38 protein-coding genes and 14 pseudogenes (1 of these 52 only partly in view) are annotated in these 56832 nt (G+C 63.5%); 31 read left to right on the top strand and 21 right to left on the bottom strand.

Annotated features, from left to right (window positions below; all coding sequences use genetic code 11):
* Window positions 1-217: 217 nt before the first annotated feature.
* Window positions 218-969 (top strand): annotated as a pseudogene (gene istB / locus A7G45_RS24750) (IS21-like element helper ATPase IstB); the annotation flags it as partial.
* A 111-nt stretch (window positions 970-1080) separates the two neighbouring features.
* Window positions 1081-1182: pseudogene (locus tag A7G45_RS32860) on the top strand (ATP-binding protein); the annotation flags it as partial.
* A 511-nt stretch (window positions 1183-1693) separates the two neighbouring features.
* On the opposite strand, the gene A7G45_RS24740 reads toward A7G45_RS32860, so the two are convergent.
* From A7G45_RS24740 to A7G45_RS24700, 9 genes are all read right to left on the bottom strand, one after another.
* Window positions 1694-1849 (bottom strand): TetR/AcrR family transcriptional regulator, encoded by a 156-nt coding sequence (locus A7G45_RS24740; RefSeq protein WP_162563878.1) that lies wholly within the window; start codon window positions 1847-1849, stop codon window positions 1694-1696.
* A gap of 218 nt (window positions 1850-2067) precedes the next feature.
* Window positions 2068-3525 (bottom strand): MCE family protein, encoded by a 1458-nt coding sequence (locus A7G45_RS24735; protein WP_260940852.1) that lies wholly within the window; start codon window positions 3523-3525, stop codon window positions 2068-2070.
* 1 nt (window position 3526) lies between these two features.
* Window positions 3527-4648 carry an MCE family protein gene (locus A7G45_RS24730; RefSeq protein ID WP_061010796.1) on the bottom strand — a complete coding sequence of 374 codons (1122 nt, stop codon included), beginning with the start codon at window positions 4646-4648 and terminating at the stop codon, window positions 3527-3529.
* 5 nt (window positions 4649-4653) lie between these two features.
* Window positions 4654-5997 (bottom strand): MCE family protein, encoded by a 1344-nt coding sequence (locus A7G45_RS24725; RefSeq protein WP_061010792.1) that lies wholly within the window; start codon window positions 5995-5997, stop codon window positions 4654-4656.
* A complete protein-coding gene (locus A7G45_RS24720; protein WP_061010789.1) occupies window positions 5994-7286 on the bottom strand; it encodes an MCE family protein in 1293 nt (430 codons plus the stop codon). Before A7G45_RS24720 ends, A7G45_RS24725 begins: the two co-directional genes overlap by 4 nt.
* Window positions 7283-8311, bottom strand: a complete 1029-nt coding sequence (locus A7G45_RS24715) for an MCE family protein (RefSeq protein ID WP_061010787.1) — start codon at window positions 8309-8311, stop codon at window positions 7283-7285. The genes A7G45_RS24720 and A7G45_RS24715 overlap by 4 nt, the downstream gene beginning before the upstream one ends.
* Window positions 8312-8341: 30 nt before the next feature.
* Window positions 8342-9688 carry an MCE family protein gene (locus tag A7G45_RS24710; protein WP_061010785.1) on the bottom strand — a complete coding sequence of 449 codons (1347 nt, stop codon included), beginning with the start codon at window positions 9686-9688 and terminating at the stop codon, window positions 8342-8344.
* Window positions 9689-9700: 12 nt separating this feature from the next.
* On the bottom strand, window positions 9701-10555 hold the full coding sequence (locus A7G45_RS24705; RefSeq protein WP_061010783.1) for an ABC transporter permease: 855 nt from the start codon (window positions 10553-10555) through the stop codon (window positions 9701-9703).
* Complete coding sequence (locus tag A7G45_RS24700; RefSeq protein ID WP_082762349.1) at window positions 10555-11316, bottom strand: MlaE family ABC transporter permease; 762 nt, start codon at window positions 11314-11316, stop codon at window positions 10555-10557. The genes A7G45_RS24705 and A7G45_RS24700 overlap by 1 nt, the downstream gene beginning before the upstream one ends.
* Before the next feature lie 274 nt (window positions 11317-11590).
* Between A7G45_RS24700 and A7G45_RS24695 the strand changes: the two are divergent.
* From A7G45_RS24695 to A7G45_RS24670, 6 genes and pseudogenes are all read left to right on the top strand, one after another.
* Window positions 11591-11926, top strand: a pseudogene (locus A7G45_RS24695) (transposase); the annotation flags it as partial.
* A gap of 38 nt (window positions 11927-11964) precedes the next feature.
* Window positions 11965-12283: pseudogene (locus A7G45_RS24690) on the top strand (transposase); the annotation flags it as partial.
* Window positions 12284-12583: 300 nt separating this feature from the next.
* The gene (locus A7G45_RS24685; protein WP_061010673.1) at window positions 12584-14416 is read left to right on the top strand and encodes an acyl-CoA dehydrogenase; all 1833 of its coding nucleotides are present in this window, start codon (window positions 12584-12586) and stop codon (window positions 14414-14416) included.
* A 242-nt stretch (window positions 14417-14658) separates the two neighbouring features.
* A complete protein-coding gene (locus A7G45_RS24680; RefSeq protein ID WP_061010674.1) occupies window positions 14659-15783 on the top strand; it encodes an acyl-CoA dehydrogenase family protein in 1125 nt (374 codons plus the stop codon).
* Window positions 15784-15837: 54 nt separating this feature from the next.
* Window positions 15838-17097: an acyl-CoA dehydrogenase family protein gene (locus A7G45_RS24675; RefSeq protein WP_061010676.1), complete on the top strand. Its 1260-nt coding sequence runs from the start codon at window positions 15838-15840 to the stop codon at window positions 17095-17097.
* Window positions 17096-17237: pseudogene (locus A7G45_RS24670) on the top strand (IS3 family transposase); the annotation flags it as partial. The gene A7G45_RS24675 and the pseudogene A7G45_RS24670, both read left to right, overlap by 2 nt.
* A 182-nt stretch (window positions 17238-17419) precedes the next feature.
* On the opposite strand, the pseudogene A7G45_RS32795 reads toward A7G45_RS24670, so the two are convergent.
* Window positions 17420-17617: pseudogene (locus tag A7G45_RS32795) on the bottom strand (IS3 family transposase); the annotation flags it as partial.
* Between the two features lie 805 nt (window positions 17618-18422).
* Here A7G45_RS32795 and A7G45_RS24665 point away from each other — a divergent pair.
* Both A7G45_RS24665 and A7G45_RS24660 read left to right on the top strand, forming a co-directional pair.
* A pseudogene (locus tag A7G45_RS24665) lies at window positions 18423-19734 on the top strand (IS256 family transposase).
* Between the two features lie 206 nt (window positions 19735-19940).
* Window positions 19941-20428 (top strand): annotated as a pseudogene (locus A7G45_RS24660) (DUF6933 domain-containing protein).
* Window positions 20429-20513: 85 nt separating this feature from the next.
* On the opposite strand, the pseudogene A7G45_RS32855 reads toward A7G45_RS24660, so the two are convergent.
* A pseudogene (locus tag A7G45_RS32855) lies at window positions 20514-21519 on the bottom strand (IS256 family transposase).
* A gap of 370 nt (window positions 21520-21889) precedes the next feature.
* On the opposite strand from A7G45_RS32855, the gene A7G45_RS24640 reads away from it, so the two are divergent.
* A complete protein-coding gene (locus tag A7G45_RS24640; protein WP_061006417.1) occupies window positions 21890-22480 on the top strand; it encodes a TetR/AcrR family transcriptional regulator in 591 nt (196 codons plus the stop codon).
* A 27-nt stretch (window positions 22481-22507) separates the two neighbouring features.
* On the opposite strand, the gene A7G45_RS24635 is transcribed toward A7G45_RS24640, so the two are convergent.
* The 4 genes from A7G45_RS24635 to A7G45_RS24620 all read right to left on the bottom strand — a co-directional run bounded on the left by A7G45_RS24635 (window position 22508) and on the right by A7G45_RS24620 (window position 26145).
* Window positions 22508-23371 (bottom strand): metal-dependent hydrolase, encoded by an 864-nt coding sequence (locus tag A7G45_RS24635; protein ID WP_071288462.1) that lies wholly within the window; start codon window positions 23369-23371, stop codon window positions 22508-22510.
* 756 nt (window positions 23372-24127) lie between these two features.
* A complete protein-coding gene (locus A7G45_RS24630) occupies window positions 24128-24700 on the bottom strand; it encodes a TetR/AcrR family transcriptional regulator (RefSeq protein WP_061003646.1) in 573 nt (190 codons plus the stop codon).
* A gap of 96 nt (window positions 24701-24796) precedes the next feature.
* The gene (locus A7G45_RS24625) at window positions 24797-25681 is read right to left on the bottom strand and encodes an alpha/beta fold hydrolase (protein WP_061003648.1); all 885 of its coding nucleotides are present in this window, start codon (window positions 25679-25681) and stop codon (window positions 24797-24799) included.
* Window positions 25682-25707: 26 nt separating this feature from the next.
* On the bottom strand, window positions 25708-26145 hold the full coding sequence (locus tag A7G45_RS24620; protein WP_061003656.1) for a PaaI family thioesterase: 438 nt from the start codon (window positions 26143-26145) through the stop codon (window positions 25708-25710).
* 310 nt (window positions 26146-26455) lie between these two features.
* Here A7G45_RS24620 and A7G45_RS24615 point away from each other — a divergent pair.
* From A7G45_RS24615 to A7G45_RS24575, 9 genes and pseudogenes are all read left to right on the top strand, one after another.
* Window positions 26456-27127, top strand: a pseudogene (locus A7G45_RS24615) (IS256 family transposase); the annotation flags it as partial.
* A 127-nt stretch (window positions 27128-27254) separates the two neighbouring features.
* A complete protein-coding gene (locus A7G45_RS24610) occupies window positions 27255-28019 on the top strand; it encodes a tyrosine-type recombinase/integrase (protein ID WP_226519092.1) in 765 nt (254 codons plus the stop codon).
* A gap of 34 nt (window positions 28020-28053) precedes the next feature.
* A complete protein-coding gene (locus A7G45_RS32780) occupies window positions 28054-28326 on the top strand; it encodes a tyrosine-type recombinase/integrase (protein WP_234785575.1) in 273 nt (90 codons plus the stop codon).
* Between the two features lie 2 nt (window positions 28327-28328).
* Window positions 28329-28646 (top strand): helix-turn-helix domain-containing protein, encoded by a 318-nt coding sequence (locus A7G45_RS24600; protein WP_061003650.1) that lies wholly within the window; start codon window positions 28329-28331, stop codon window positions 28644-28646.
* A gap of 563 nt (window positions 28647-29209) precedes the next feature.
* A complete protein-coding gene (locus A7G45_RS24595) occupies window positions 29210-30073 on the top strand; it encodes a site-specific integrase (RefSeq protein ID WP_226519091.1) in 864 nt (287 codons plus the stop codon).
* Entirely contained in the window at window positions 30033-30284 is a 252-nt protein-coding gene (locus A7G45_RS24590) for a hypothetical protein (RefSeq protein ID WP_226519090.1), read from the top strand. The genes A7G45_RS24595 and A7G45_RS24590 overlap by 41 nt, the downstream gene beginning before the upstream one ends.
* A 48-nt stretch (window positions 30285-30332) precedes the next feature.
* Window positions 30333-30509 (top strand): annotated as a pseudogene (locus A7G45_RS24585) (transposase); the annotation flags it as partial.
* Window positions 30510-31077: 568 nt separating this feature from the next.
* A pseudogene (gene ltrA / locus A7G45_RS24580) lies at window positions 31078-32208 on the top strand (group II intron reverse transcriptase/maturase); the annotation flags it as partial.
* Window positions 32209-32234: 26 nt separating this feature from the next.
* A pseudogene (locus A7G45_RS24575) lies at window positions 32235-32650 on the top strand (transposase); the annotation flags it as partial.
* Between the two features lie 21 nt (window positions 32651-32671).
* Here the strand turns inward: A7G45_RS24575 and A7G45_RS24570 are convergent.
* The gene (locus tag A7G45_RS24570) at window positions 32672-33346 is read right to left on the bottom strand and encodes a TetR/AcrR family transcriptional regulator (protein WP_061003654.1); all 675 of its coding nucleotides are present in this window, start codon (window positions 33344-33346) and stop codon (window positions 32672-32674) included.
* Between the two features lie 96 nt (window positions 33347-33442).
* Between A7G45_RS24570 and A7G45_RS24565 the strand changes: the two genes are divergently transcribed.
* The 8 genes and pseudogenes from A7G45_RS24565 (at window position 33443) to A7G45_RS24530 (ending at window position 42620) form a co-directional block, all read left to right on the top strand.
* The gene (locus A7G45_RS24565; protein WP_061010628.1) at window positions 33443-35014 is read left to right on the top strand and encodes an MFS transporter; all 1572 of its coding nucleotides are present in this window, start codon (window positions 33443-33445) and stop codon (window positions 35012-35014) included.
* Between the two features lie 59 nt (window positions 35015-35073).
* Complete coding sequence (locus A7G45_RS24560) at window positions 35074-35553, top strand: PaaI family thioesterase (RefSeq protein WP_061001145.1); 480 nt, start codon at window positions 35074-35076, stop codon at window positions 35551-35553.
* Window positions 35550-36194, top strand: coding sequence for a TetR/AcrR family transcriptional regulator (locus tag A7G45_RS24555; protein WP_226519089.1), 645 nt, complete (start codon window positions 35550-35552; stop codon window positions 36192-36194). Before A7G45_RS24560 ends, A7G45_RS24555 begins: the two co-directional genes overlap by 4 nt.
* 73 nt (window positions 36195-36267) lie before the next feature.
* Window positions 36268-36690 carry a DUF6188 family protein gene (locus tag A7G45_RS24550; RefSeq protein WP_061001143.1) on the top strand — a complete coding sequence of 141 codons (423 nt, stop codon included), beginning with the start codon at window positions 36268-36270 and terminating at the stop codon, window positions 36688-36690.
* Between the two features lie 120 nt (window positions 36691-36810).
* On the top strand, window positions 36811-37485 hold the full coding sequence (locus A7G45_RS24545; RefSeq protein ID WP_226519088.1) for a TetR/AcrR family transcriptional regulator: 675 nt from the start codon (window positions 36811-36813) through the stop codon (window positions 37483-37485).
* A gap of 149 nt (window positions 37486-37634) precedes the next feature.
* The gene (locus tag A7G45_RS24540) at window positions 37635-38963 is read left to right on the top strand and encodes an IS1380 family transposase (protein ID WP_061001144.1); all 1329 of its coding nucleotides are present in this window, start codon (window positions 37635-37637) and stop codon (window positions 38961-38963) included.
* A gap of 334 nt (window positions 38964-39297) precedes the next feature.
* Window positions 39298-42217: pseudogene (locus A7G45_RS24535) on the top strand (MMPL family transporter); the annotation flags it as partial.
* A gap of 49 nt (window positions 42218-42266) precedes the next feature.
* Window positions 42267-42620, top strand: a complete 354-nt coding sequence (locus A7G45_RS24530; protein WP_082762272.1) for an Imm61 family immunity protein — start codon at window positions 42267-42269, stop codon at window positions 42618-42620.
* An 89-nt stretch (window positions 42621-42709) separates the two neighbouring features.
* Here the strand turns inward: A7G45_RS24530 and A7G45_RS24525 are convergent, their stop codons facing one another.
* Both A7G45_RS24525 and mobF read right to left on the bottom strand, forming a co-directional pair.
* The gene (locus tag A7G45_RS24525) at window positions 42710-42937 is read right to left on the bottom strand and encodes a hypothetical protein (RefSeq protein ID WP_060998878.1); all 228 of its coding nucleotides are present in this window, start codon (window positions 42935-42937) and stop codon (window positions 42710-42712) included.
* A 134-nt stretch (window positions 42938-43071) separates the two neighbouring features.
* A complete protein-coding gene (mobF, locus tag A7G45_RS24520) occupies window positions 43072-48897 on the bottom strand; it encodes a MobF family relaxase (RefSeq protein WP_071288461.1) in 5826 nt (1941 codons plus the stop codon).
* 292 nt (window positions 48898-49189) lie between these two features.
* Between mobF and A7G45_RS24515 the strand changes: the two genes are divergently transcribed.
* The 3 genes from A7G45_RS24515 (at window position 49190) to A7G45_RS24505 (ending at window position 54110) form a co-directional block, all read left to right on the top strand.
* The gene (locus A7G45_RS24515; protein WP_162563270.1) at window positions 49190-49894 is read left to right on the top strand and encodes a hypothetical protein; all 705 of its coding nucleotides are present in this window, start codon (window positions 49190-49192) and stop codon (window positions 49892-49894) included.
* A gap of 140 nt (window positions 49895-50034) precedes the next feature.
* On the top strand, window positions 50035-50820 hold the full coding sequence (locus tag A7G45_RS24510) for a hypothetical protein (RefSeq protein ID WP_162563271.1): 786 nt from the start codon (window positions 50035-50037) through the stop codon (window positions 50818-50820).
* Entirely contained in the window at window positions 50817-54110 is a 3294-nt protein-coding gene (locus tag A7G45_RS24505; protein WP_060998886.1) for a DEAD/DEAH box helicase, read from the top strand. The genes A7G45_RS24510 and A7G45_RS24505 overlap by 4 nt, the downstream gene beginning before the upstream one ends.
* Window positions 54111-54549: 439 nt before the next feature.
* On the opposite strand, the gene A7G45_RS24500 is transcribed toward A7G45_RS24505, so the two are convergent.
* The 3 genes from A7G45_RS24500 to A7G45_RS24490 form a co-directional block, all read right to left on the bottom strand.
* Entirely contained in the window at window positions 54550-55296 is a 747-nt protein-coding gene (locus A7G45_RS24500; protein WP_226519087.1) for a hypothetical protein, read from the bottom strand.
* Window positions 55297-55429: 133 nt separating this feature from the next.
* Complete coding sequence (locus tag A7G45_RS24495) at window positions 55430-55642, bottom strand: hypothetical protein (protein ID WP_061003546.1); 213 nt, start codon at window positions 55640-55642, stop codon at window positions 55430-55432.
* A 1096-nt stretch (window positions 55643-56738) separates the two neighbouring features.
* Window positions 56739-56832, bottom strand: the end of a protein-coding gene (locus A7G45_RS24490) for a metallophosphoesterase family protein (protein WP_226519086.1). It continues 488 nt past the right edge of the window; 94 of the gene's 582 nt are visible here — the last part of the coding sequence; its start codon lies beyond the right edge, outside the window; the stop codon is at window positions 56739-56741.

Below are 56832 nucleotides of genomic sequence, written 5' to 3'. Positions count from 1 at the left end.
CCCGCGCCATCGACGCTGGCGATCCCGACTTATCGCACCGTGAAAGGGATCCTGTTCGCCGGCACCGACACCGATGACCCGATCAGCACCACCAGTGGCCGCAAGATCGCGGCGGTCCCGGCGTTCCTGCGCGGCCCCGACGAGTTCGGTGATTGCGGCGCCGCCTGAAAGCTGCTGCCCACCATACACTTTCCCAACGCACCTTTTAGGAATCATGATGTCTATCAGTGACCCCGCGCTGCGTAACGTGCTGCGCACCCTCAAACTCACCGGCATGCTCGACACCCTCGACGCCCGCCTGGCCCAAACCCGCGAGGGAGAGCTCGGGCACCTGGAATTCCTGCAAGTGCTCTGCGAAGACGAGATCGCCCGCCGTGAAACCAACGCTCTCGCAAGGAGAATCCGCCGCGCGCGCTTCGAGGAACAAGCGACCTTCGAAGACTTCGACTTCGCCGCCAGCCCGAAACTCCCGTCCGCGATGATCCGCGACCTGGCAGCCGTGCGCTGGCTCGACGCCAGCGAATCCGTGATTCTGTATGGCCCGGTCGGGGTGGGAAAACCCATGTGGCACAGGCACTCGGGCGTGCAGTCGCCCGCCGCGGCGGTGACATCCGGTTCGCCAAAACCAGCCGGGTGCTGGCCGATCTGGCTGGCGGTTACGCAGACCGGTCCTGGGGCAAAAGGATACGCGAGTACACCAAACCCCACGTCCTGATCATCGACGGTTTCGCGATGCGTGAGCACACCGCCCTGCACGCCGACAATCTCTATGAGCTCATCAGCGACCGAGCGATCAACGGCAAGCCGTTGATCCTGACCTCCAACCGCGCCCCGAAAGACTGGTACCCGCTGTTTCCCAACCCCGTGGTCGCCGAAAGTCTGCTCGACCGGCTGATCAACACCAGCCACCAGGTCCTCATGGACGGCCCGTCTTTCCGACCCCGGAAACGACCGGCCGCCCCAACAGCCGACCCAAGTTCAGGCCCGCGCTACCCTCAACACCGAGGCCCGCCCTGGAGGAATTCCGTGACGGCAGGCCGGGGAATTGCGTGACGGACGACATTCGTCCGTCGTTGACACCTGCAATCAGCAGCCTACGAACTCGTCGTGGAAGGCGAGTCCTACTGGCAACGCCAGAAACCCGGAAAGTCAAAACCGGTCCCTCCGACTTCGTCGGATTGACCGGCAACCATCGCATCGGTCACCATCGACACACGGCCTGAAATCGGAACAACCCGGTCCCATGCGAATGGCAAACCAGTGGTCCCATCACCCTGGTAGGCTACAACCAGGTCCCGCGCGGTCGCCAGCTCATCCGGTGTGGGTGAGCTGGCCATGGACACATCATCGTGGGTATCAGCTGCAGAGGACACAGCCTTCATCGTTTCGGTCACTGTGGACACTTCCCGCCAAGCTCACGCTCGGCGTGTTGGGCCATTTACACCGAATTCCGCAACTCCCGCCTGATCCACTTCGCGAGCCCAACGCCGTAGTTGCGCCGCCCACGCCGAAAAAGCTGGTGCTGATCCGCCAATAGGATCTTAGAGTAGGCACGGTCGCGGATAGCCTAGTCGACCTGTAGACGAATGTAGCTCTCAAGTTTCGTCCGAGATGTGTAGTCGCTGTTCACAATCTCCAAGACACCATCGCGCAGCGGGTAGATCAATTGCTCGACGATCGTTTCCAACGGCCACTACGTGGATTCGACGTATTGATAGACGGTCGGTTTGCTCACCCCTGCTTCTACTGCAATATTGCCGATCGTCGCGTCTCCGTACCCTTTGCGTTCACAAGCTTTCGCGGCCGCATCGACAATCGCCTGCGCGCTCGTTGCCCGTTGCCTTGCCATATACACCTCCCTGATTCTTTGGAATCCTATCCACATGGGCCGCTGGGAAGTACTTGACGCGGCACTGGGAGGCCAGGGCGGTTCATCAACGCCGACGATGCCGTAGCTGGCCAGCGTGCTTTTCGCCGAGTTCACAGGCAAGTGGCCAACCACACCCTGGTCCGCCGGTTCTGGGCAGTCCGCTTCTCCGCGATTCGCGGCCAGCGGGCCCTCTGCTGTCACCTGCTCTGTGGCGGCAGCAGCATCGCCTTCCAGTCGTTCGCCGGCTTCACAGTCTGGCTCACGCTGATTGCCGAGTAGACCTTACCGTCAGGACCGGTGAAGTTTCCCGTGCCAGGGTCGTATTCGACAACCGACAGCGGCGGCGGTGTCGATGGCGGCGTGTTAGGCACCGGCGGTGCGCCCGCAGGGAACTGCGGAATGCCCTGGCCGGTCAGGGTGGCGTTCGGGTCGCCCTTCCAGTTGTTCCCATCGTTGAGCGGCACATACCGCTCGTCGCTCTCGCACATCCACGCGGTCGGAGCTCGCTTACCGGGCTTCGTCTCGCACGGGATGTTGCGCGCGCCGCGGACCGCCATGGGCGAGTCCTGCGGAATACGACAGTACAACGCGCCTCGCGGCGGGTCCGGGTAGTCCTCAAGTGCAGGGGAGCGTCGCTGCTGCGCAGGCAAATAACCGGTTGTGCAGGGCGGCGGTAGGTTGATGTTGAGATTGAAGTCCAGGGTAGCACCCCGGTACGCCTGTTTGGTGTTGTGGTTGGCGACGGTGACAGAGTAAAAGTTCTGGACAGTCATCGGCACAGCGACTAAGAGCTGTTCGATACCGGCCTGGTAGAGCACCGCCACCTTCCCCAAGCTCACCAGATTCGCCAACAAGATCGGCACGGTCGGCCGCACCCGCTTGAATAATTGGCGAGCTTGGTCGGTGGCCGAAGGACCCGTTGTCAACAACCCGGCGACGTCCGCGTCACGGTTCCGCAACTGAGCGGTTATCTCGGCCAAGTGCGCGGACCATGCCTGAATTGCGTCGGCGGTGCCAGCTTGGGAATCTAAAACCGGCTGGGCCTGGTCGATCAACGAGGTGAGCGAATCCAGCTGGGCGTTGGCGTCGATGGCGAGTGCGGTGGAACCGCGCACGATCCGTGAAATCTCCGGTCCCAAGCCGCCAACAGCGGTGTAGGACTCATCGACGACGGTCTTGAGGTTGTCGCGCGGAATAGCCTGCAGGCCCCGGTTGGTGGCATCGACAAGCCCATTGATGTCGGGCGGGACGGTGCTGCGGTCTAGGACGACGGTGTCGCCGTTCTTCAGGGGCGGTGAGGTGCCGTTGCGTGGAGACAGTGCGACAAACTGCTCTCCGACCGCCGACACGCTGTGCACGTCCGCGTCGAGATCCGAGGGGATCGCGACGTCGGATCGAAGCGACAAGACCGCCGCAACACCCTTGTCTGTGAGATGCACCGCGGTAACGCGGCCCACTTCCGTACCGCGGTACGAGACGTTGGCACCGCCATAGATGCCACCCGCTCGCGGCAGTTCAACGGTCACCGTGTACTCGCCTACACCAAACAGTGTTGCCGGCAGCCGGATGAATCCGAAGATCATGACAGCACCGGCGACCAGGGCCACCACCATGAAGATTGCAAGCTGAAGCTTGACACGTCTGTTCAGTCGCACGTCACGGCCCCTGGTCGGTTCGGTAGGGCGCTACAAGCGGATTGGCAGCAGTGCACGGGCTTGGCTTCTGGCCGATGGTGCGGCCCCACTGCAGCTCGAGTTGGGTTAGCTGGCACTCGAACCGGGTGCCGGTGAACAGCGATGAATCGAGGCGGCTGAGAGTGAGGTCGATAACCGCCGTCAAGTTGGCGAAATCACCTCGCCACCATTTCTGGAGCGTTTCCTTGGCCCACGGGGGAGCGAGGAAGAAGCTGAATGATCGCGTCAGTGCGGAGCCGGCGTTGGCCAGGGACTCCAACACCGGGCCGATGTCGTTGAGTTCTTTGACCAAATTCTCTTTGGTGTTATTGACGGCGTCGGTAGTCACTGCGCTGAATTTGCCAAACGCATCGAGTGCGTCGGCAAGATTCGTGCGCTGTTCGTTGAGCACCGCCAGCGCATCGGGGATCGTCACGAGGGCGCGGTCCACGACCGGCTTCTGCTCGGCGAACTGGCCGGTGAGGCGGTTGAGGCTCTCAGTGGCCATGATGATATCGTTCTTCTGGGTGCTTACCTGCGTCGCGAACCGGTCGAGTTGCTCGACCAGGCTGCGCAGGTCCTTCTCGCGCCCGGCGAAGGCCGTGCTGAACGCCCGGGTGATCTCTTCAATTCTGCCGATGCCGCCACCGTTGAGCAACAACGAAACGGCCGCCAGCGTCTGCTCGGTGGTGGGGTAGGTCGCGCTCGACGACAGCGGGATCAGCGATCCGTTGTGCAGCCGGCCCTGCGGGGCGGCATCTGTCGGCGCGGCCACCTCGACGTGCGTCGAGCCCAGCAGACTCGTCTGCCCGATGGTGGCGATCGCATTCGCGGGCAGGGTCACGTCACCATTGAGTCGCATCGTGATCAGGGCGTGCCAGCCCTGCAGCTCCACCTTCGTGACAGTGCCCACGTTGACATCGCCGATCCGAACACGGGAGTTCGGCTGAATCGTCGTCACGTCCGCGAGCTCTGCCTGAACTACGTACGAGCCGGGTCCGCCCCCCTCGGTGCCCGGCATCGGCAGCGAATTCAGGCCCTGCCAGCCGCAGCTCGACAGCACAGCCGCCAGCGCAAGAGCCAGCAGGATCGCGGGTAGACGCATCGCCGTCACGATCCTCCCCCCGGCGGCAACATCAGGCCGGGCAGACCGGCGGCCGGGTCGGTGGGCACAGCCGTGGGAGCGGGTGCAGGCAAAGACTCCTGACCGTTCGGCAGCGGAACTTCGGCGGGCAGCGGGCCTACCGGGGGCGCTGCCTCCGGCGCCGGCGCGGGCCGCGGTGGCACATAGTCGGGTCGCATCCAGTCCTCGCTATACGTCACTTCGTTGGGGCGGGCGGTTGTTCCGTCGAAGAGGTTCTCTCCGATCGGCGGGAAGTTGTACTGCCGGTTCTTCAAGATCGGCGCCAGATACTGCGCGCACAGCTTCGCCGACTGCTCCCCGTTCTCACGTGAGGCGGCCTCAATGGCCGAGCAGAGGAACTGGATCGGATTAGCGAAATTGTTGATCGCCAGGGCACCTGAGAGAGTCCCCTGCGCGGGCTGGTAGATGTTGTTGAGATTCTGGATCGTATTCGGCGCAGTGTGCAGGAGTTCTTTGATGTCGCCGAGGGAGTCGACCAGGGCCTGGGACACTGATGCGAGCTTGTCAGAGGTGGTGCCGATGGCCTCCCGGTTGTCGGCAACGAAATCCGTGACATCGCGAGCAGCGGTGTTGAGATTCTGGACGGCGCGCCCCACCTCATCGGGGTCGTTAGCCAGCGTGGCGGTTACCGCGGCGAGGTTTACATTCAACTGGGCCAACAAATCGCTGCTCGATTGCAGAGCGGACACAAGCGCATTTAGGTTCTTGACGGTCGAGAAGATGTCGTTGCTGTGGTCTCCGAGTATGGCGAAGGCTTGCGAGATTTTGATGACTGTCTCGCGGATTTTGGCACCCTGACCACGGAGATTGGCCGCGGCCGTGTTGACGAATGCACCTAGCGTGCTGACTCCACCGGGTTGGGTGGGTTGTAGGGCCTTTGTCAGCTTCTCGAGCTGGTCGCGCAGTTCGTCCCACTCCACCGGCACGGCGGTGCGGTTCTGGGGGATTACGGCACCGCCACTCATCGCGGGTCCGCTGGTGTAAACAGGCGTCAACTGGATCGCACGCGCTGTGACTAGGCGTGGGGCAAGAATCACCGCCTTCGCGTCAGCGGGAACTTTGTACGCGCCGTTGATCCAGAACGAGATCTTCGCGCGCTGCGGCTGAGGTTCGATCCGGTCGATCTCGCCTACCGGGACGCCGAGGATGCGCACCTCGTCCCCGACGAAGATGCCGTTGCTGTTGTCGAAGTAGGCAACCATGTGCGTCCGATTCGTCACACCCCACAGCGGACGGACGACAACAGCGACAGCGGCGACCAGGATGAGCAACAGCCCGACGGCGAGGATCGCTCGGCTCTTGCGGCTCACGGTGCCGGCTCCTCTGCCGGAGCTTGGCTGACGACCGTCTTCGGCGCGGGCGGCGTCCACACCGGGCCGGGCGTCGCCTCACTCGGAGGTCCTGGCGGCGGCCCGCCCGGCGGCGGCGCCGGCAAGGGCTCCCGGTACGGATACCGGTGATCGCCCGGATTTCCGGTGATCGAATCAGGGAGCGTCAAGTGTGGCTCGCCGCCCTGACCGGTGCGGGGGTACGGGAGCGGCAGCGGCGGGGTGGCGCGTTGCCCGGTCTGTGGGTCGCTCAACTTGCTGGGCGGCAACACGTTCGGGTCGAGACCGAGATCGGAGAAAGCGGCGTCAATGAATGGTTGCACGAACTGCCCGGGTAGTAGGTTGACGATGTAGGCCATGAAGAACGGGCCCGAAGCAAGGCACTCACCCAAGCTCAGCAGATAGCCCGGGAGCTCTTTCAGTGCTTGCTGCACTTGTTTTTTCCGATTGTCGATGATCGTGAGAACACCGTTGAGCTTATCCAGGGCCGGCCGCAGCGATTGCCGGTTCTCCGCGATGAACCCCGAAAGCTGTCCGGCGGCCGCCGAAATGTTCGCGGAGAGCTGATCGAGGGCAGCGCTCTGCGTTCGTAACTCGGCTAGCAGTGTGTCGGTGTTGGCGATCAGGCCCACTATCTGGTCGGTGCGCTCGGCGAGCACCGTGGTCGCCTTATTGGCGTTAGCCAGCAGGCCGCGTAGTTGGGTGTCGCGATCATTGAGGGTTTGGGAGAACCGGGCCACCCCGTCGATGGCGAGCTTGAGATCTGGTGGAGTATCGGAGAACGTGTGGGCCAGCGTGGCCAGTGACTTCGACACCTGGTCTGTGTCCAACCCGCTGACCGTGGTGGCCAAGTCACCGAGAGCGTCGGGCAGTTCGTAGGCCGGCGTGGTGCGGTCCAGCGGGATCGGCTCGGACAGTTGGCCGTCACCCCTCGACGTGAGGGTCAGGATCTTGGCGCCGAGCAGACTCTTGGTCTTGATCGCCGCCTCGGTCCGCTCGCCCAGGCGAATATTCTTGTCCACCGTGAAAGTGACCCGCACGCGGGGTCCGTCGAGTTCGATGGCAGAAACCTTGCCCGCCTTCAGTCCCGATACCTGCACAGCCTCGCCCTGCCGCAGGCCCCCGGCCTCGGCGAAGTACGCCGAGTACTGCCTGCCCTGGTCGAAGAAGGGCAGCTTGTCGTACTGCAGGGCAGCGAGGATGAGGCCCACGGTCAGTGCGATGCCGATTCCACCGGTGACCACAGGGTTGCGTTGAGCGAAAGGTTTCATCGAGGAGCGCACCGTCCCGAGGTCTGACCAGCCAGCTTTACGAACACCGGTTGACCTCCCTTGCCGTTGAGCTTGACCAGAATTTCGCACAAGTAAAAGCTGAAGAACCCGCCGTACAGCCCCTGACGTCGAAGCATGCGGTACGAATCTGGCAGGGTCTTGAGCAGATCATCGACATATTGGTGATCGGCCACCACGTTGCCGGCCGTGCGGTCGAGGTTGGTGACGACCTTATGAATCGGCGGCCGAGCAGCCCCTAGCAGATCTGCGACTGCCGCCGCAGCGGCGTTGGTGTGTGCAACCGCGCTGCTGATGTCGCTCTTACGCTCAGCGAGCAGCTGAATCAGCTGCGCGAGCGAGTCGATCGCCTTGCCGAACTGGTCGCTGCGCTGTGCAAGTGACCCCAGCACCGTATTCAGGTTGGTGATCACCTCACCGATCAGCTGACCGCGGTCTGCCAGTGTGGCGGTGGCGTCTGCCGTATGAGCGAGAAACGAGTTCACCGTTGTGCCCTCGCCCTGAAACGCTGCGATCAGCTGACCGCTCAGAGCGTTGACCTGGTCGGGGTTCAGCGCCCTGAACAACGGTCTGAACCCGCCGATCAGCGCATCCAGGTCGAGCGCGGGCCGGGTCTGCCCAGTGGCGATGGTCTGCCCTGGCGCCAACCGCTTCACACCCCCGGCACCCTCCTCGAGGGCAAGGTAGCGTCCGCCTATCACGTCGGCCCAGCGGATCGCGGCAATGGTGCCATCAGTCAGCACAGCGGACTTGGCTGCCGAGAACTCCACTAGCACGAGTGCGTTCGGTTCGATGGAGATCTTGCTGACCTTGCCGACCTCTACGCCCGCGATCCGCACGAAGTCACCTTCTTCCAGCCCGCCCACATCAGTGAACTCGGCCTTGAAGAGCTGCTCGTCGCCAAATCGCAGTTGCGCGAACACGGCCAGCAGGCCGAAGGTGCCCAGTGCACACACGACCACGAAGATCGCGAGGCGCCGGGTCGCTCCTGCTAGGTTTTCTTTCATAGCTGCATTCCTCAGCGTCTGGTCGGGCGGTCAGGGTGACGGGGGCGGAGCCGGCGGAACTCCCGGATACAGCGGCGCGCCGTCCGGGCTGTACTGGGGCGCTCCGTATGGTGGTGCTCCCGGGTACGGCACCGGGCCGATCGCCGGTGGCCCGTCACCCCGCACGGATGGCGGTTTGGGCACCGCCTGAGTGCCAGGGAAGAAGTTGATCAACCCCGGATGGCCGACGCCTGGATTCGGCCGCACATCGAGACCGGTACCCCACCCGGTGTTGGTAACCAGATAGCGCACTGGGTAGTTCTTGTTGGGGTCGGGCAGCGAACCGCAGCCTGGCTTTCCGCCAGGGCCGCCCTTGGCCGCGACGATCGGCAGGTTTTCGGGGTACCTGTAGAGATCGTCACCCAGGTCCAAACCCACATCCAAAATGATCGAATGGCCGTTGCCGCCGCCGTACACGTAGTACCCGCCGTTCTCGGACGTGATCAGATTCCTGGTGGCCACCAGGGTGCAGGTGTACTCAGGGTTGTACTTCAGCAGCAAAGCTGTGGTGGGGGCCGCGATGTTGATCGCATTAACCAGGTTGTCCCTGTTCGGCGCCAACACGTCGACACCCGCATTCGCGAAACCGATCGTGTTGAGCAGCAAGGCGTTCAGGTCCGAGGCGTGGTTTGTGATCGTCGTGCTCGTCACGCTGGCCGCATCGATTGTGGCCAGTATGTCGTGAGCGGCCGCACGGTAGGCGTCGCTGAAACCCGCCAGCGAGCGCCAATCCTGCGCCAAGGTGTCCATTCTCGGGTTGACCGCCGTTAACACGCTGTTGGCTGCGGTGGTGGCTTCTCCGATGCGCCGGCCTTGACCGCGCACCCCGTCGGCCAGCGCGCTCAACGTCGCGTTGAGCTTCGAGACGTCGACCTGCTTCAGCACGCCGACGAGACTCTGGAACACCGTGTTGACTTCAGTGCTGACGTTGCGTGATCGCAGCACCGCCCCCTCTGTCAGGTGTTGGGCGCTCGGATCACTCGGCGCAATCAGTTCGACGTACTTCGCGCCGAACACGGTCGTCGCTTTGATCTCGGCCTCGACGTTGGCGGGGATGAACTGCATCTGGGTGGGGAAGAGGTCCAAATTCATGCTTACCGGTCCGGCACCGCCGCTGATCGAGGCCACCCGACCGACCTCGACGCCGCGCATTTTGACTTTTGCCCCTCGCTCCATCACCAACCCTGAGCGGTCCGACACCAACGTCACCGTCTCGAAAGACTTGAAGGACCCCGCGAAGAAACCCAAGCACACCACCACTGACGTCACGATGGCAGCCACCAGAATCAGCGTCCACCACGCCGGGTGAATGCTGCGTTCCCCTGATCGAAAGTCCATGAGCGGAGCTCCTTAACCGGCCAGGTGGAAGTTGCCGGCCTGACCGTAGATGGCCAGCGACACGAACACGATCACCATCGCGGCGCTGATCAACGACGCACGCATCGCCCGTCCCACTGCCTCACCAACGCCTGCCGGCCCGCCGGCGGCTGTAAATCCGTAGTACGTATGTACGAGCATGACCACGATCGCCATCGCGATCGCCAGGAAGAACGACCAAATGAGGTCGGTTGGGCTCAGGAACGTATTGAAGTAGTGGTCGTACACACCGGTCGACTGGCCGTACACGAAGGTAGTGCCGAAGCGCGCAGCGAAGAAAGACATCAGTACCGCTACGCAGTAAAGCGGGATTAGCACAATCACCCCTGCCACCAAACGGCTGGAACCCAGGTATGCGATCGACCGGATACCGATTACCTCGAGTGCGTCGATCTCCTCGTTGATCCGCATCGCGCCCAGCTGCGCCGTTGCACCGGCACCGATGGTGGCGGCCAACCCTATGGCGGCGGTCAGAGGCGCGATGAGCCGGACATTCAGATATGCCGATGCGAAGCCGGTGAACGCCTCGACGCCGAAATCAGCGAACTGGTTGTAACCCTGCACCGCCACCAGCGCTCCAGTTGACAGGGTGAGGAATCCGACGATCGAGATCGTGCCGCCGATGATTGCCAAGGCCCCAGTCCCCAGTCCCATCTGGGCGACCAACCTCACCGTCTCGGCCCGGTAGCGCACCAGCGCGTCACCGGTGGACGCGAGCGTACTGAAGTAGAAATGGGCCTGGCCACCCATTTGGTTCCAACGGTCGACGACGCCCCGCACCGTCCGGCTCAGCCTAGACAAACGTCTGCTGGGAACACTAGCGGTCATCATTTAGCCTTCACGCCGACGGCGGTGGCAACCACGTTGATAAGAAACAGCGCTACGAACGAGAACACCACGGTTTCGTTCACCGCATTGCCGACCCCCGCAGGCCCACCCTGGACGGTGGTGCCCTTGTAGCAGGCGATCAACCCGGCCGACAAGCCGAATAGCGCGGCTTTGATCAGGGCGACTATCACGTCGGACAGTCCGGTCACCAATGTCAGACCGGCGACAAACGCCCCCGGCGTAACGTGCTGAACAAACACCGAGAACCCGAAGCCCCCAGCGAGTCCAACCAACACCACGACCGATGACAGCAGCAGCGCGACGACCATGGCCGCCAGCACGCGCGGCACCACGAGGGTCTTTATTGGATCAACGCCCATGACCCTCAGCGCGTCGAGTTCCTCACGGATGGTGCGGGCACCCAGATCCGCGCACATCGCCGTCGCGCCGGCGCCGGCGACCACCAGCACCGTCACGATCGGACCGATCTGGGTGACTGTCCCGAGGGCAGCACCGGTGCCCGAGAAATCTGCGGCGCCGAACTCCACCAGCAGCACGTTGAATGTGAAGACCAACAGCACTGTGAACGGGATCGACAGCATCACAGTCGGCACGACCGATACCCGTGCAACGAACCACGCCTGCAGCAAGAACTCTCGCCAGGCAAAGGGCGGCCGCACCATTGCCACCAGAGTATCCAGGGTCATCGCGAAGAAGCCCCCGAGCGCACCAACGGGTTTCAGAACTACGTCAGACCGCATAACTCCCCAACTTCTCGGTAAAAGCAGCAAGCTCGCGACTCACCCGTAGAGACCCGGGCCTGGAAGTAATGCAAATGGGAGCGTGACCATCCGCGCTGGCAATCAAACCCTCTTCACGGCCCCTACTAAAGCCGAACTCGAATGTTACTTCAGATTCACAGTCGGGAGCGTACGGCACGTCGAGCGAGAGGACAAGAGGAGCCAGCGGGAGTTTGCGGGATTCGGTGTAAATGGCCCAACACGCCGAGCGTGAGCTTGGTGGGAAGGGTCCACAGTGACCGAGACGATGAGGGCTGTGTCCTCTGCAGCTGATACTCACGATGATGTGTCCATGGCCAGCTCACCCGCACCGGATGAGCTGGCGACCGCGCGGGAGCTGGTGCGCCTGTTGCAGGCCTGCGGGGTGTCGTTCGCCGATACCGCCGACGGGGTGCTTCGGGCGTTGACCAAGACGGTGGTCGAGACTGCGCTGGAAGAACTGGCCGTTCACCTGGGCTATGACAAGCACGACCCGGCTGGCCGAAACGGTGCCAACTCCCGTAACGGTACGCGCACCAAGACGGTGCTCACTGACACCGTCGGCCAGATCGACATTGAATCGCAACGGGAAATGTGGAGGCTCCTGACCTTGGAAACGAGGATGGAGTCATGCCGAGTGAACAGTCACCAGGGAAGCCGACCACACGTAGGTACAGCTGGGAGGAGAACGCCGCTGCGGTCCGGACGGTCCGCACGTTGGGGGCGGGCGGAGCTGGGTACCGAACATGGGACGGTGTATCGGGTCGCCCGTCAGCTCGGCTACGGGGTGGAGTCGGTGCGTTCGTGGGTGCGCCAAGCTGACATCGACGACGGGTACGAGCCTGGCGTGACGACCACGGAGTCGGCGCGGGTCAAGGAACTCGCGCAGGAGATCCGAGAACTCAAGCGCGCCAACGAGATTCTGAAGCGAGTGGCGTGTCGGGTTGGGCATCACCGGCGGCCCATAGCGGTGGCGCAGGTTGACGGGTGGTGTGGTGTTGGTCTCAATTTCGATCAGCCTATCCCGTCCGAGATGAACAATGATTAACATCACCCACATGGGAGTTCTGAGGCCGGTATCCCCAGTGTCGTTTCTCGCTGATCTCTTAGCGGCCGCGGGATGGGTTCGGCGATTCGTAAATAGTTATGCGTGGTTAACTTTCCCAGAACGACGAGGACTTCGGACCGATCGACGACAGGACCCCAGACAAGCCACGCGAGCATCTGAGTGCCCCACGAAGGAAGACTGATGAATCACTACAAGTCACCATTGCGAGATCTCGAGTTCAATCTGCTTGAAGTGCTGCGCCTGCCCGAGGTTTGCGGCGCCGAGTTCAACGGCTTGGACCAAGCGACGATTCGCGAGTTGCTCTCCGAAGCGGGTCGGCTATGCGAAGGTGCGCTGTCCGCTTCGTTCGCCAGTGCCGATCGCAATCCTCCAGTTTTCGATCCCGCCACACACAGTGTGACGCTGCCTGCTCCGTTCAAGGAATCCGTGCGCGCGCTGCTCGATGGGGGGTGGGACAAGGTCGGCATCGAGGAGGAACTCGGGGGTCTGCCGATGCCCAAGGCTCTCGCCTGGGCGCTGCGGGAAATGCTTGTTGGAGCGAACCCCGCCGCGTTCTTCTATGCGGGTGGCGGCGGTTCTGCCAGCATCGTCTACAAACTCGGGACCGTTGGGCAGAAGAGGTGGGCTGTCATCGCCGCCGAGCGCGGGTGGGGCTCGACCATGGTGCTGACCGAACCGGACGCCGGCTCGGATGTTGGCGCCGGGCGTACGAGAGCTGTTGAACAAGAGGACGGCTCATGGCACATCGAGGGAGTGAAGCGGTTCATCACATCTGCGGACGCAGATGATCTATTCGAGAACATCTTTCATCTGGTGCTGGCTCGCCCTGGGGGCGCTGGACCTGGCACCAAGGGTCTGTCCCTGTTCTTCGTTCCGAAGTTCCTGTTCAACTTCGAGACTGGCGAACTCGGCGAGCGCAATGGCGTTTTCGTTACCAATGTCGAGCACAAGATGGGCATTAGGGCCTCTGCGACGTGTGAGCTGACCTTCGGCCAGCACGACGTCGCGGCCAAGGGCTGGCTGGTTGGCGAGGTACATGAGGGCATCGCGCAGATGTTCGACGTTATCGAGTATGCCCGCATGATGGTCGGCACAAAGGCCATCGCAACCCTGTCGACCGGTTACCTGAACGCCCTGGAGTACGCGAAGTCGCGCGTGCAGGGAGCTGACTTGACCCAGATGGCTAACAAGGCCGCGCCAAGGGTAACCATCACCCACCATCCTGATGTGCGTCGCAGCCTGATGACCCAGAAGGCTTACGCAGAAGGACTGCGCGCGCTGTACATGTACACCGCGACCTACCAGGACGCGGTCATGGCCAAAGCAATGCACGAAATCGACGACGACCTGGCTGTCAAGGTCAACGACCTTCTGCTGCCTATAGTCAAGGGTGTCGGCTCGGAGCAGGCTTACGCCAAGCTCACGGAGAGCCTGCAGACCTTCGGTGGTTCCGGCTTCCTGCAGGACTACCCGATTGAGCAATACATCCGTGACGCCAAGATCGACTCGCTCTACGAGGGCACTACGGCAATCCAGGCGCAGGACTTCTTCTTCCGCAAGATCGTCCGCGACAAGGGTGCGGCACTGGCACATGTTTTCGGTCAGATCGAGAAGTTCATCAACGACGACTCCGGCAATGGTCGCCTCAAAGCCGAGAGAGCGCTGCTGTCGACTGCGCTCGCAGACGTGCAAGCGATGACGGCGACACTGACCGGCTACTTGATGGATGCGCAGGAAGACGTTTCGAGCATTTACAAGGTTGGCCTGGGGTCGGTGCGGTTCCTGATGTGTGTCGGCGACTTGATGCTCGGGTGGTTGCTGCAGCGACACGCAGCTGTGGCGTTGAAGGCGCTGGATGCCGGGTGCAGCGACACTGATCGCACCTATTACGAGGGGAAGATCGCCGTGGCTTCGTTTTTCGCGAAGAACTTCCTGCCGCTGCTCACCAGCACTCGCCAGGTGATCGACACCATGGACAACGACGTCATGGAACTCGACGAAGCAGCGTTCTGATGATGCACTCGCCGCAACCTAAGGTGTGTCTTTCATCAGACGCAAACGCTGACTATCGGAGATGGGACTGCCCCGGGGCTAACGCCAAGCCCGCTGGCGGAGCGGCGATTTCGAAGCAGCTTGCTCAAACTGTTTCGGAACTGTCCTGCCGCTGGCAATTGCCATTGCCGGACCGTCGGCATGGATGGGTCGCCACACAGTGGGGTGAGGCAGACAATGGGTTTGAACAGGATTGAGGTGCCATGGATTTCGTGCTGAGCCCGGAGCAGAACGACTTTCGACAGAGCGTCCGGCAGTTCGTGGAAAAACTGTCGCCGTTGTCAAAGGTCCGACAGGTTGTCGCAACTGCGCCGGGATACGACAGCGACCTCTGGTCTCGCATGAGCCGGGAACTCGGGTTGCCGAGCCTGCTGATCCCGGAAGAGTACGACGGGGCCGGAGCAACGATGATCGAGGTGGCCATCGCAATGGAGGAGCTCGGACGCGGCGTCGTACCGTGCCCGCTGTTCGCGACCGTTGCGTTGGGAGTCGTTCCGATTCTGATCGGGGCGAGTGAAGAGCGGAAGAAGGAACTGCTCCCGGAAATCGCGGCTGGCACTCGTACGGCGACGACCGCCGTCAACGAACCGGGTAACGCCGCCAGCTTCGGTGGCGTGTGCATGCGTGCGATGGAAGACGGCGGAGCGGTCACTCTGACCGGATCCAAGAACCAGGTGATCGATGGGCACGCTGCGGATACGTTGCTCGTGCTTGCACTGCCACCTGGGGACTCCGTTGAACCAGAGTTGTATCTCGTCGACGGCGATGCTGCGGGTCTGACTCGGACCCGCGTCGACACGCTTGACATCACCAGGCCGATGGCCACGCTGGTGTTCGAAGCGGTTAAGGCGGTGCCCTTGTCCGACGCGAACGGTGCTGCAGGCGCACGCCAAGCGTTCGATGTGGCGCGGACCTTGCTTGCGGCGGAGATCGTTGGCGGCATCGAAGGTGCGCTGTCGATGTCGGTCGAGTACGCAAAGATACGCCATCAGTTCAATCGACCCATCGGCTCCTTCCAGTCGATCAAGCATCGATGTGCCGAGATGGCAATCGATTTGGACAGCGCACGGGCGATCACCCTCTACGCGGCCTACCTGGCGGCGGCGGAGGACAGGCCTGAACTCGCTAAAGCGGCTCCGATGGCGCTGGCGACCGCCATTGCCGGATTTGATCTCGCCGCGTCGTCGAATGTGCAGATTCACGGCGGGATCGGGTTCACCTGGGAGCACGACGCGCACTTGTACTACCGGCGTGCGAAAGCCGACAGCGTGCTGCTTGGGTCAATACGTGATCAGTGGCTCGATGTCGCCGACCGCATCGGAATCTAAGTGCTCCCGCACTTGGGTTGACGCCATGACTGAAGAAGGGACAACGACCCGACCATGGATCTAACTTATCCCCCAGCAGCTGAATCGTTTAGGACGCGGGTACGCAGCTTCATCGCCGCCAATGTGCCTGCCGACTTCGCCGGAATCGGGGCGCTGAATCAAACCGAGCGCGAGGAGTTCATCCGCAAGTGGCGGAAGATTCTTGCAGACGAGGGACTACTCGCAGTGTCATGGCCAGAGCAGTATGGCGGCGCCGGTCTGAGTCCGGTCGAGCAGGTCGTCCTGGCTGAGGAGTTCGCACGCGCTGGAGTACCTACGGGAACCGAGAACGACATGTTCGGGATCCAATTGCTCGGCAATACGCTCGTCGTCTGCGGCACCGAGGAGCAGAAGGAGTGGTTCTTGCCGCGAGTTCTGTCCGGTGAGGACCTCTGGTGCCAGGGATTCTCCGAACCCGACGCCGGATCGGATCTTGCCAGTTTGCGGACCAGGGCGGTGCTTGACGACGGTGAGTGGGTGATCAACGGATCGAAGATTTGGACCTCCGCCGGTCATCTCGCAAACTGGATTTTCGTCTTGTGTCGGACGGACGTGGACGCCTCCAAACACAGGGGGATCTCCTTCCTCCTCGTACCGATGAATCAGCCGGGCGTCGAGGTTCGGCCCATCAAGAACATGGTCGGTCAGACGATGTTCAATGAAGTATTCTTCACTGACGCTCGGACCTCGGCGGGCAACATTGTGGGGGAGCTCAACGGCGGATGGTCGGTGGCGATGACCCTGCTCGGTTTCGAGCGCGGAACCAGCGTCACCACCGATGCAATCCGATTTCAAGCCGACGTCACTCGGCTCATTGACCTGGCGCGAGAGCGAGGCAAGACGAGCGACCCGCACATCCGTGAACAACTCGCGTGGTGCTGCAGCCGCGTCGAGATCATGCGCTGTCGTGGCTACCAAGCGTTGTCGCGCTTCTTGAAGGGTGAGTATCCCGGAGCCGAGGCGGCGATGACGAAGATAATCTGGAGTGAGTTCTTCCAACGTGAAACCGAACTTGCAATGGAGATACTCGGGTCGGACGTGCTCACGCCGTCTGGCACGGGAACAAATGGAGCCTTGATAACGGCGGACCTCGGTACGCCGAACGCGTCGCTCGCGTGGGTTGAGTCTGCGCTCGCCGCAAGGGCCGCAACGATTTACGCGGGTAGCTCTCAAGTGCAGCGAAATATTGTTGGGGAGAAACTGCTCGGTTTGCCCAAGGAGCCACGACTTGACTCTGGTCCGTTCCGCACCTTGGTCGGCGCCCGAGAAGGATAGTGAGGGCTGGCTGTACCTGTGCGCGGTTCGACGACGGGTGCTCGCGGCGGGTCCTGGGTTGGGCAGTCGAGGACCACATGCGCACCGATCTGGTGGAGTCCGCACCGTCGATGGCAGTGGCGCTGCGTGGGGCCTTGCCCGCGGTGGGCAAGTACGTGATGTCCGAGGTCCAGACCTTGTCGAGCTCACCGCGGTCGAATCGAGGGTTGACCAGGTCGTTGGGGCGGTGTGCGTCGAGGTCGACCACGGTGGTCACCGGGGTGAACTTCCGCGGGCTGATCCCGGCCAGGCGTTGGCGGCGCATCGAGGCCGCCACCGTCTTGCGGGAGATCACCTCCCCGTCTTCACGCAGATCGGCCAGGATGCGCGGTGCGCCGTACACCTGATCGGAGGCGTCGTGGAAACCCTTGACCTTGACGTCGATCGCCTCACGGCGCTGCTGGGCCGGCGTGGGCCCCGCCGCACGGGCTGTGCGCCACTTGTAGAAGCCCGACCGGGACACCTCCAACAGTCCAGTCATCCGCACGATCGTGAAGTTGGCCTTCTCCGCTTCGATGATCCGGTACATCTCTACCAGTTCTGTTCGGAGGCGAAGAAGGCTGCGTCCTTTTCAAAAACGCACGGTCCAAACGCAATTCGGCGTTCTCTGTGCGCAACCGTTCTCACTCTTTGCGTTCATCATCGTCGAGCACCTCGGGATTATCGGACGCCGAACGTGCTCTGGCGGTGGCGACCCACCGGCCGAGCAATTGATCTCCGACACCGATCTCTGCGGCTACGTCCGCAACGGGCCGACCGGTATCGACAAACCAGGCGCACGGCCTGCTCGCGATACTCCGGGGCGTACTTCTTGCGGTTTCCCGACACGGGAACATCCTCCCCGCAGGACCAGCAGTCCCGCGATCAGATGTCCACCATCAGGGGTCAACCCCAACACCCGGCCAAGGACCCCGCACTGTCACCCCCCGTCCCGAAACCCCACCATGCCAGGGGACTTACCCATCCTGATGTCGTTTCATCGCAACTATCACTACCATCGCGCTAGGCTTGCTCGTGTATCGAGCGGTAGATACCTGGTACTTTCGAACCCTGTACTCACAAGAGCGCTCGAATCGTTCGTCGATGATCGAGTGAGCGTCGAACGTGCTCGCGACAATCGCTGTAGAGAACGCCGGCTGGAAGTGAAGACGCGCTTACCAACTGCCGTCACCACGCTTCGGTCGTGGCCCGCTTCGGCACCGCAAGTGAATACTTGGGGGGAGTTTGCGGGATTCGGTGTAAATGGCCCAACACGCCGAGCGTGAGCTTGGTGGGAAGGGTCCACAGTGACCGAGACGATGAGGGCTGTGTCCTCTGCAGCTGATACTCACGATGATGTGTCCATGGCCAGCTCACCCGCACCGGATGAGCTGGCGACCGCGCGGGAGCTGGTGCGCCTGTTGCAGGCCTGCGGGGTGTCGTTCGCCGATACCGCCGACGGGGTGCTTCGGGCGTTGACCAAGACGGTGGTCGAGACTGCGCTGGAAGAACTGGCCGTTCACCTGGGCTATGACAAGCACGACCCGGCTGGCCGAAACGGTGCCAACTCCCGTAACGGTACGCGCACCAAGACGGTGCTCACTGACACCGTCGGCCAGATCGACATTGTGGTGCCCGGGACCGGGACGGCAGGTTCGAGCCGCAGATCGTTGGTAAGCGTCAGCGGCGGTTGACCCGGGTCGATGAGATCGTGTTGTCGTTGTATGCCAAGGGTATAACCACAGGGGAGATCGCCGCGCACTTCGCCGAGCTCTACGACACTAAAATCTCTCAAGATACGATCAGCCGGATCACCGACAAGATCATCGGTGACATGTCCGACTGGGTGGCCCGGCCGCTGGAGACGATCTACGCCGCAGTAATCGTCGACGCACTGAGCGTGAAAGTCCGCGACGGGCAGGTCGCCAACCGGCCGTTCTACGCCACGATCGGCGTGGACCTAGCCGGCCACAAGGATGTGCTCGGGCTCTGGGCCGGTGACGGGCACGGGGAATCAGCCAAATTCTGGTTCGCGGTGCTGACCGACCTGCGCAACAGGGGCGTCACCGACGTCTTTTCCTGGTCTGTGGCGGACTCAAGGGGCTGCCCGACTCGATAAGCGAGGTGTGGCCGGCCACCATCGTGCAGGCCTGCACCGTGCACCTCATTCGCAATAGCTTCCGTTACCTGCCGCGCCAGACCTGGGACGGGCTCAAACGCGATCTGCGGCCGATCTACACCGCACCGTCGGTTACCGCTGCCGAGGACGCGCTCGAGCACCTCAACGAGCAGTGGGGCGCACGCTATCTGGCGTTGATCCGGATGTGGCGGTCCTGCTGGAACGAGTTCATTCCGTTCTTGGACTATCCCACCGAGATTCGCCGAGTGTTGCGCAGTACCAATGCGATTGAGTCACTCAACGCCCGCTACCGGCGGGCCATTAAGGCACGTGGCCATGTGCCCTCCGAGGCTGCCGCACTCAAATGTCTGTATCTGGTGACCCGATCACTGGATCCGAAAGGCACTGGCCAGCAGCGATGGGCAGTGCGATGGAAGCCCGCTTTGAACGCGCTCGCGGTAACATTCGCCGACAGGATGCACGACCTCAACCGAGGCTAGGAAAACCGCCATTTACACCGAAATTCGGATAGGCCCGACGGTCCCGGCAAGCCAACTCAGATGTCACCTATACGTGCAGCACACCCCGGCATGTCGAGGAAGTGATGCAGATCAGCGACCAACACGTCGCCACACTGTACCGGCGCCAAGCCACGGTGTTCTGGCGTACCGACCGTCGGTGGCTTTGCCTGCCATCATGACCCGTGATGCTGCGATGTACCGCCAAGGTGTTGGCGCTGCTGGGGGTGTCTGAGCCGGCCATCGGCGAAGCGTGCGCGCGGGACTGGTATGCCCACCTGGTCTGGATCGACCGGCGCAAATGCCTGCTGGTGACCCATGCCGGGACCTTGTTCCCGGTGTTCATGCCGAACGTCACCGCCGCGGGGCTGCGCCCGATCGGACCGCCCGTCGTCTCGGCGATCCAGGCCGCGCTGCAAGCCGAAGGGCTGCCCGCCGATACGCTCGGCAATCTTGCCCCCAGCAGGTGGCCGTGGCCAAGACCGCCGACCGCCGCATCCTGGGCACCATCAACGACCTAGCGTTCACCACCGAACACGTCATCGCCACCGCTGGCGGCCTGGCCCGCTGCGACATCGACGCGCTGCACCACGGCCTGCATCGCACCATCAACAGCATCACCGGCTACATCCCACCGATCGACCTGGTCACCGCCAGCCATCATAGCCAGCGGTAAAAGCTGTCAGATGCGGGCAGGTAGACCCTCACACGTATAGCGGCGATCCCTTACTGAGTCGTACCGGCGTCGCGACCCGAGGTCGCTACGCGGTGGCCGAAATGGGCTCTGCGGAGCCGGTGTTGGAACTCATGGAGGCGGGCGGCGGCCGCAGTTCACGGGGTGGGTCAAGCAGTGATCGGCGTAAGTCTTGCAGCAATCGGGTGCCGACCGGTGTCATGGTCAGCCCGCGCCAATCGGCCGAGGCTCGGTCGAGTACCGCCCACTCCAGGCTGATGGCGTAAGTCGATGAATAAGACATCTCTGGCGCAACGCTTTTGGGTAGATCTGTTCGATTGCCGCGATCAGGCCCTTGGCGCCGTCAAAGACGACCAGCAGCGGACAGCCAAGGCCGCGTTCGCGCAGATCGGTCAGGAAATCGGCACACGCCGGTCGAGTCGCCGGTCCCGGGGGTCAACCCAACGAACACCGGCTTGCCCTCGGTAGTGATGCCCCAGGCGGCCAACATCGGCTCGGCCGGTGACCCGGGGTGCATCCGAAAGAAGCTGGCGTCTAAAAACAAGTAGTCCAGCGTGATCTCGTCGAGTCGGCGACGCGCCCACGACTGGTATTCGGCTCGAATCGCCTTGCACACTTCCAGCACCGTGGATTTGGAGATCGCGGCCGGATCACCGAGTGTTTCACCAGGGTGGCCTCCACGTCGCGCACCGACAGCCCGCGCACGAACGAGGCGATCACCAGCGTCTCCAGCGCGTTGGTTTTCGTCACGTGCTTGCTGAACAACCGCGACGCGAACGCTGCGGTCCTGCCGCGCACCTTTGACCGCTCCAACGTGACCGGCCCGGTGATGGTTTTGACCATCACCGGCCGATACCCGTTGCGTGAGCCGTCGTTAGCGTCGGGACAGGCGGCGGTGCGTTGGTAGCGTTCGCGGCCAAGGAACTCGGTGACCTCGGCCTCCAGGGCCGCCTGCATCAAAGCTGGGCGCCCAGGCGGGCGACTTCTTCAAGGATCTCCGGCAGCTCGCGATCCTCGCCAAACAAGGCGTGGATCTCGGTGCGGATACGGTCGATGGGCTGATACTCGAACAGGCACGGGCGCGACTCCTTCTTCACAGACTTGCAGGTCGTGAAGCGGAACCTACGCCCGTCCTCCCTATTTACACCGGATTCCGGACACAACCCCGCTAACGTCCACTGTGGTCATGCCATCTCGTCACGCAGGACGACAGGCAACGGCCGCACCGGGAGAAACTGGGAACTTTCACTTAGCGCCATCAAAGACGCTGCACAGCCGGCGCGCTCGGCCATCGGCTCGCCGGCACGATCGCGGGCCATCGGATCTGAATCTCCACCTAAGCCAGTGGGCTTCCCTGATGAGTCGGTGTTAACATTTTGTTCAACCCCTTGTGTGGCATGATAAATTCCACCAATTCGGCGAAAGGGCTGGTCGCCAACGCACATGACAGTCGCTCACAGTCGCGGTAAAGGAGATCAACGTCGGGAGAGGATTCTCGCGGCGGCCGCGCAGCACATCGCCGACCGCGGATACCACGCGGCGTCGATGGCGGATATCGGCGATTCTGCTGGTGTCGTCGGTCCGGCGATCTATCGTCACTTCGACAGCAAAGCAAGCTTACTGACGGCACTCTTCGAGCAGGTGATCGATTCCCTGCTGCGACGCGCTTCTTTGATTGTGGAGAAAAGTAAAAGCGAGACCGAGGCGCTGACAGCGCTAGTGGCAGACCACGTAGCCCTCGTCTTGGATCAACGCGAGCTTGCCATCGTCTACTACCGTGAACTTCACAATCTCGCTGCGCAGCACCGCAGCCGGTTGCGCCGCAAACAACGTCTGTATCTTGAGGAGTGGGTGCACGTACTGAGTGAGTTGCGTCCCGAACTAGACGAAATCGGCCTACGTGTCGTAGTGCACGGAGCGATCGGCGCCATCCAGTCGACGCTTCAGTACGGTGAAACCGGGATGGCGACCGAGCGCACAACTGCGCTACTGACTCAAATGGGTCACGCTGTACTTGGCGTCGACCCGCTGTAACCGAGACGACGTGCGTCGGCCACTCAGCTACGGGCCGACGGACTTCTGCGATCCATCTGCTTCGAACAATTCTCGGCTCCAGTATTCCAAGACCGCGGTACTATCCCAGTCGTCTGGATGGAAGCCGCGTTGCGTGTAAGAGCGAAAGCGCCGCAGTGCGTCCGCAGTAAAAATCGGGCTACGGGAAAATCGATAGAGGCTGCGCAACAGGCGAATGGGATTGTAGGATGCGCGATCTGCGGCCATTGAAAGGGCCGTATGGGCGAACAACTCGGCGAAAAGGATTACCGAAGCGATGCGCATGCCGCGGATACGCATCTGCTCGGTGCCCCCGATTGTTTGATAGACATCGAAAGCCACCGCCTTATGTTCGGACTCTTCAAACGCATGCCAAAGAAGAATCGATCTCACTTCGCCATTGCCGATGAGTTGGCGGGCGCTTTCGCTAGTGAGGATTATCTCCGCCAGTGTTGCGGTATAATGCTCTAACGCTGAGGTCAGTGACAGTCGCATCGCTGGAGAAAGACGCTTTTCGAGTCGCTCTATCAGCCTGCCTACGTGGCGGTCAATACGCGCGGTGGGATATCCCATGGTCTGAAGGCGCTCGTTCAATAGTCGATGCTGGTATCGGTGCGTCGCTTCTTGGCCCACAAAGCCTTTTACCGCCTCTTGCAGGCTTGCGTCGATCACCGAAGTTCGGAATTGGCGCACTGATCGTATGAAGAAATCTTCTCCCTCCGGAAACGTCGCCGATAGTACGGCTATGAAATGACTCATCACAAGATCGTCGTCTACGAAATGCTGTCGGCGATTCCCTGACGGCATCGCAAACGTCACTCGTCGTGGTGTTGGTAGAACGCGAGTATTCCGAGAAGCTTTGTCTTCAAGCATGTTTCGCTCTGACCTTTCGGGAGGAGGCAGCTCTGTGTGTCCGACCTGACGGCGCGGCACGTTTACAGATATATATTGAAAGTAAATATATCGACAGAAGTGCCCTTTTGCAAGCGTAGTCTTATGTGTGCATGGCGGTGTCGGCTCGGTCTAGAAGTGAGCGGGCGGGTGGCCCAGGATCGACTACATTTTGGGCAAGTCGAGCCACCCAAACTGCAGCCGGTGTGACACTCCTACGGGAATCGGCTTGGCGGTGTCGGCGGCAACTGAATCGTGACCAGAGCGCGCGACAACTGATGAGAATTCAGTTGCTGTTGAGAGGCGGCCCCAGAGGATGAAGTACGAGCATGTGGGTAGAGCAATCAACTCTTCGGCGCCCCCAACTCTTCGCTGACCGTCGCCGCGCATTTTGCGTCTCGCGACGAGACCGGGCTGAGACCAGGGTTTGAACTCGGATCGGCCGACCATGCCCCAGTGAAATCTGCTGTACGCCTCGTATTTTCAATGCACGCGTGAAGTGATGAGTTAGAGTCGACGCTGTTTCTGACGACGCCATCGGCAAGTGCTTACTCGGCCTGCTTGTGCCTAAAAGTGCATCGTTGAAGCTGGCAGAGGCATCGGCAGCGATCTGTTGCCTTCGGAGAGTGCCTCTTGAACAGCTGATCTCATTGACTATGCGGCCTTGGACAATAGCGGTGCAACGGTGGCGGCGGCCGCCAGTGCCTCGCGCGTGACAGGCCGATCATTGATGCACCGCTATCGCGGGGCCAGATAGCGCAGTGCTACCTGCGAGATTCGCCGCCCGGTGGTGTGGGCGTCGGCGGCTGGCAGCACGAGGTGGCTGACGGTGAGCCGGACCAGTACGTCGGCCACTTCATTGACGTCCTCGGGATCGAGCTGGTCGAAGTGCTCGCCGAACCACGCGATTAGCGCGGCCGATGACAACTCAAGCAGTGATGCGGATGTGGGCAACAGCGGAAGGACACCGGTTGCGCTGTCGCGTGTCTCCGTTGTAGTTGTACGGGTCGATGTCAACGCGGCTTTCAGCAGAGGACTGGCCTCAGCTTCCTTGAGCGTGTACTCCACGGCGGCGGTGATTCCACCACCGATATCACCGGTATGCGATGCAAGGACGGCGTGAATTCCTTCCAAGAAGAGCTGACCTTCAGTGACAACCAATGCGTCGCCTAGGCCCTGCTTGTCGGTGAATTCCTTGTACAGAGTTGGGCGAGATACGCCGACGAGCTCGGCAACCTCGCTCATTCGGACTCGCTCCCACCCTTTCTCGATCGTGAGTTCTCGGGCCGCCCGCAACACCTCGTCGCGCATGTGTCGGCGGAATGACATCCGCATGGATTCTGTGGGCATGTGAGCAGGATAAACGCGACGGCGCCGGACGCCGCATCAGAGTGGTTGATCAAGGAGCTAGACGAGGTCGTCGAGGAAATCGAGCACCGCTTCCGAGAAGACAGCGTTGTCATCGCCGGCGATCATATGGCCTGCGCCCGTGACATCGACAGTGCGCGCATGCGGCACGAGGTCGCGGAAATCGTTCACAGTTTCGTCGGATACCACGTCGGACAGCAACCCGCGCACGAGGAGTGTTGGTGCCGTAACACGCTGCGCACCGTCGACCAACAAAGTGCTCATCTTCTCGAATTCCGCTGTCCCGGCTGCCTGGTCGCCTTGGAGAAACTGGAAATTCGATGCCACGAACGCGGGATCCCAACGCCACACCCACCGGCCGTCGCTTCGTTGATGTAGGACTTTTCGAAGTCCGTCGAGGTTGTTCGGTCTCGAGCGGTGCGGGTTGTATGCCGCGATGGCCTCGGCGGCGGATTCCAGGTTGTCGAACCCGTTGGCGTGCGCCGACATGAAGGCGACGACGCGCCGTGCGCCTTTCATCTCCATACGTGGTGTGACGTCCACAAGAATCACGGCGTCCCACAAGTCTGGCGGAGCTAGCAAGTGACTGCCGAGAATGGTGAGGCCGCCAAGGGATGCCCCGATGGCCACGATCGGCCGTCCCAGGTTCGCGTACGACCGTACTGCGATCAGATCGGATCCGAGCCGATTCAGATCGTAACGGCCTGTGGGATCCCAGTCGCTGTCACCGTGCCCGCGTGCGTCATACGCGGCCACCGTGAATCCGCGCGCGCGCAAAAGCAGTGCTGTGACGTCCCAGGCGTGTCGGCTCTGACCGCCGCCGTGGAGTAGCAATACAACCGCGCGAGGTGCGGCACAGCGGTAGAAGTCAACAGCCAGAGTGAGCCCGTCGCTGGTTGGCACGCGCTCAAGCGCAGCGGTCACCCTTCAGCCCTTCCGCTCGCCATTGATCACGAGGTCGGCTTCAGGCCCACGATCGTCACAGTGCCCTGGGCGACACATACTGCGCGACTTTGGTTGGTGATGTCGATCCGAGCAACGCCGCTGGTTCTCCCGAGCGCGACAATCTCGGCGACTGCGACGCACTTGCCGGCGGATACGGGCCGAAGCAGGTTGAGCTTGAACTCTGTTGTCGCAACCCATGAGCCCTCAGGGATGACTGGGTAGAACACGACACCGAGGCAGTGATCAACCATGGCGGACAGGCAGCCGCCGTGCAGGTTGCCGAACGGTGTCTTCAAGTCGTCTCGGGCGTCCATTTCTGCGACCAGTCGGCCGGCGATGAACTCGGTGTGTCGGAAACCGAGGTAGCCCGCGAGTCCGCCGACGGTCACTGTGGAGTCCTTCAACTGTTCGGCGACACGGTCGTTGAATGTGGCGAAGTTCACCGGCATATTCAGCCTTTCAAGACATAGATGCTGATGAGACAGTACGTCAAGGTTGTTCCGTTGCGCGATCGTTATTGCTGGAGGCGATCGCGGGAATTAGCGGCCGTTCGTCGTACCCGCGTAATCCGTCTCCGCTGCGCTCTCGGGGCCCGCTGGCGGCAAGCAGGCTAAGAATAGTGCGAAGAATCCACTCCGAGCCATGATCGATGGATACGCCGGGCGTCAGCTGTGTCCAGAGCTTCGGGACTGTGGATTTATCGGTGTTTCCGGCCTGACACGCTGAGCGAAGCTCGGCGAGGAAGGTGCCGTGATGACGCCACTGGATGTGGCGAAGAAAAAGTCGGGGCCCTCCGCTGCGCAGCAGGCTGCGGTCGAGCTGGTGCGGCTGGCCCAGCAACAGGGGCCATCGCTGACCGGTCCGGACGGACTGCTCAAACAGCTGACCAAAACGGTGCTCGAGATCGCGCTCAATGAGGAGATGACCGAGCACCTGGGCTACGACAAACACGACCCGCCGGAAGCGGGGACGGGCAACATCCGCAACGGCACACGGGCCAAGACGGTGCTGACCGACACCACCGGCGCGGTCGAGCTCGACGTGCCCAGGGACCGGGCAGCGACGTTTGAACCGCAGATCGTCAAGAAACGCCAACGCCGCCTGTCCGGTGTTGATGAGGTCGTATTGTCGCTGTACGCGAAAGGACTTACCACGGGCGAGATTTCGGCGCACTTCGCCGAAATCTACGGTGCCTCGGTATCGAAGGAAACGATCAGCCGGATCACCGACAAGGTGATCGAGGAGATGAATGACTGGTCGGTGCGTCCGTTGGATGAGACCTACGCGGCGATTTTCATCGACGCGATCGTGGTCAAGGTCCGCGACGGCCAGGTCGCCAACCGGCGGTTCTATGCCGCGATCGGGGTCACCCTGGGCGGGGAACGCGACATCCTCGGATTGTGGGCCGGCACCGGCGGGGAGGGATATGGAACGAGCACACGTTCGTTTCCCCGGATTGGTGCTGCTGCCTGAGGTTTTCCGGTCTATTGGCGTGTCGCTGATCTTCAAGGCGTAGGCCCGTGAGTTAAGGTACTGCCTCGAAAACTCTGGCGTGCAGAAGGTGCAGGTGGGCGACGGGCCGCTGCGGGTGATCACGGGCGACGTCGCACCAGTCGTCCAGACGCGAGATCCGCAGCGGTTCCAGGCCGAATGCGTGGACGCGTTCGTCACATCGTGGACCGCGCGGGGGTTCGCCGAATCGACGATCGCCAACGACATTGGCGTGCTGGAGCGGATGCTGGCAGCCCTAGGGCGACCGGCATGGGAGGTGACCGCCGACGACGTCGACCGGGTGGTGGGCGAGCTGGCCAGCTCGGGACGAGCGGTCTCGACGCGACGGAACTATCTGCAGGTCTTCAAGGGTTTTCACCGATTTCTCGAGGTCCGCAAAGCGGTCGAGATCGAGGCGGCGTTCGGGGTGCGACTGGCGTGTCCGCTGGATGAGTTCAACGCCGCCCGACACGTCGGTGACGACTCGCCGAGCACCGATGCCCCGCCGACTCCAGAGCGGGTGGGCGCGTTCTTCGAGTTCCTCAAGGGGCGGATCGCGACCGCCCGTAAGTACGCGCCGGCTGCGCGGGATTACACACTGTTCCGCACGCTGTATCACGCCGGACTGCGGTCGGAAGAAGCGGTGATGCTCGACCGGTCCGACGTGCATTTTGGGCGTGGCACGTTCGGCAAGCTGCACGTGCGGTTCGGCAAGGGCGCCAAGGGGTCCGGGCCTCGACCGCGCTGGGTACCGATGTTGGACGGGCTGGATCTGGTGCTGCGTTGGTATCTGCAGGACGTTCGCGGCCGGCCGGTTCCCGGATAGTCCGGCGCTGCTGTGTGACGAGTCTGGTGGTCGGATGGCCGCGGCCACGATCCGCAATCGGTTGCGGCACTTGATGAGCGTGGAGGGACGGCCCGAAGTCGAGTGGTTCAGCCCGCACGGGATGCGCCGTGCCTGCGCAACCCACAATAATGAACGAGGCGTGGATCTGGTCGCCATCCAACAACTTCTAGGGCACTGGACAGTCGCGTCAACCATGTGGTATGTGCGCCCGCCGGAGACCTTCATCGAAGATGCCTACCAGCGCGCGATCTCAGCGACGCTGAGCGAACTGACCGGACAGGAGTGAGCATGCAGATCAGGTGGAAACTTCGGATGGCCGCCGCTCAGCGTGAGGTGTGGACCGGTGCCCAGCTGCAACGGCTACTGGCGGAGAAGGAGGGATTGGAGCTGTCATCGGCGTCGGTGTCGGCGTTGTTCACCAAGCAGCCCAGCCAGATGAAGTTGGCTACCCTGATCGCATTGTGCACCGCGCTTGAGCGCACGCCCAACGACCTCTTTGACATCGATACCACTCCAGTCGCACAACCAATTTCACCCAAACCGGCCACGGCCGTGGTGAACGACGCGCCAGCGTTGCGGCGTGGCCGGTCGATGCCGCCGATCTGAGAATGACTCGACGGATCCGGGACTGCCGGCGGTGCGGCCGCGCGGTTGGCAAGCCCGGCCGTGATCTGTGTGCTCGATGCCAGTGGGCGGCTGTGCACGTGCCGGTCAAGCATCCCTGCCCGCGCTGCGGCATCGATCAGGTCCGGCAGCCAGATACCTGCCACTGCGTGCTCTGCTCGCGCACCTGCCGGACCTGCGGGGCGCCGGTGCTATTTGTCGACCGCGACCTTTGCAAGGACTGTGTCCGACGCCAGCGGCGGGACGCCGATCGAGCCGAGTGCCCACGATGCCGCAAACGCAGGGTCCTGCGATCCGATACCGGTTGGTGCGGGTCGTGCTCGCATCCGGGCCGGCCACCGAATCCGGACGCCGCCTGCGTCGACTGCGGGCGGGTCACCCGGCTGACCGGTGCCGGGCGGTGCGGGTCCTGTTGGGCGCGCTCACCGCACAGGATCGCGGTACGGGCCGCCAATCTGGCTGCAACACTGGATGATCCACCCGATTGGCTGGGCGACTTCGCCGCCTACCTAGTCGGACGTCATCATCCCAGCCGGGCGTGCGCCGTGCTCAGCCGACTCGGCCAGCACCTGGTCCAGGATTCCCCGGTGCATCCGGAGGCACTGCTGGAAGCTGTCGCCAAGGAGGGGCCGCTCGCGCGGGCTCTGGAAGACTTCCTCACCGCGAGCAAGCTGGTGCTGTGGTCAGACCACGACGAGCGTCGCGCCGCCGCCCGCCGACGGTCCCGCATTGACGCCGTCCCTGAACCGTTGCGGCCGGCGGTGGCCAGGTTCGCCGAGCACATGGTCAGCGGCCGCGATCGCGCCCGCCGCGTCGGCGGTCAACCCCGCGGGCACGCCACCGTCGAGGCCCGACTCACCGCGGTGCGTGATTTCGCCCGATACCTGCTCAACGACCGCGGCAAAGCTGACTGGGCCACCGTCGAGGTCGGTGATATCGAAGCGTTACTGCACGCTCATCCCGGCCGACGTGCCTCCTACCTGACCGGGCTGCGCCAGTTCTGCCGCTACGCACGCCGACGCCGGCTGATGCTCATCGACCCCACTGCAGGGGTAAAAGCACCGCAGACCATGGCATTTCGCGGACCGACTCGTCCCGCCGACCGCCAGCGCGAGCTGTTCTATCGATGGAGCACAGGCCCCGAGGTTCACCCGCACGAGGCATTCGTCGGGCTGGCCGCCCTGCTGCACGGCGCTACCACCCAAGACCTGCAACACCTCACCGACAAGGACATCGATCACGATCGGCACCGCGTCCGACTGGGTCGCCGACGACAGCCGACCCCATTGGATCCTTGGACCTGGACGGCGCTGCAATGCTGTCTAGACCACCGAAAGACGCTCGGCAGCAACAAACTCCCACCTGCTTGTGACCGCGCAGACCAAGGCCACCAGAGCGCCGGCCTCTGACGGCTATGTCAAGAACACCCTGCGCGGGGTCGGCCTTCAACCGCGCATCCTGCGCTCCACCCGCCTGGTCGATCTGGTTGGCACCGTAGATCCCAAACTCGTCGCCGTCGCCGTCGCCGTCGCCGTCGCCGTCGCCTACGGCATGCGCCACGAAGCCGTCATCGCCTACCTGACCGACCACGTTGACACCGCCCGCCTACCAAACCCGTGACAATTCAGGCGGCGCCTCGCACACGTTCGCGCGAACCCGTGCGCTTTCGCGAAGTTTTGGATGAGCGTACTGACCGATCTGCGTAACCGCGGCGTCAAGGACGTGTTCTTCGTGGTCCGTGACGGGCTCAAGGGACTGCCCGAGGCGGTCAGCAACGTGTGGCCACAAGCGACCGTGCAGACCTGCATCATTCATTTGATCCGCAACGTGCGCCGTGAGGCGTCTGTTTTACCGATTGGAGGTGGAAGACCTTCAACGCTGGGCCGTCGTAGCGGCCGGGTGAAGCTGGGGGCAGCCTGACTTGGGAAACGCCGAGGAGGGTGGAAGCGGCCCCGACAAAGCCGGAACGTGCCAGCACTGCCAGATGGTGCGGGTTCGGCGAGCAAGACGAGAAGGTGTACGCGAGGAACCAGCGTGGGACGCCTCGTTAACAGGAACCGGCTCGAATCTGGTGGATATGGGCCGGGCAGCGGTGCGCGTCACCATTGTTGCGGTGGTGGCGTCCGTCCCTACCGAACCCATCGGTAGGGACAGGGCGGGAGGAAAGTCTGCGGCGTACTCCCGTCGACCGCCGGGGTATAGCTGGGCACCGGACTCGTTGAGCGGTAACAGATGAACACGGGAACCGTCTCGGTCCCACCACATTTCCCGCACATCCGGTGCGGGCGGTGGAGGTTGGGTTCGTTGTCGGCCGATCGGGCCGGGACGGGGCGGAGCCGTCGTAGTAGTCAGAGATCGGGAGAGCCGGTCACAGGGCGAAGGGCGGCAGCAAGTCAGGCAGAACGGAATTGTCATGTCAGAAGATGCGCCGGTGAATATCGTTGCGCTGCTGGAGTGTTCCCCTGTGGTGCACCAGCGGGTACTGGGGATTCAAACCAAACTGCACAGTTGGGCAGCGGCCGATCCCGGCCGTTGTTTCGATGATCTGTTCAATCTCGTGGTGGACCCGGCGTTCCTCGTGATGGCGTGGACCCGAGTCCGGGAGAACAAGGGCGCTCAAACTGCTGGCATCGACGGGGCCACCGCGTGGTCGGTCGAAAACAGCGAGCGCGGCGTTGCCGGTTTCCTGACTGAACTGCGGAACTCGCTGAGGGACCGCTCGTTTCGTCCGGTGCCGGTACGGACGGTGGTGATTCCCAAAGCGAACGGTAAACCCCGTCGCCTCGGCATCCCCACGGTTCGCGATCGCGTCGTGCAAGCGGCCCTAAAGCTGGTGCTGGAGCTGATTCTGGAGGCCGATTTCGACCCATCCAGTTACGGTTTCCGCCCGGAACGCAGATGCCAGGATGCTATCGAGGAGATCCGTTTCTATGCCGCGCGCGGCTACGAACAGGTCTTTGAGGGCGATATCGCCGCTTGTTTCGACGAAATCTCGCATCCGGCCCTCGTGGGCCGGTTGAGGATTCGCGTGAGCGACCGACGAATCCTGTTGCTAGTCAAAGCGTTCCTCAAGGCGGGGCTGCTGGACGAGTTGAATGAAGCCTGCGACAGTACTACCGGAACTCCCCAGGGCGGGATATTGTCTCCGCTGCTGGCCAACCTCGCTTTATCAGTCCTCGACGAGCACTTCCGGGATAAGTGGCAGGCCATGGGCAACCAGACCCAGCGTTGGCGTGCCACCCGCCGCGGCGCCGCGACCTACCGGATCATCCGCTACGCAGACGATTTCGTGGTCATGGTGTTCGGCACCCGGCACCAAGCCGAGGAACTTTACGGCGAGATCGAGACCGTACTCGCCACGGTCGGGTTGCGTTTGGCGACCGATAAGACACGAGTCGTCGGAATCGACGAGGGCTTCGACTTCCTCGGGTTCCGCATCCAGCGGCACCGGCAGAGGGGAAGCGACCGGAAACTGATCTACACCTACCCGTCGAAGAAATCGCTGAACACCATTCGACGCAAAGTTACGACAGCAACCGGCAGACAGACCACCAGCCTGCCCGCGAAGAACGCAAGTATTGGGATGAGATCAAGCGTGACATTAGACCGATCTAAACCGCGGTCAACGCGACCGCGGCCCGGACGGCATTCGACGATCTGACCGAGAAATGGGGCCAGCGCTACCCGGCGGTGATCCGGTTGTGGGACAACGCCTGGGCCGAGTTCATCCCGTTCCTGGACTACGACGTGGAGACCCGGCGGGTCATCTGCAGCACCAATGCCATCGAGTCCCTCACCGCCGCGCGATCAAGGCCCGCGGACACTTTCCCTCCGAGCAGGCCGCACTGAAGTGCCTGTATCTGGTGACCCGTTCCCTGGACCCGACCGGGGTGGGCAGGGCACGATGGATGATGCGGTGGAAGCCAGCGCTCCACGCGTTCGCGATCACCTTCGCCGACCGATTCCCGGCAGCAGAAACCTACTGATGAAAACCGCCGGAAACACCGTTAACGAGATAGCCCCTCGGGTCTTGTCGTGGCCGGGTTGATGCTGTAGGTGTCCATGAAGGTGTCGACGAGGCGGACGCAGTCGTTGTGGGTGATGGCGCGGATGCCGGTCAGTCGGGCGAAGACGATGGGACCGACGAGTTGGCACATGGAGAGGTCGAGGTCTAGGTTGCCGAGTTGGTGGCGGCTGTCGGGGCTTTGCAGGATGTTGTCGAAGGGCTGGCGGTATTGCTCGACGACGCGGGCGCGGAGAGTGTGGGCGCTGGGGTGAGGGGTGCCGTCGGTGTCGGTGCTGGGGGTTTCGGTGGTGCCGAGTGCTGCCCAGGCGAGGGTAGTGACTTGCACTGGGGCTTCGGCGATGAGGTCGGCTTGTCGTGACAGCAGTTCGATGAGTCGTTCGCGCGGTGTTCCGCTGGTCGGTTCGGGCGGAATGACTTGCGGCAGTAGGCGTTCGAAGGTCGCTGCGAGTAGCTGGGTGGAGCTGTTGAAGTGGCGGTAGAGGGTGGTGCGGGCGACTTTGGATGCTTTGGTGACCGCGTCGATGGTGACGGCTTCAACGCCGCCGGTCTTGAGCAGGTTGGCGGCGGCATCGAGCAGTCGGTTCCGTGACCGGGTGCGGCGCGGATCGATGTCCTCGTCATAGTCGTCCGGTATCGGCAGGGCCTGATTCTTCACTGTGGCTCCTTTGCTGATCCCGGGTGTGCTTGTCGATAACCTCAGATATGGTACATCGAGTAGCGCAGCGAAACCGAGTGTACAGGGGTGTTGAGCGTGCCGGATCAGCAGAGGTCGTTCTCGCGTGGGCAGCAGTGGACCCTGGTGGTGTCGTGTGCGGCGGTGGCGCTGGTGATCGGTTCGATGGCGGCGCTGTATACCGCGTTGCCGAACATCGCGGTCGATACCGGGGCGATGCAGAGTCAGCTGACGTGGGTGGTCGACGGGTACACCTTGGCGATCGCGTGCCTGGTCTTGCCGGCGGGCGCGGTCGGTGACCGTTATGGCCGGCGGGGCGTGCTGATCGCCGGTTTGGCGGTGTTCGCGGCGGCGTCGGTGGTTCCGTTGGCGTTCGACAGCCCGTGGTGGCTGATCGGTGCGCGGGCGGCGGCCGGGGTGGGTGCGGCGTTGGTGATGCCGTCCACGTTGTCGATCCTCACCGGGGAGTTCGGGGTGACGCAGCGGCGACGTGCGGTGGGCATCTGGGCGGGTGTGGCCGCCTCGGGTGCAGTGGTGGGGGTGCTGATTTCTGGTGTGCTGCTGCAGCTTTGGTCGTGGCGGGCGATTTTCGTCGGACTGGCCGGTGCGGCGGTGCTGCTTCTGGTCGCGGCGCTGCGGGTGCCCACGTCCTGCGAGGGTGCCCATCCTCGTATCGACGTGCTGGGATCGGTAGTGATCGCGCTGGCGATCGGGCTGCTGGTGGTCGCTCTTGTCGAGGCGCCGCATCGCGGCTGGACGGACACCATGGTGATGGCGCTGTTTGGTTGTGCCGCTGGATGTTTGGTGGCGTTCGCGGTGGTGGAGCTGCGGCGCGCGGACCCGCTGCTGGACATGAGGTTGTTTCGCGATCGCGGTTTCGCGGCGGGCACGGTGTCGTTGGTGCTGCATTTCGTGGTGATTTTCGGGGTGTTTTTCCTGCTGGTGCAGTACCTACAGTTGATCAGCGGCTATTCGCCGATCAGGTCGGCGGTGGCGCTGACGCCGTTGATTGTGCCGATCGTGGTGGTCTCGGTGGCGGCACCGCAGTTGGCGGCGCGCTGGGGTTTGCGCGTGATGCTGGCCGGTGGTCTGGGGTTGCTGGCGGTCGGGATGTTTCTGGCGAGCCGGCTCGATGTGCACTCGGGCTATGCGGACATTGTGTGGTCGCTGCTGGCGCTGGGGACCGGGTTGGGGCTGTGCACGGCGCCGTCGACGGCAGCGGTGGTGGACGCCACCCCGGTGCACAAGCATGGGGTGGCCGCGGCGGTCAACGATGCGGCCCGCGAAGTCGGCGCGGCCATCGGGATTGCCATCGCGGGCAGTGTGCTGGCCGCCGGCTACAGCGGTCGGGTCGCCGCGACCGCGGCCGCCCTGCCGCCGCCGCTGCGGGCCGCGTTCGAGGACTCGCTGGCGGCCGCGGCGCAGGCCGCGCATCGTGTCGGGCCGGTGGCTGACGCCGCCGTCGAGCAGGCGAGGTCGGCGTTTGTTCATGGTTGCGCGACAGGGGCTTTCGCGCTTGGGGTGATCAGCGCGGTGTCGGCGGTGCTCGTCGCGGTGTGGGCGCCGGGCCGATCGGCACCCCCACCCGAGGAGCCTGCGCCGGTGGTGCCCGCCCCGGCGAGTTCGGGTGAGCCGGCGGGGGCGGCGTGAGCGACCCGGTAGCCGATGAGGGTGTGCCGCAGCGGCTCCCCGCGCACACCCCGGTGTGCATGGGGTGCGGCCCTGATAATCCGCATGGCCTGCAGTTGACGGCCTACCGCGACGGCCCGGAGGTGTTCGCCGATGTGACCTTCGATGAGCGGCACATCGGTGCGCCCGGCCTGGCCCACGGCGGCGCGATCGCCGCGGCCTGCGATGACGTGCTCGGCTTCACGCTGTGGATCGCCGGCACCCCGGCAGTAACACGCAGCTTGACAGTCGAGTATCTGCAGCCGGTCCCGCTGCACCACCTTCACCGCGTGCGCGCCCGCGTCGTGGATCGCCGCGGCCGCGTGCTGCGCGTGGAGGCCACCGGGGTGGGCCGTGACGGCGTCACCCGGTTCACCGCGGCGGCGGTCTTCATCGCCGTGGACGCGGCTCATTTCGCCGCGCACGGCGACATCGCCGCGTTCAACGAGATGTTCGCCGACCTCGCGCGCCACGCTGTCATCGACGGCGACGGTGGCGCGCGCGATAGTGGGCCGCGATGAGCATGCCCGATGTTCAGATGAGCACCCCTGATGCGCACCTGCGCCCGCCGCCGGTTCGCCCGAGTCCGGTGGCGGTCGGCGGGCGGCGCGAGGAGATCCTCAATGCCGCGCTGGAGATTGCCTCGATGCACGGCTTTGAGGGCGTGCGTATGCGTGCGGTGGCCGCGCGAGCCGGCACGGCCGCGAGCGCGCTGTATCGGCACTATGCGTCCAAAACGCACCTGCTGGTGACGGTGCTGGCCCGCGAAATCGAGCGCCTGGACGCCGAATTCCACTGGAGCGCCGATGAATTGACCTCGCCGCAGCGATGGGCGCGGTTGACGGCGCGGCTGCATCAGCGGTGGCTGGACGAGCCTGCGTTGACCGATGCGATGGTGCGGGCGTTCGTGGTGGCCGATGCCGGCGCGGCCGATGCCGTGCAGTACGCCGTCGGCGTGATCGAGGACATGTTCGCCCGCGCGCTCGGCGGACCCGTGCCCGCGCCGCGGGATCGGCACCTGGCCGGTTTGATCGCCGATATCTGGCTGGCCAACCTCACGGCCGTGATCAGCGGGCGGGTGGCCCCCGCCGATGCGCGGGAGCGCATCGACCGCGCCATCGGCCAGCTGCTGGGGGCATTGGCGCGCACTGACATTCGATAGCGGAACTTGTGGTATCGCTGCGCTACTTTTTGTACCATGAGTGTGCACAACGATGTGCCGAAAGGAGCGGGTCATGCACACTTTGTGGATCACGCAGTGCACCATCCAGCGGGTTTCGTTGCACGAGGGGCTGGTGCTCGATCTTGACGACTACAACGAGCTGGTGATCGCCACCGCGATGGAGTTGACGCTGCCGCCGGTGGGCCCGTATCCCGAAGAGCAGGTGGTGATCGACCCGGACAACATGGCGCCGCAACACCGCGCCCTGCTCGATATGGCCGGCGCCACGTGCACCCATGCCGAATGTGACGACAACGGGGCGCTACATCTGGCCTTGTCGACCGGGCATCGTATCGATGTCACCCCCGATGGCGACCGGGCCTCCTGGGAGCTGTACGGCAAACGGCACGGCTACATGGCCTGCCTGCCGCCCGGGCAGGTCCGCATCGTGCGTCATGACCTGCCGGTCGACGATATCGACGCTGCCGCAAGCTAATTGCCTCGCCGACTCCGCCGCGGGCCGCCACAAATATGTTGACGAACGCTGCACCGGGCGAACATGGAACAAGTAGTATCGGAGGGATACTTTTTGTTCCACTGACGTGGGAGGCTCGCGATGGGTACTCGAACCGATAGCTCCGTGGCCGCGGCGTCCGCGGCGGGTAAGCCGCGCACCACGATGGCCGATCGTCAGCGCGCCCAGCGTGCCGAATTGGTCCGCGAAGAGGTCATTGATGCCGCGTTGGCCGAGTTCGCCGAACGGGGCTATCACCAGACCTCGATCAGCCATATCGCCAAGCGGCTCGGCTCGGGGCACTCGATGTTCTACCGGTATTTCGAGAACAAGCGGGACATCGTCGATCACGCGGTGCGGCAGATCAACAGCCGACTGGGCGCTGCCATCGACGAGGCCACGCCGTGCCTGGTCACCTCCATCGAGGAGTTCGGTCAGTACCTGTCCTCGATCGGCATGGCCTACACCGACGTCCTCGCCGAAGAACCGCGGCTGTTGCAGCTGATCGTGGTGCAGGCCGCCGGGGTGGATCAGGAGATGTCGCAGCGGTTTCACCGTATGTATGACAGCGGCGCCGCGGTCCTGGGTGCGGCGCTGCGCAACGGCATCGACCGCGGCTACATCCGCCCCGACCTCGACATCGGTGCCACCGCCGAGTCGATCGTGGCGATCCCTTTCGGGATCGCGCTGCGCTACGGGCACCAACCCGACCGTGACGTTCTGATCGCCCAGACCAACGCGATCACCGCCCTGGTGTGCCGGGGTATCGCCGCCTAACCTCGACATTTCATGAATTGGCCCGTGACACGGGCCTGTAATGCACGGAAGTGCCTGTCCTACTTGGAAAACTTGGGATTGCGACGTCACAAGTAAGTCCGAGGAAAGGCACTCCGTAGGTGAAGGGTAGCTCAGTAGGTTCTGTGGTGATGGAGGCGACCCGCGAGTCGTTGGTGTCGTCAGCGGGTGGGGTTCTGCTGCGGCAGACGCTGGCCTGTTCGGGACTGCAAAAGGCGATGTCAGCGGCATTGGGGCCGTGGCGGGCGCCGCGGTCGGTCCACGATCCGGCCAAGGCGCTGTGCGACTTGTTGGTCGCGGTGGCCCTCGGTGGGGACTGCGCCGCTGATATCGCGATCGTGCGGGCTCAACCGGACCTGTTTGGGGCGGTGGCCTCCGATGCCACGGTGTCGCGGTTGATCACCACGCTCGCCGGCGATGTCGATGTTGTGTTGGCCGCGATCGGCGCCGCGCGGGCCGCTGCTCGCCAGCGCGTCTGGCGTCGCCGACGACCGTTGCCCGGGACGGGCAATCAGGTGATCGTTGACCTCGATGCCACCTTGGTGACCGCACATAGCGAGAAGGAATGTGCGGCACCGACATTCAAGTACGGGTACGGGTTTCACCCCATGTTGGCGTTCGTTGATCACGGTGTGCATGGATCCGGTGAAGCCCTTGCCGGGCTGCTGCGCCCAGGATCAGCGGGGTCCAACAGCGCCGCTGACCACATCAGCGTCCTGGATGCTGCGCTGGCGCAGCTCCCCGAACACGAACGACCGAACGTGTTGGTGCGTACCGATACCGGTGGGGTCAAAGACTTCCTGCACCACATCACCAGGTTGGGATTGCAGTACAGCGTCGGGTTTTACGGCATGCCCCCGATCGTCGACGCCCTGGCGAAGGTGCCCCGGCAGGCATGGCGCGCTGCCTTGGACGGGGACGGCGCACCGCGCGAGGGCGCCCAGGTCGCTGAGCTGACCCGCTATCTGCCCGACACGCTGCGTGGCTGGCCGCCGGGGATGCGGGTCATCGCTCGCCGTGAACGCCCTCACCCCGGTGCCCAGCTGCGTCTGACCGACGACAACGGGTGGCGCATCACCTGCTTTGCGACCAACACCAAGGGCTGGTCGATCCCGGATCTGGAAGTTCGCCACCGCCACCGCCAACGCGCTCGTGCCGAGGACCGTATCCGCAACCTCAAAGACACCGGGCTGACCAACCTGCCCTTTCACGGGTTCGCCCAAAATCAGATCTGGCTGCAGGTCACCTTGCTGGCCGCTGACCTGCTGGTATGGACCCAAGTCCTGGCATTCGCCAGCGGGCCCGCGCGACGCTGGGAACCCAAACGGTTACGCCTGCGCCTGCTGGCGGTGGCTGGACGGATCATCCGAACCGGACGGCGCCGATACCTACGACTGCCCCGCGGCTGGCCCTGGAGTGACCTCATCGAAACCGGCTGGACCGCGCTACAAACCGCTTGACCCACAACCACCACTTCAGCGACCAAGGACCAGGAGCACCGGCGAGAAGCAACGCCGGAAATCCCTGCTGCCCAACCACTTACCCATCCACGGTGAACAGAACTCAACAACATCACTGCCCACGTGAAAGATCGAGGCTAACCGCTGGACCTCACTGCCGCCGCCGGCCGCGAGGACCGGCGCCCGTGTGGACGGCATCGACGAAAGTGACTCGGCCGCAACTTAATTGGGCTCATACCAGTATCGAAGCGATACTTTTAGTTCCATTTTGGCGACAGGGGCAGCATGAGTGATCACACCGACGGGCCTGGCACCGCGCGGCGGGTCCGGGTCACTGCTGGCCCTGCTGTTCCCGAAGCTGGAAACTGTGGTGCGCCGCCAGTCGGTGGACCTGATCCCGCGCGATGTGCCGTCGTTTCAGACCGTGGACCGCATGAGCACGGCGTTCGGCGAGCAGGGCTCAAAGACGATGCTGTTCGTGGCGATGGAGGACCCCGCCGGGCTCAGCGATCGGGCGCGTCAGCGGTACGCGGTGTTGATCGACCGGTTGCGCGCCGATCATGCCCATGTGTTGCTCGTGCAGGATCTGCTTGCCGATTCGGTGACCCGAACTCAGGCGGTCAGCCGGGACGGGAAAGCCTGGTATCTGCCGGTGGGTATCGCCGGCGCGCTCGGTGATCCCACTGCGGCCGAATCGGTGGTCGCGGTGCGCGCCATCGTCACCGGGGTGTTCACCGGATCGGGGGTGAGCGCCTATGTCACCGGCCCGGCGGCCACCTTCAGTGACCAGATCTCTTCTGCCGAACACGATTTGCTGTTCGTGTCGATCGCCACCGCTGGTCTGATCGCGCTGATCCTGCTCATGGTGTACCGATCCCTGTTCACCGCACTGCTGCCGCTGCTGGTCATCGGGCTGAGCCTGGCCGTCGGGCGGGGCGTGCTCTCGGGGCCCGGCGAGTCCGGGTTGCCGGTCTCGCAGTTCACCGTGGCGTTCATGACCGCGATCCTGCTCGGCGCCGGCACCGACTACACGGTGTTCCTGATCAGCCGGTACCACGAACAGCGCCGCGCCGGGACACCACCGGAGGCGGCGGTCATCACCGCCACCGCCAGCATCGGCCGGGTCATCCTGGCCTCGGCGGCGACCGTCGCTTTGGCGTTCCTGTCCATGGTGTTCGCCACGTTGAGCGTGTTCGCCGCGCTAGGTCCAGCCTGCGCGGTCGCCGTCGCCGTCGGCTTCGTCGCCACGGTGACCTTGCTGCCCCCGGTGCTCGCTTTGGCTGCCCGCCGCGGCATCGGCGAACCCAAACCCGACCGCACCCGCCGCTACTGGAATGCCGTCGCCGTCGCGGTGGTGCGCCGCCCGGTGCCGCTGCTGGTCGCCAGCCTGCTCATCCTGGGGCTACTGGCGGCCGCGGCCACCGCGATGACCATCAGCTACGACGACCGCGCCGGACAACCCGCCAGCACCGCCAGCAACCAGGGCTACCAGCTGCTCAACCGGCACTTCCGCAAAGACATGGTTCTGGCCGAATTCCTCGTAGTGCAGAACCCCACCGACATGCGTACCGCCAAAGGGCTGGCCGACCTCGACGAAATGGCCTCCCGCATCGCCCAAGTGCCCGGCGTCGTCTCGGTCGCCGGTGTCACCCGCCCCACCGGCGCCCGCCTGGAGCAGGCCCAACTGTCCTGGCAGAACGGGCAGATCGGCGACAAGATGGCCCAATCGGTCACCGACGCCAACGCTCACCGTGCCGACCTGAACACCCTGACCCGCGGGGCCGACCAACTGGCCGATGGCCTGGCTCAACTCGACACCGCCGTGCGCACCGCCATGGGACCCCTGGGCGGTGTGCTCACTCAGGCCTCCACCGCCGGTGCCCGCATGCAGCGTTTCGGCCCACTGCTGCAACAACTCTCGGCCACCGCACCCGGTGTCGATCAGGCCATCCAGGCCGGCCCCGGTATCCGGCCCCTGGCGCAGCGCGCTGAGAACGCCATCGGTGTCCTCGACCCACTGGCCGGCGCCCTCAACGCGGCCCCGTGGTGTGTGGCCACCCCCGAATGCGCCCAAATCCGTGACCAGGTCGCGGTCCTGGTCACCTTGCGCGACAACGGGTTTTTCACCCAGGTCGCCACACTAGGCGACCACTACAACCCGGCCACCGATGCCACCGTGACCGGCACCCTCACCGACATTCAACACACCGTGGCCGCCATGAACGCCGCGTTCAAAACCCTCGGTGATCCCGCCGATCTGGCCGCTAACATCCGCCGGCTGCAGCAAGGCATCGGCCAACTGGCCGCCGGGTCCCGTGCGCTGGCCACCGGCGTGCACGCCCTGGCCGACAGCAACATCCAAATGCTCACCGGCATGAGCACGATCGCCACCGCACTGCAGAACTCGGCACGCGCCACCGCCGGCTCGGACGCCGCCGCCGGTTTCTTCCTGCCCGCCACCACCTTCGATGACCGCCGATTCGCCGACGTCGCCAAACATTTCGTCTCACCCGACGGCAAAACCGCCCGCTTCGCCATCGACACCAACACCGACCCCTACAGCATCGGGGCGATGCGCCTGGCCCAGCAGATCACCGACGTCGCCAACGCCGCCCGCCCCAACACCACCCTGACCGATGCCAGGGTGGCGGTCGCCGGGTTCCCGGCCGTCAACGCCGACATCCCGCGCCTGCTGTCCGCGGACTTCACCCAACTGGCCATCGCCACCCTGGTCATTGTCGGGTTGATCCTGGTGGCGCTGCTGCGTGCCCTCATCGCCCCGCTGTACCTGCTGGGCACCGTGATCCTGAACTACCTGGCCTCCCTAGGCATCGGCGTCATCGTCTTCCAATGGATTCTCGGCTACCAAATCGCCTGGCCCGTACCGCTATTGGCATTCATCATCCTGGTCGCCGTCGGCGCTGACTACAACATGCTCCTGGTGTCCCGGTTGCGCGAAGAATCCACGGCCAACCTGCGCGTCGGGGTCCTGCGCACCGTCGCCACCACCGGATCAGTCATCACCTCCGCCGGCCTGATCTTCGCCGCCAGCATGTTCGGCCTGATGATCGGCTCGGTGGCGATCATGTTCCAAGTCGGACTGATCATCGGCTGCGGACTGCTCCTGGTGCGTACCCTCACTGTCCGCCATCGCAACCCTGCTGGGTGAAGCCAGCTGGTGGCCACAAACGCCGTCACGGCGCCGGGCGCCCGTCACCGCGACCGCACCCCGAGAACCGGTCACCACGGCCTGAGCCAACGCCGGCCATACTGTTGCCAGAATCTACGTACCGTAGTCATTAGATACCAAGCTATTTCCGTGCCTGGAAGAAGTTTCTATCAACAGTTGTTACTAGCGATAGAATTCTCGGCGACGACATCCGCGAAGACTTGGACCTCGATTACCTCGACTTGCCATGGTCAGCCGAGTTCGTCGCCCCCGGCTACGTACTGGGCCCGTTCACGCGTGGATACCGGACGCTCAGCCGGGTCGACGGTAGCCCCGTGGCCGCCGCACGCGACGAAACCTTGAGTCTGGTCAAATTGGTTCCGCTGTCGCACTTCATGTCCCGTGACCTGGAGACGCTGAAACGGGCTTTCATTAGCCCGACGGGTGCGCCGCTGCTGGCCGCCGACGGCCGTTATCGACCGCTCTGACTTGCATGGCTCCCGTTTTGGGCACGTAGGTACCAACAACATTCTCCCGCAACGAATCAACGAATCGCTCGGAGCGCACGCCGATGCGCTCATGTCCACGGATCTGGTGGTTTTACCGTGTCGATGAATTGACGCTCGACACGCGTCACTTGCTTTAGGAGCAAGCGGGTCTTGATACCTGGGTAGATGCGCTGCTGCGCGATCGCGTCCAGCTGGGTGGTCATGTTCTCGTAATCGCTTGTGCTGCAATTCCCGCCGTGCAGTATCAGGTAGCACCGTATGTAGTCGATCCTGCTTTGGATGACGTTGATTTCCATAGCCGCGGACGGTAGGTCGATGCTCGACTTGCCGCAACTCACCTTTGCGGGGACAGTCGCGCTCACGAAGGTGAGTTGCGGCAGCGTGGGCGACTGTTCTACCGTGCGAAATTCGCCTGGAAAACCTACGGCGGTCAGTCGTCGGTGAGGTCGACGGTGCTGGCTTGGGTGCGCTGCAAGCCTTGGTTGTGGCCGCGAGTACGTAGCCAGTTGGCGTCCTGGTGCCGACGGTAGGCGGCCAGGTTTTCCGCACGGACGCGGTCGGCGTGCTCGAGCGCGCCGCGCAGTGGGCCGGTGAGGACGTCCGGGGTGACGCGACGCAGCTGGGCGATGACCGGATCAAGGTCGGGTGCGCCGGCGTGGCTGGTGGCCACCGACGGAGCGCTGGTCAGCGCGCGGGTCCAGGGCAGTTCGGCCGAGAGCAGTTTCATCATGCGGTCCGCTGGCTGTGGTGGCCAGGTGCGGGTACTGGTGTCGATGAGGATCAGTCCGGCATTGGCTTGTGCGGCGTGCTCAGCGAGGTCGGCGATCTGCTCGGGCTGGGCGGACTGGGCGTGGTCGATGATGATGAGGCCGCCGGCGGGCATGGCGCTGGCGCTGCCGCTGGTGAATTCCGCGTGGGCGTCGTCGATGGTGGTCGCGCCGTCGGCGAGGTTGTCGCGCTTTGCCGCTTCGGCTTGTTCCGCGGTGGGGCTGCACCACAATACTTTTCGGCCGGCGGCGGTAGCAGCGCTGTGCAGGATGTGCAGCGCTGTGGTGCGTTCGGCGTCGGGGTGTGCGTGCACGACGCTGACGGCGAACGGTAGTTCGGCGACGCTGCGCAGGGCCGCAGCAGTGGTATCGGAAGGTCCAGCGGTCGCGGTCGGGGCGATACGCAAGGCGCGGCTGCTCTGATGTTGTCCGGCGACATCAAGAGTCCGCATTTCTGTTGCTAGGGACGCACTTTGGGTGGCGACATGTTCGGCGGTCCGGGTTTCGGCGTCACCGAAAGCGGCGACGACGTTGCGCTCAGCGGCATCGAGGTGCTTGCGCACCAGCTGGGTGTCGTAGCGTGCTTGTTTGACCGATTCGAGGTCGCGGGCGTGCAGCTCGGCGACGAACGTGTCGACGTCGTGTCCGCTGATGATGTTCTGCGAGCCTCCGGCGGCCTCAGCGCGGGCGGCGTGCGCGGCGGCCAGTTGCGGCTGGTAGCGCTTGGCCGGTGTGGTGGTGCCCAGCCGCATTGCGGCGAGCTCGACCATGCCGCGAGCGGAGGTGATGTCGAGTTCGTCGGCGTCGGGATCGGCGCGCACCGCGGCAAGCTGGTCGCGGGTCCAGTCGTGGAACTTGAGGTCGTCGTCGTATGCCTGGTCGGCGTCGGCCCATGCGGCGATGACCTCTTGCACGGCCATCAGGTAGGGACGGTCGGCGTCGGCCCGTGCCCGCATGGTGGTGATTTGCGTGGCGGCGGCGCGCATTGCCGGACCGCCGAAGATCGCGACGTCGCGTTCGAGGGCGGCCAGGTCGGCGGTGGCGGCGGCGTATTGGTCGCGGAGCAGATACACGTTGGACACCGCGACGGGGACGACGGGGACTGCGGGTCGGGTGCGCGGCAGATCATCGAAGGCGATCGCTGCGGCATCTGGGGCTGGGTGGTCGTGTTGGTCAAGCCAGTGCTCGATGTCGCTCTGGGACAGTGGTTCTGCGGACATGTCGATCCATGGGGCCTCGGGGTCGTGGGGGAGAAGCTCTTCCTCTTCCCGGGACATCGGTGGATGCTCGGGCAGGGCGGCGCCGGCGGGGTGGGGGGTGCACAGCAGGTCCACGGTGTAGGTGATCAGCCGGGCGTACTGGTAGGCCGCGATGGTGCGGTCGGGGTCTGCGTCGGCGAGCTGTTCGGCCGCGACGTGCAGCAGGTCCGTTGGGGTCCAGCGGCGCGGATCGGCGGCGGTGATCGCGGCAACCAATGCGGGCCAGGCGGCGCCGGCGGTGATCGCTTGCGCCGCAGCAGAACCGAAAATGTTGTGCAGTTCCTGGGTCCAGGGCGGGCGCAGGTGTGCGTTGGTGGTGTCCAGGGTGGCGATCGGGGATAGTTCCCCATCGAGCCGGTACCAGAGGGCGGCGGCGGGAAGTTCGTCGGGCAGCGGGCCGGACTCGGCCGCGGTAGTGATCAGGGTGGCCAGGTCGGGGCGGCTGGGCGCGGCTTCAGCGAGGCGCGCGGCCAGTTGGGGCCAGTAGGCGTCGGCGCGGATGCGTGGGTCGATGTGGTCGATGAGCCGTTCCCAGCGGCGGGTATCGGGGTTGTGCTCGGCGATCGCTTCGACGGCGCATTTTTCGAGCAGAAGTTGAATCTTTCGGTGTCGCACCGCGTATTGGGGTGCACCGAGAATCCTGGTGTCTTCGGCCTCGACGCGGTGCGCGGCGCGGAACACCGCGATTTCGGCGGCAAGCAGCGGGTCGGCGGCCAGGACGGGTTTGGCCCAGGCGGGCGCGGTTGCTGGTGTCCAGGTGGCGACCTGCTGACGTATCTCGTCGGCCAATTCGGACACCAGCGTGTCGCGGTCGGCGAGGTAGGGGCCGCACTCCTCGAGGGCGGCCATCGGCTCGGGGATCGAGGGCAGCCAGCGCAGCGGGCCGATACCCGAGGAGTGCTCGCCGGTGATGTCCAACCGCCAGTCGAGCACCGCGGCCAGATCAGCGGCCGTGCCCAGCTCGCGAGCGCCCGCCGATTCACGGAGGGCGCTCGCGGCGTCACGTCCTTGTACAGCAAGGGTGGCCAGGTGTTTGCGCAGCGTGGGCCAGGCGGGCATGCCCGCCAGGTCGGGGTGGACCTCGTTGGCGGCGGCGTCGATCGCCGCCATGACGTTGGCGCCGGCGAGCGTTTCGGCGATGGAGCCCAGTGCGTCGTCGTACATTTCGGCGACCGCGCCGAGTCGTTGGAACGGATCTTGTGCCAGGCGGGCGGCGGTGGTGGCCGAGATTTGGGCGCCGTCGCGGGCCAGTGCCTTGGACAGTACGTCCACCGCGGTCTCGGGGTGGGTGGCTTTGGGTGCCAGTACGCGGTGCGGGTCGGATTCGGCGGTGGACAGGTAGATGTGGTTTTCAACGCGGCCGCGCGTGAGGGCGACGTAGAGCAGCTGACGAAACAGCGATCCCGCGCCGACGACGTGGCAGGCGTGTCCGGCGGTCAGGCCTTGAGCGCCGTCGATGGTGCAGGCGTACCCGAGGGTGACGTTGTCTTTGACGTAGCGGGCGGGCAGGTGCACCATCCGGCCGGTGCTCAGGTGCTTGGCGTTGATTGCGCCGTCGTCGAGTGTTTCGATGATCTGGAAGCGGTACCCGTTGCGGACGAAGTCGGTGCGGCTCAGCCGCAGATGCCGCGCGTTTTTGCGGGTCCGAATGATGTCACCGGGTGAGGCGTGCAGTAGGTCGGCGAGCACAATTTCGCGCCCATGCAGCGCGGCGGGGTCGGCCGCGACGAGGCGGTCGTGGCGTGCGCGGGCGTTGAGGGCATCGACGATGTCGTTGGTAGGGGCGAGCAGGACGCTGTCGCGCCCGGCGTCCAGATCGGCCGCCCACGCGCGGTATGCCATGTCGGCGGCGGTCTGTTCGGACCCGACGTGCACGCGCCCGTGGTCGATGTAGTACCCGAGTCCCATGGGGTCGCCGCGGCGGATCGCCAGTGTCGCAGCACCTTCGGCGGGCGAGACGAATCGCACCAACTCGGTCAGGGTCAATGCGTCGGTTTCGGCGGCGATGTCGCGCAGGACACCGCCCGCCGATACTGATGCCAGCTGCGCGTCGTCGCCGACCAGCCGCACGGTCGCACCCCGCGCGATGGCGTGCGAGACGACCGCTTCCAGCGACAGGGTGTCGGCTTTACCGGCCTCGTCAATGATCAGCAGCGTCTCGGACGTGATCTGGTCGAACCAATCCGGCGCGGTCCACAGCGAGCGGCCGGCAGAAAGGTCTGCGTACTTGGCGAGAGTGTCGGTGGGCGCGGACAAGTCAGTGGACAGTTCGATCGCGGCCGCGGCCGTGGGCGCCAACCCGATCACTTGGCCGCCGGAGTTGCGCCACGCGTGCGATAGCGCGGCCATCGCGGTGGTCTTGCCGGTGCCTGCCGGCGCGAGCGCCAGGGCAAGGCTTCGGCCGCTGGTCGCCATCTCCTCGACAAGGGCCACCTGTCCCGGATTGAGGGTTTTGCCCCGCGCCGACGAATCCGCCAGTGCCAGTTCGACATCGGCGGAACTGATGGCTCGGCCGGTCTGTTGGTGCGCGGCGGCGATGATGCGGCGTTCGGCGGAAAGCACTTCGGCGGAGGTGAACATTTCCGTGCCGTGGCGGGTGTAGACGCTGGCACCGTCGCGGCGCCGCAACAACGCGGGCTCGCCCAATTCGCCATCGGTGATCCGCGCGTGCGGCAGCGACAATGGCTCGGACAGCGCGGCATCGCTGATTTTCTCGGCCAAATCCAGGTCGGCGGCGTGACCGGTGGCGCGGATGATCCGTTGGGCTTCGGCGAGCACATGGTGGCGCTGCCAGGTCGCGCGCGCGCCCGACACGGTGGCGATGACTTCGCGTGCACGGTCGGCAATCCAGGTATCGGTGACGAGCTCGACCTGCTGGGCAGGGGTGGACAGCACCGCGCCGAGCATGCGGGTCACGGCGCGAACGTCGCCGAGCACCTCGACCGCCTGGGTGTACCAGGCTTGCCGTTGCTCGGCCTGCGAGCGTGGCTCATGTTTGGCTTCGCGGGTCTCCAAGGTGGCCTGTTGACCTAGGGCGATCGACTCGGCCATGGTCGGTTCGCGGCCATGTGCGGCGTGAAATTCTTTGGCCAGGTCGGCCTTGCGGGCGGTAATCATGGCCCGCCGCGAGGACATCGCTTCGTTCAGTTTGGCCGGGACACCGACGATTTCGCGGATCGGTCGCTTGCCGCGACGGTCGGGGGTGACTTCGTCGAATCGCACTGAGACCCGGCGCACAAGTTCGGCCTCAAGGCGGGTGTTGTAGAACTCCGAGGCCGCCACTCCGAAGCGGTGCAGGGGTTGGCCGTCGAGTGCGAGCCAACGTACGACGCCGTGTGCGTCGATGGTCGCGACCTTGTTGGAGATGGCCACGTGGGTGTGCAGATCAGGGTCGCCGGCGCGCGAATCGCGGTGGGTGAATGCGGCGCCGATGAAGCCCGTGGTGTTCAGTTGGGCGATGCCGTTGGTGCCCGATCGGGTCAGCGCGGCCTGGTTTTCGAGCCATGACAGGGTCTCGGCTACCGCTGCATCGTGTGCGGCTTCGATCTGCCGTGCGGTGTCCAAGGGGGCGATCGCCAACAACACCGAGACCGACTTGACTGGCGAAAAGGTGAGGTCGTAACCGGCGACCGCGGTTGTGCGCGTGCGTGTTTCGCGGGCGAGGAAGCCTGACAGTTCGCGGTCGTCGGCGGGCGCGCGGCCGTACTGCTCGGCGAACTTGTCGCGCGCGACGGTGGTGCGAATGGTGGCGCGCACGGGCGCGGCGATGGGGGTATCGCCGGGCAGCCCAGCCGCGTTGTTGTGCTCGCGGTAGGCCTTGGCCAGGGCGCGAAGAAACTCGTTGTCGTCGTCGCCGATGTAGAACTCGCGACCGAGTTTGGCGGCCTGTTGTGCCGCGCTGCCGTGCATTCCCCGGCCGGCGACGTAGAGCGAAATCGCTTCGGCGTTGGGGTGATAGCCCTCCCCGAATAGGGCTTCCATTTGTGATTCGGTGACCTCTGATCCGGCCTCGACGGTCCAGAGTTTGGCCAGGGTTTCGGTCGGTACCCAACGCGCTCCAGTGTCGGACAGCGAGGCTAGTCCCGAGCCAATCCAGCGGCCCGGTGATTCACCCTTGGCGCTGTAGTACTCCGAGAGGCTGGTCCGGCCCCGTTCGGTGGCATCGACAGCAGCGACCTGCCGGATCAGGTACTTGTACCCGTCTCCGGCGGTCAGTTTGTGCAAGGACATCACGGCCGCTGGTCTCCCATCAGGCCGGACGTTATGAACTGGGGCGCACCGGATTCCATCAACACCCAGGTGGTTGTTACCAAAACGTGACCTTAATGCAAGAGGTGTGTCGTTTCTGGTGGGGCTGGGAGGTACTTGAATTTGGAAACTGGAAAATTTTTTCTGTGGGGTAGCTGTGAACGGATCGGCTGGTTGGGGTCACGAAAAGGCAATGGACAACGACAAACTCACGGACGACGAAGTTGGTTGCGTTGCTGGAGATGGATTGCGCAGCGGCTCTAGGGTGCGGGCCATGGAAGTGAAGTCGATGGCGCCGGCGCGCCGGAAAATCAAAGAAGCCCAAGCCCAGGCGAACGCTGAGCAGACCAAGCGCGAGCGGGACAACGTCGAAGACGCGGCGGTGATCATGGTCGAGCTCGGCAAAATCACGGCCGTCGATACCTGGGAAGCCGATCAGCTGCGCGAAGTACAGGTCGAAGCCGAACGTGGCCGCGATGAGCGGCGAAGCGAAGCGGCCACAGCACTGCGTCGTGTGCAGGAGCACGGCGAAACGCTCACAGCGATCAGTGATCGAGCGGGCGCGCCGTCGGACGCACTAGGTGAGGTCGTGGCCGGCGCGGCCGCGGTCTGTTCGACCGCACTTACTGCGCGGCGCTTGCGAGGTGAGCAGCAGCGGCAGCGTTGGCGGCCATGCGCTTTTTCGGGGCAGATGTCGGTACGGGCGCTTAGGGTGCGGTGGTGCAACGGGCTTTGGGTCGACATTGTGGCTGGACCAGATCATCTGTCGCGACCCGTGTGCGCGATTCGGCTGCTTCATTCCACGTCGTGGCCGGACCAAGCGGTGGTGACGGTGCTGGCAACGCTCGCGTCGTTGGAGAGGCCAGCAAGACGAGAGTCTGCATCTGCAGTGATGGCTTCGGACCGTATGGCCCGGCGAACAGCGGTGCGTCATCGGCGCCAACTGAGTTACCGATATAGGTCGCGGTTCCGCAGATGAGGTGCGCTCCATTTCAAGCGGGTAACCGCAGTAGCCGCGGACGATTCGCTGCGCATCGCAAATTCGCACCATCGGGGTCTCATTACACTTGCGGAGGCGAAGGGGGTCGTAATCTCCGAGGGGGTAAATACGGAGAGGCGGTGGTCGTGGTTGACGCTGCGGTATACAAAGTCGATCACTGTGCGGTGCATGCGGCTGGCCATTCGATCGACGAGGACCGGGCTGATGCAATCGCCGCCGAGGTTCGCGCGATACTGCGTGACGACAAAGGTATAGAGGATGCCTATGGGGCACTCGCCGATCTGGCTAAGACCGATTTCCACACGGAGACCCTTCAACGAGTGCTCGCAGCTCCAGATTCGTATGACGAGTGGCGGGTCGGAGAGGCTCTAGCCGAGCACCATCTTGTCAACAACAAAAGTTGCAGCTTCCCGTGGCCTGACTGCCGATCGACGAGGAACCCGAACAGTAGTGGCGGAGGCGTCGACCTGATCGGCTTCGAGCATGGCGAACGCGTGAGATTTGTATTCGCGGAAGTGAAGACAAGTCATCAGCAGGCTTGGCCGCCGAGTGTCCTTACGAGCCGCTCACATGGACTTCACGCTCAACTCACCGGATTGAACGCCGGGGACCAACGGAGCGAGTGGGCCATTCGCTACCTTGCAATGAACGGGAACGGGCGCCCCTGGTTCGATGATTTTCGCTCAGCCGTCCGTACATATCTCGCCGATAAGCTTGACGTAGTCATTTACGGGCTTCTCGTCCACGTGGCCGCGCCCAACCAGGACGACCTTCAGGGGCAGGCAGTCAAACTTTCGAAGACTTTGAAGGAACCGACGACGATGGAACTCGTCGCGATCTACCTCCCAGCGGAGCTGCTCGTCAAGATCGCTGATGCGGCCATCGTGATTGAGACGGCAGCGTGACTATCTCGCAGGAATCCTTTGACCGACTCCAGTCGCACTGGGCCGTCAGCGCAGTCGGTGTCGAGCGAGTCGCAGCCGCGCACAAGGCAGCGACCGCAATGTATGTCGACGCAAACCTTGGAGCGCAGCTTAAGAGCGCCGCCGGTGCTGACCACAACGCATCGAGGTTGATCGAAGATGTCGCACTCGCGTATGAGCTCGCCGCGAGCGAGCGAATTGACGAACTGGCCAAGGCCTCAACCGTCATCCCCGGATCGCAAGCGGAGCTCGCGGAGGCAGCTGCTCATGAAGCTTTTGCGTTGCTACGTTCGCTTCCTCTGAGGACTGACTCTCTTGAGGAGCTTGTCCGACAGGTGCTTCAACTTGGTGCGCTCGCATATTGCTCAGACCGCTGGGCGGAGTTTCGTTCGTGGATGCGTGAGCGGGACATCACACCCGAGCGCTTTCAATCCTCCGGAACGTGGGATTCACGGGTTCTGAGCGATCTCGGTCAAATCTGGACCCGATTGCTGCGGAAAGACGGCTGGGCGGACCTGGAAGGTGTCGCGGAGACCGTGGGTCGATTACGCGCCGACCAGTTGGAAAACGAAGTGGAACTCTTTGCGGCGAAGGATCGTCCCGAGAATGTGCACGCGGCCGGCTGGCGACTTGTCGCTCTTTACCACTGGGCAAGGCTTTCGGAGCTGGTTGCCACGTACCTCATGCAGGGTGAGCCTGTAGACGTCTCGACGCAGCTCGACTTTCACTTTGACCGTGCGATCTCTGCCGCCCAGCAGTCAGCAGACCCTGCCTTTGTTGTCGTCCTGCAGTGGCAACGTGCAATGTCTCAGCGAATGGTGGCAGGAGCGCTGTGGTCGGTTACCAGAATCGGTCCGGAGATTAGAAATGTCGTCGCCACGGTAACCCGCCATCGCTCGATGTTCGAGATGCTTCCTCCACAGCGCGTCGCTATCCAGGAACAAGGGCTGTTGGACCCTGCCAGCGCCGCAGTTGTCGTCGATCTTCCAACAAGTGCGGGCAAGACGATTCTCGCTGAGTTCAAGATCGTTCAGGCCATCAGTCAGTTCAAGCAAGATCGAGGATGGGTCGCATATGTGGCCCCGACCCGCGCCTTGGTCGCACAGATCACTCGGCGGCTTCGGCGCGATCTCGGACCAAGCGGCATCCGCGTTGAGGAACTCACCGCTGCGGTCGAGATCGACGAGATCGAGGCCGGAATGCTGAGTGATTCGGTGTTTGATGTTCTCGTTGCAACACCGGAGAAGCTCCATCTCGCGATCAGAAACGCGGCGGTTGATCGCCCGCTTGCGCTGTTGGTCCTCGACGAGGCGCATAACATCGAAGATGCCGATCGAGGTATCCGCATCGAGCTTCTCTTGGCGACTGTGAAACGGGATTGCCCTCAGGCCAACTTCTTGCTGCTCATGCCATATGTACCGAACGGTGATGATCTGGCACGTTGGCTGGCTCCCCGCACAGGGAAGAGCATCAGTTTGGCCACTACACCATGGCAGCCAAACGACAGGCTCATCGGGCTGGTGTCGGCGACTGCTCCTACAAGCGGTCGCGGACGCGATTGGAGACTCGACTTCGAACCACTTCTCACCAGCGGTTCGTCGATGCGGGTTTCAGGTACGTACCAAATCGGGGAGCGACCTCAACTCGACCGGACCTATTCGGGGATCAAGAATGACCTTGGCAGACTTGCTGGAGCGTCGGCATTGACGTTGTCGGAGCGCGGAACCGCAATCGTCATCTGTTCAACCATTAGCAGTGTGTGGAATGTCGCTGGAGAGCTGGCTACAAAGCTTCCTCAATTAAGCGATCCTGATATCGCACTTGTGCAGCGATACCTCGCCACCGAGATTAGTGAGGATTACGCGCTGATTCGGTTATTGTCCCATCAGGTCGGGGTTCATCACGCCGGATTGTCTGACGAAACTCGGACTCTAATGGAATGGCTCGCCGAACAGGGGAAACTTCGAATTCTGGTTGCGACAACTGGCCTCTCGCAGGGACTGAACTTTCCCGTCTCATCGATTCTCTTAGCGAGTCGGAATCTTCCAAGTGGAAAATTCAGCCGGCCGATGCGTCCGCGCGAATTCTGGAACTTGGCGGGCCGGGCCGGGCGAGTGGATCAGGACAGCATCGGCATTGTTGGAATCTCTTGCAAGGAAGGCGATCGCGATTCGTTGGTGGAGTTCGTATCTGGGCAGGCCGGTGACCTGGTATCGCGGCTTGTGACCCTGCTCGACGAACTTGAAGATGCCGGTCGACTGCTTGACCTCGACAAGTCACTTTACAACGATCAATGGGCCGATTTCCGCAGTTACGTCGCACATCTATTCGCGCAAAAGAAGAACCTTGATGCGGTGCTCGCCGAGACGGAGTTGCTTCTGCGCAACACTTTTGGGTATTCCTCACTTGCCGAGTCGACTCCTGCGGAACGAGAGAAAGGGTTCAAACTCCTTGAAGCGACACGCTCATACGCGGCCGAGCTGGCACAGCACGTTGAAACGGCGACCCTTGCGGACAGTACCGGCTTCACGCCAGAAGGTATCCGTTCCGCCATGGGTGCGATGCGGGAGATGGACAGCGCGCTCGACGTTTCGGACTGGCAGCCGGATAGCCTGTTTGGTGATGTGGCGTCCAGTGCACTTCCAGACCTAATGCGGGTCATGCTGCAGCTTCCTCAGATCAGGGGCAGTATCGACGAACTCGGTGGAGTCGGGTCTGGGATTGGTGACCGGGCTGCGAAGATTGCGAGTGACTGGGTCGAAGGCGTACCAATCAAGTTGATTGCAGAACGCTATTTCGGCAACGCAGAAAGTCCAACCGCTGCGCTAACGGACGCAACTAAGGCGATCTATCGCAATCTTGCAACCGCTGGGACATGGGGGCTGACTGCCCTGTCCAAGCTGCCAACAAGCGGTATTGACTTCGAGTCTGTTTCTGAGTCGGACTTACGCAATGTGAATCTCTTGGGTGCGATGCTGTACCACGGTGTCAATACAGAGGCCGGCGTCGTTATGCGAATGAGTTCGGTCCCAAGAACTGCTGCGAACTCGCTAGGCGCCGAATTCGTGGAACGCCAGTCCTCAGCTCAGTTGCGGCCGTCAGAAGCCCGCGAATTCCTTGCCAGCCTTTCCGATTCCGATTGGGACCGGCATGTACCTCAAGGCGCACCGTTAGTGGGGTCTGATCTCCGGGAGCTATGGCATGTGCTCTCGGGAAGTTCAGGTACCAGCCCTGACGAAGCCATTGCCGCGCAGACGCCCTCCCCGCGCTGAAGGATCCTCGGTGATCCTGTAGATACTGTCGTTCGCTTTGCCACGTCGCTGAATGACCTAAGGCCCGCCGTTACCGGGTCACGAACTCTCGCAGGCGCAACGTGGCGAGGGGATGACAACGCGTCGACCGCCGGCAGAGATCAAAGGCCTTGTTGGTTCCCGCGGAAGGTGCTGTTTCCTTGGGCTGGCAGCGGTGCGATATCTCGGGGGCGGCTCGATGCCAATCGCGTTGGCCGCGACAACGGAGCAGCAAAGCGTTCTCGACGCTTAGGGTGAGGAGTTGGGATTCAGCACGCGGAGCACCTGGATCGCACCAGTCCTCAACGCGTTCCTGCCGGGTCGGAAGGACAGTTGAGGCAGGCGCCATCGGCACACGGTTTTCGCGGTCAACGGAAGATCATTCTGTCTTAGATCAAGATTACGCAGAGGGGAACCCCACTTATGCGGGCGCGCACGGCTCTAGAAGCTCCCGAATTAGACGTGCCGAACGCTGCGGGATGGGTGTGCCGGGGAAGTAGCGTGCGGTGAGGGACCAGACTTCGTGCTGAGAAGTGACACTCAGATAATCGATGAGGTATCGAAGGTCGTCGCGGTCCGAGGTGGCCCGGGCTGAAAGTGCTTTCATGGCCAACAGGTGGTCGGCGGGAGTTGGCATGACTTGCAGATGGGGATGGTCAAAGATATGTGGACCTTCGCCTGGTGTCCGGGATGCGTAGACCGACGCTTGTTTGTTTAGCCAGCTACTCGGCCATCGACGTCGCCGCGCGATGTCGCGGACCGCTTTCAGCACAGAGGTGTCCGGGCTGAACGCTGCGTCGATGTCACGCAAGCTCGAACAGCCTGGCGCGTAAGTCAAAAGCATTGTGGCACCACCGATCACATGGACATGCCCTACAACCGCCGCCTGTTCGAGGCGGGTCGCCAGGTCGGTCAATGTGGCGATGATGCCATCGTGGTCAAAGAGCGGCGCGGGCATGGGTGTTTCTCCGTCGTGGGTGATGTCGTAGCGGTCGACGTAGATGCCGCGGCGCCGGAACGCCGCGGGCGTCCCCACCAGTGCGTATATGCGCGCTGACGGCAGGTCGCTGACCCACCAGGCCGACCGTAGAAATCGATCAGTGGTGATCGTCCACAGGGGACTGGGTGTGCCGTAGTGGGCTGTCACGTCCTCGGCGGCTGCCGCCAAGAGTGCGTCGTAGCGCAGGTCGCCGGTGGTGGCGGGTTCGTCCTGGATCAGGGGCAGGGCGGCGCGGTCGGCTTCCGCCGCACCGCGGCGAAATTCCAGGAATATGCGCCAGCGGACTTGCTCGGATTCTGCCTTAGCGATCGCGCGCGACGTCGGTGATGGGGAGTGCGTTGGTGGGAGCGGCTAGGTCGGTACGAGCACCGCGGCGGCGCTGCACAGACAGGATCTCGGCGCGCGGGTATCCGGTCACACGTTCAACGCCGCGCGAGGACAGGATGCCGCGGGCCCGGGCAGCGGTGACGCCCCAGTAGGCCGCGGCCTGATTAACTGTCCACAGCTGGCTCACACCCCGAACATACGCGCAAAATGCGCGTATGTTCGGGGTGTGAGGTCTCATTGCCGAGTGGGTCAGCGTGCCGGATCAAACTGACGCTCGCGGACGGTTGTGGCTGTCGTGCAGCGGCTGGTGACCTCCCCACACAAACTGCGACGGTAAGCCGAAACTGATCCAGGGGACGGTCGCGGGGTGGCCGGCACCAACTGACCTTCTGCCAGTTTTCCGCGGAAAACTGGTGATTGCCATACTGCCATTCAACGGCAGACGGATACGACTACGAGCCTCCGAGGAGATCCACTACATCGGAGCCCAACTTTTGGTCGGACGCCATTGAGATCGCTACATCGGCGCGGGTCGCAAGCTGGAGCGGTTCGATGCCAAGCACGAGATGTGCGTGAGTCAGTCGGTCGAGTGTCGCTCCCACTAGGGGTGCGACCACCCGCAGAGTTGAATCCAGTACGTCGCCTCGGGTGGAACCGCCGTGCACAATAACGTTGCGGCAACGGTACATTCGGCGACGGGATGCTTCGACGTAGCCGCTGACCTGTTTCAGAGTCTTCGCCGGATCAGCCAGGAGGCTGTTCATCCGGGCTACGGCTGCGATGTCGCTCTGGAACAGTCTGCGCGCCCAGGGCGTTTTGGGGCTGGTGAAGTCAAGGAAGCGGGCTGCCAGATGTCGGCTGTACGGAGAGGCCGGATCCAGGCCAGGTGCCGTCACGCCGAGCCTCTCGCAGTATGAAAAGGGGCGTGACCCGAAGGTCACGCCCCTTAGGGGGCAAGCCGCCCCTGGTTAGTTCATGAGCTGGACTTTATCCAGCACGCCTACATTACCGCGGGGTGTGGCGAGCCGGATGCCACGATGTTGGCCATGACCGATGGGTGTTCACACGGGTAGTCGGCCTGCCACACGTTGGGTCAGTTTTCCGCGGAAAACTGAGATGCCAAGCAACCATCCGACGGGCGTCGTCTGCTTGGTTGTGCGCGTGGACCAGTAGTCATAGGGCGGCTTGTCATCAGCAGGCAGAGCAGTTGCCGGCGTTGCAAGCACGATGACACTGAGCCTGAAAGCGCCCTTCGGATACTGCAGTTCGTGCGCGCCGGTGCGCTACCGTCCGATCTCCACGGCCAGCTCCGCTGCCGACGCCGGACGTAAGTCCCAGGCTTCTAATGAGACGCAGATCGATCGCATAGATGATCGC

The organism is Mycolicibacterium llatzerense, assembly GCF_025331195.1.
GTDB lineage: Bacteria > Actinomycetota > Actinomycetes > Mycobacteriales > Mycobacteriaceae > Mycobacterium > Mycobacterium llatzerense.
This window is presented reverse-complemented; position numbering and strand designations above follow the sequence as displayed.

What these genes read in the sequence shown, in the direction of transcription:
- A7G45_RS24740 (WP_162563878.1), bottom strand. Translation starts at nt 1,849, where the DNA reads ATGGCAAGGCAACGGGCAACGAGCGCGCAGGCGATTGTCGATGCGGCC.
- A7G45_RS24730 (WP_061010796.1), bottom strand. Translation starts at nt 4,648, where the DNA reads ATGCGTCTACCCGCGATCCTGCTGGCTCTTGCGCTGGCGGCTGTGCTG.
- A7G45_RS24720 (WP_061010789.1), bottom strand. Translation starts at nt 7,286, where the DNA reads ATGAAACCTTTCGCTCAACGCAACCCTGTGGTCACCGGTGGAATCGGC.
- A7G45_RS24715 (WP_061010787.1), bottom strand. Translation starts at nt 8,311, where the DNA reads ATGAAAGAAAACCTAGCAGGAGCGACCCGGCGCCTCGCGATCTTCGTG.
- A7G45_RS24710 (WP_061010785.1), bottom strand. Translation starts at nt 9,688, where the DNA reads ATGGACTTTCGATCAGGGGAACGCAGCATTCACCCGGCGTGGTGGACG.
- A7G45_RS24705 (WP_061010783.1), bottom strand. Translation starts at nt 10,555, where the DNA reads ATGACCGCTAGTGTTCCCAGCAGACGTTTGTCTAGGCTGAGCCGGACG.
- A7G45_RS24700 (WP_082762349.1), bottom strand. Translation starts at nt 11,316, where the DNA reads ATGCGGTCTGACGTAGTTCTGAAACCCGTTGGTGCGCTCGGGGGCTTC.
- A7G45_RS24685 (WP_061010673.1), top strand. Translation starts at nt 12,584, where the DNA reads ATGAATCACTACAAGTCACCATTGCGAGATCTCGAGTTCAATCTGCTT.
- A7G45_RS24680 (WP_061010674.1), top strand. Translation starts at nt 14,659, where the DNA reads ATGGATTTCGTGCTGAGCCCGGAGCAGAACGACTTTCGACAGAGCGTC.
- A7G45_RS24675 (WP_061010676.1), top strand. Translation starts at nt 15,838, where the DNA reads ATGGATCTAACTTATCCCCCAGCAGCTGAATCGTTTAGGACGCGGGTA.
- A7G45_RS24640 (WP_061006417.1), top strand. Translation starts at nt 21,890, where the DNA reads ATGACAGTCGCTCACAGTCGCGGTAAAGGAGATCAACGTCGGGAGAGG.
- A7G45_RS24635 (WP_071288462.1), bottom strand. Translation starts at nt 23,371, where the DNA reads ATGCTTGAAGACAAAGCTTCTCGGAATACTCGCGTTCTACCAACACCA.
- A7G45_RS24630 (WP_061003646.1), bottom strand. Translation starts at nt 24,700, where the DNA reads ATGCGCGACGAGGTGTTGCGGGCGGCCCGAGAACTCACGATCGAGAAA.
- A7G45_RS32780 (WP_234785575.1), top strand. Translation starts at nt 28,054, where the DNA reads ATGGCCGCGGCCACGATCCGCAATCGGTTGCGGCACTTGATGAGCGTG.
- A7G45_RS24600 (WP_061003650.1), top strand. Translation starts at nt 28,329, where the DNA reads ATGCAGATCAGGTGGAAACTTCGGATGGCCGCCGCTCAGCGTGAGGTG.
- A7G45_RS24560 (WP_061001145.1), top strand. Translation starts at nt 35,074, where the DNA reads ATGGGGTGCGGCCCTGATAATCCGCATGGCCTGCAGTTGACGGCCTAC.
- A7G45_RS24555 (WP_226519089.1), top strand. Translation starts at nt 35,550, where the DNA reads ATGAGCATGCCCGATGTTCAGATGAGCACCCCTGATGCGCACCTGCGC.
- A7G45_RS24550 (WP_061001143.1), top strand. Translation starts at nt 36,268, where the DNA reads ATGCACACTTTGTGGATCACGCAGTGCACCATCCAGCGGGTTTCGTTG.
- A7G45_RS24545 (WP_226519088.1), top strand. Translation starts at nt 36,811, where the DNA reads ATGGGTACTCGAACCGATAGCTCCGTGGCCGCGGCGTCCGCGGCGGGT.
- A7G45_RS24540 (WP_061001144.1), top strand. Translation starts at nt 37,635, where the DNA reads ATGGAGGCGACCCGCGAGTCGTTGGTGTCGTCAGCGGGTGGGGTTCTG.
- A7G45_RS24525 (WP_060998878.1), bottom strand. Translation starts at nt 42,937, where the DNA reads ATGGAAATCAACGTCATCCAAAGCAGGATCGACTACATACGGTGCTAC.
- mobF (WP_071288461.1), bottom strand. Translation starts at nt 48,897, where the DNA reads ATGTCCTTGCACAAACTGACCGCCGGAGACGGGTACAAGTACCTGATC.
- A7G45_RS24515 (WP_162563270.1), top strand. Translation starts at nt 49,190, where the DNA reads ATGGAAGTGAAGTCGATGGCGCCGGCGCGCCGGAAAATCAAAGAAGCC.